A 56,890-nucleotide genomic window follows, 5' to 3' on the forward strand; every position below is an offset into this window, starting at 1 on the left:
GATGTACTGCGGCAACCCAAAATGAGGCGCCAGGTTCTGTCTAGATTTCACCGTTACACGGTCCATGATCCGCAGTCCTTGTTCTTCTGCGGACATATGCGCCTCTGGCGCCGCCCGGTGCGCTAGCGCCCAGTTATCAACGTACAGTAGGTCACCGGTGTCGTAGTGATACCGTATGCCGTAATGCTTCTCAAATGATGCATTTAATAGGTCGTTGTAGTCGTTGAAAAGCTGTTTCATCTCATCTTCGTTGAGCAGTCGAAGCTGATCGGTAGAGGCCGGTGCTTGTTGCAGTTCATCAATGGGTAGGTCTTTTTCGGGAAACCGTTCGATGACCGCACCGGTCATGCCTAGGTGGAGCCATACGCTCTTGCGTCCTGAAATGGGATGCGTGTGAACAACGGGATGACTGACGCCTGAAGCCGAGTTAACAGACACCAATCTCTCCCAGAAAGCTTGCTTTTCCTCTGGCAGCGCATCAAAGGCGGCGCCTTGATGGGCAAAGTGAGTGCCGCCGCCTTGCTCAGGGGCGCGTGCCATATAGTAGGCTGAGTGAGAGAACGTCGCTGCCTCGAAGCTGCCGTCGTTATGCCACTGGGGCCCAACGCCTAGGATTCCGTAGCGGTTGTCGTTGGAGCAGCGGAAAATATCCCGGTTCATACCCGGCGTGGCGGGGTGGACGCCATGGGTCGAGTGAATTTCTCCGGCACCCCACGATTTGCTGGCATTGACCAGCTCATCCGCCGAAAGGTCTGTTTGGTGCTTGAAGACGATAAATCCGCGGTGCGCCATTTCAACTTCCAGAGCTTCAATAACGGGCTTGGAGAGCCGGGTGCGAACATCGGCGCCGTATATTTCAATGCCAAGCGGTTCAAGGGGCTTGACCGTCAACCCTTCTCGCTCAAACAGCGATAGGTGGTCAGGGTTCAGCGGCGCTATGGTAGGTAGCGTGCTGCTGACGTTATTGGATAATGTTGTCATATGGGAGTGAGCTCCATGGGTGAATGCGGGGCAGTGTCACTCGATAGAGGGTAGTGACTCGCCCTTAGGCCATCAGGCTCTAATGGCCCAATACCTATGGGCAGGCCGTCAGCGGTTTTGTTCCTGACGCGTTCCGCCAAGCGGGGCACCTAACCCAAGACGGCACCTTATTAGGTGCCGTCTTGGGTTGCGCCATAATCAGGGCTTTTTTAAAGCTTCGCGATTTTCGCCTTTTGCTCTTCCAGCAGCTTTTTGGCGGCTTGGAATTCAGCAAGCTTGCCACGCTCTTTTTCCACCACGGAAACCGGCGCTTTGGCGATAAAACCATCGTTGCCGAGTTTCTTCTCAATGCCGCCGATCAGTTTGTCTTGCTTCTCGATCTCTTTAGCGAGACGAGCAAGCTCGGCGTCTTTATCGATTAAATCCGCCATCGGCACCAGGACTTCCATATCGCCGACCAGCTGAGTTGCCGAGAGCGGGGCGTCGTCTGGGTTGGCCAGCCAAGTGGCGCTTTCCAGCTTGGCCAGCTTGGCCAGGAAGTGACGGTTGCTTTCCAGACGCTCGGCGTCTTCGGCCTTGCCCTTGGTGAGCAGTACATCCAACGGTTTACCCGGGGCAATATTCATCTCGGCGCGGATGTTACGCACCGCGATGATCACGCCTTTCAGCCACTCGATATCTTGAGTGGCCTGATCGTCGATTTTGCTCTCGTCAGCTTCCGGCCAGGCTTGGAGCATGATCGAGGCGCCTTCGCCCACGTAAGTGCCCGCTAGCGGTGCCACGCGCTGCCAAATCTCTTCAGAGATATAGGGCATCATCGGGTGGGCCAGGCGCAGGATAGTTTCCAGTACCCGGACCAGGGTGCGGCGCGTTCCACGCTTAGCTTCGGCGCTGGCATTTTCGTCCCATAAAACAGGCTTGGAAAGCTCCAGGTACCAGTCGCAGTATTCGTTCCAGACAAACTCATACAGCGCTTGGGAAGCGTGGTCGAAGCGGTAGTCATCCATGGCCTTGGTGACCTGAGCTTCGGTTTTCTGTAGCTGTGAAATAATCCAACGGTCAGCCAGGGAAAGCTCAACCTCTTCGCCGCTGGTGCCGCAATCTTCACCTTCGGCATTCATCAGCACATAGCGCGAGGCGTTCCACAGCTTGTTGCAGAAGTTGCGGTAGCCATCCAAGCGGTTCATATCAAACTTGATATCGCGCCCGGTGGTGGCTTGGGAGAGGAACGTAAAGCGCAGCGCATCGGTGCCGTGGGCTTCAATGCCGTCTTTAAACTCGTCTTTGGTGGCTTTAGCAATCGCCTTGGCCTGTTTTGGCTGCATCATATTGCCGGTGCGCTTTTCCAGCAGTTCATCGAGCGTGATGCCGTCGATCAGATCGATAGGGTCTAGCACGTTGCCCTTGGATTTGGACATTTTCTGACCCTGACCGTCGCGTACCAAACCGTGCACATAAACGGTTTTGAAGGGTACTTCGCCGGTGAATTTCAGCGTCATCATGATCATCCGAGCGACCCAGAAGAAGATGATGTCGAAACCGGTGACCAGTACGCTGGAGGGGTGGAAGGTTTCCAGCTCCGGGGTTTTTTCCGGCCAGCCCAGGGTGCCAAACGTCCACAGGCCTGAGCTGAACCAGGTGTCGAGGACATCTTCGTCTTGGGTCAGCGCCACCTCGGCAGTCAAACCGTGCTTCTCGCGGGCTTCCTCTTCTGTGCGGGCAACGTAGACATTGCCTTCGGCATCGTACCAAGCCGGAATGCGGTGGCCCCACCACAGCTGGCGTGAGATACACCAATCCTGCAGATCGCGCATCCAAGCGAAGTACATGTTTTCGTAGTTCTTGGGCACGAACTGGATGTCGCCGTTTTCCACCGCTTCGATAGCGGGCTTGGCAAGAGACTCTACGGCCACAAACCACTGGTCGGTGAGCAGCGGTTCGATGACATCGCCGGAACGGTCACCGTAGGGCAGGGTGTTGTTAACGGCTTCTACCTGCTCCAGTAGGCCCAGGGCGTCCATATCGGCAACGATCTGCTTGCGTGCTTCAAAGCGGTCAAGCCCAGCATATTTGGCAGGCAGGGTCGCGTCTTCGTCTGGCTGGGGTTGGCCTTTCAGGTCGAAAATTTCAGCTTGTTCAAGAATCGCCGCGTCTTTGGAGAAGACATTGATCAGCAGGTGGTTCTGGCGTTTGCCGACTTCGTAATCGTTGAAATCATGGGCAGGGGTGATCTTCACGCAGCCGGAGCCTTTCTCCATATCGGCGTGTTCGTCGGCAACAATAGGAATCCGACGACCAACCAGCGGTAGCTCAATAAACTTGCCGACCAAGGACGCGTAACGTGCATCGTCGGGGTTAACCGCCACGCCGGTATCGCCCAACAGGGTTTCCGGGCGGGTGGTGGCCACGACAACATAATCTTTACCGTCGGCAGTTTTGACGCCATCGGCTAGTGGATAGCGGAAGTGCCAGAAGCTGCCTTGCTGCTCTTTGTTTTCCACTTCCAGGTCGGAAATAGCGGTGTGTAGCGTCGGGTCCCAGTTGACCAAACGTTTGCCGCGATAGATCAGCTTCTCTTCGTGTAGACGCACAAACACTTCTTGCACGGCTTTGTAGAAGCCGTCATCCATGGTGAAGCGCTCGCGGCTCCAATCAACGCTGGCGCCCATGCGGCGCAGCTGGCGGGTGATATGTCCGCCAGACTCGTGTTTCCACTCCCATACTTTATCGATAAACGCATCACGGCCGAGATCGTGGCGCGTTTTGCCCTCTTCAGAGGCCAGCTTGCGCTCTACCAGCATTTGAGTGGCGATGCCCGCGTGGTCAGTACCTACCTGCCACAGGGTGTTGTTACCCTGCATCCGCTTCCAACGCGTCAAGGTATCCATAATGGTGTCTTGGAACGCATGGCCCATGTGCAGGCTGCCGGTCACATTGGGCGGCGGAATCATGATCGAAAAAGGCGCGCCCTGGCCAGAAGGGGCAAAACGGTTATCGGCTTCCCAGCGCTCGTACCAGTGGGTTTCGATCTGTTCGGGTTGGTAGGTCTTTTCCATGGAATCACTCACAGCAGAGACGCCCCGCGTGGCGAGGTATCGAATTCATTAGTCGAGGATGCAAAATGGCGACAAGTATAGCGCGACTCGGGCGGGGCCGTCAGGGGCGGGTTATGAATCGGCCCCACCGTTAATCGCGCATGGCGCGGTCGCGTACTTTTACAACGGGCTCCATTAGGTAGTCCAGTACGCTGCGCTTGCCGCTGAGAATATCAATTTCCGCCACCATGCCGGGAATAATGGTTAGCGGTTGGTTGTCGGCGTCATATAGGTAGCCTTCGGTGCGTACTTCAACCGGGTACATCAACTCGCCTGTTTCGGGCATTTGAACAGCATCGGCGGCAATTGTGACCAGCTCGCCATCCAGGCCGCCGTAGCGGGCAAAGTCATAGGCGGTTAGTTTCACCTTCACCGGCTGGCCGGGGTAAAGAAAGGCGATATCCGCAGGGCGAATGTGCGCCTCAACTACCAGTGCGTCGTCGGCAGGGACTATTTCGACCAGTGGCTCACTAGAGCGTGCTACGCCACCGACGGTACTGATGTGCACCTGGTTGACGACCCCAGCCACCGGCGATCGGATCGTGGTGCGTGCGACTTGGTCTGCACGGCCGGGCAGCGTTTTTTCAAGCTCAGCAACGTGGGAGGTCGCCTCGGCCAGCTGGGCGAGAGCGTCGGCTTCAAAGGCGTTGCGGGCAGCTATTTTGCGGTCTTCTATTTCAGCAATAGAAGATTCAGCGCGGGCAACGGCGCTTTGTTGGCGGGCCACCTCGCCGCGTAATTCATTGAGCGATTGGCGCACCCGTAACAGCGAAGTTTCTGGCTCGATGCCGCGCTGGGCCAGCGGTTGAATAATAGCCAGTTCCTGTTCAGCCAGCTGCACACCGGAACGGGCAGTGCTTAGCGCAGCTTCTAGCTCGGCTTTTTCCTGGCGGCGTTGGTAGCCTTGCTGTTCAAGCACCTGTAGCTCGGCGTTTAGTTCCAGCTGTCGCCCATGGAATAAGCGGGTTTCACTAGCAGCGACGCTGGGCGCGCCTTGGCTGAGAGCGTAGTCCAGCTCCAAAGGTACTTGGTTAATTTCGGCTTCCAGCCGTTGTAAGCGCAGCTGCAACGAACGCAGGCGTTGAAGGCTCTCTTCGTAATCACCTTCCAGGGTGCCTCCGCTAAGCACCATCAGCGTATCGCCTTGTTCGACTACATCGCCTCGGCGCACGTTGATTTCGGTGACGACGCCACCCTCCAGGCTTTCCACGATCTGTAGGCTGCGTGACGGCACGACTTTGCCTTGACCCCGGGTGACTTCATCGACTTCCGTGAGGTAGGCCCATAAAAAGCCAATCAGCAAAAAACCAATAATAGTGAACAGGAGTAAGCTGCTGGCGATTGGGCGCTTGGCGCGACCATGGCGAACGAAGTGTTCAAAATCCAGCTGGGAATTAGGGCGGCTCACGGTGTTGTTCCTTCACGCGGGCGGAGGGGGGGAGCTTCCACAGGACGCATCACTTTGGCTTTAGGGCCATCGGCAATAACCTGACCCTGATCGAGAATAATCACTCGGTCGACCAGCTCCAGAAGGCTGGTGCGGTGGGTCACTACGACTAGGGTTTGCGATTGGCTAGCCGTTTTCAGCCGGGCGATGACCTCTTTTTCGGTTTGAATATCCATGGCGCTGGTGGGCTCATCCATGAGCAGAATAGGCGGCGCGCCAAGCAGTGCGCGGGCAAGGCAAATGAGCTGTCGTTGTCCGCCGGAAAGCCCTTCGCCACGCTCGCCAATGGGCATGTCGTAGCCTTTGGGGTGGCGGGCGATAAAGTCGTGGGCACCGGCTAATTTGGCAGCATTTAGAATTTGCTCATCGCTGGGATGGTGGGCGCCAATCGCGATGTTCTGGCGCACGGTGCCGGAAAACAGCCAAGCCTCTTGCAGCACGCTACCGATGTTGTGGCGTAAATCTGCCGGGTCGATTTGGCGAATGTCGGTATCGTCTACCAGCACCGAGCCCTGTTCTGGCGGGTAAATGCCTAACAACAGCCGCGCTAGCGTGCTCTTGCCGGACCCCACTCGGCCCAGGAGTGCAACCTTTTCCCCCGGTTCAATGGTCAGGTTGATAGCGGTCAGCGCCGCCGTGGTTTGCTCGGGGTAACGGAAGCTAACGTCGTGCAGGCGAATTTTACCCTCTAGGGCTGGGCGGCTTAGATATTGACGGCCCGCGGGGCGCTCGGAAGGCATATTCATCAACTGGTCAAGCGCCCGGTAAGAGGTGCGCGCTTGGTTGATGCGGGTCATGGTTTGAGCCAGCTGCGCCAGGGGGGCCAGCGCGCGTCCGGTGAGAATCACACAGGCGATCATTGCCCCCATGGATATCACCCCATCGCCTACTAAAAACACCCCGTATACCACAATGCTCACCTGGGCAGCCTGCTGGGCTAGCGCGGTAGCATTTAACGCAAACTGCTGTATTGCGCGGCCTTTGCGGCCGACATTCGACTGCTGATGCACGCTTTCTTCCCAGCGCTTGCGAATCATTGGCGCGGCACCGCTGGCTTTAATGGTCTCAAGCCCGGCCACGGCTTCAATTAGCACGCCTTGCTTAGAGCGGTTCTCCTCGAATGCCTGACCGGAAAGACGCTTAAGGAATGGTTGTACGGCAATGCCCACTAGCAACACTAGCGGTACTGCGATCAGTGGCACTAAAAACAGCGGCCCACCAATCAGGTATATCACGCCGATAAACAGCAGAATAAAGGGTAAATCAACCACCGCTACCAGCGACGCCGAGGCGAAGAAATCACGCAGCGACTCAAATTCCCGCAGCGTATTAGCGAAGCCGCCGGTAGACCCCCGCTTTGCGCTCATTTGTAGATTGAGGACATGGTCGAAAATGCGCCTGCCCATGCGGAGGTCGGCTTCTTGGCCTGCCCGCTCAATAAATAGCTGGCGTAGGGTCTTCACCGCAAAATCAAACACCAAGGCAATGCTGACGCCGATCGTAAGCGCGATCAGAGACTCAATCGCTTCATTTGGCAGCACACGGTCGTAGACCACCATAATAAATAGCGAGGTAGCTAGGCCTAAAAAGTTGGTGAGTGCAGCGGCAATAACGACTTGGGTATATACCCAGCGGTTAGATGAAAGCGCGCTCCAGAACCAGTGGCCGCCTTGAATGGCGGGTTCGCTGTTAAGTGTCACCGGGCGGTAGCGGGCGCGAACGGCAATGAGATAACCAATGTACTCTGCCTCCAGCGCGCTTAAGGCGGTTTCTACCGGCTGGTTACCAAGCGCTGGGTCGAACAGCGCAAAACGCTGCTCATTGATACGTTCGATAATCACCACGGCGCGGCCGTTTTTGAGCAGTGCGACCGCCGGTAGGAGTGAATTGCCCAGTGTTTCAAGGGCATGTTCGCCTAGCGCGGCGACCATGCCGTGACGTTCCGCGGCATCAATAAATCCATCGGGTGTAAGCGGTGCGTCAGCCCCCACGCGGTGGGCGCGTACAGCGGCTTCAGAAACAGGCAGTTCCAACTGGGCGGCTACAAAAGTTAAGCACTGCTCAAGAGGATCCGTGCTCGGGTTAGCGGCGTTCAAGATAAATCTCCATCACGTCGAGTAGCTGCCCGGTAACCGCAAGCTGTTGGAAGCTCGCCTGCTCCCAACGTACGCGGCGGTTGACCAGCTCCAGGGCAGTTTGGAATAGGTCGCGCTGGGCATCCAGCAGGTCATTAATACTGCTCCTGCCGACTGCAAACTGATCGCGGTAGGCCAGTAGCGCCTCTTCTTCAGCAGCAAGGGTGGCAGTTTGCGCTTCCAGCTCTGCTCGGCGGGTGCGGGTGTCGGTATAGGCGGAGCGTACTTCCCGCTCCAGCTCGCGCCGCAGCGCCTGCTGTTCGAATTGACTCTGCTGCTGACGTTCAACCGCTTGGGCAATGCGCGCCGAGGTCGCACCGCCGCTATAGGGGGTGTAGTCCAGGTTGAAGAGCAGCGCTACGTCGTTGTCCGAGTCGCTGAAGTCGTTAACGTCAAACTGTCGGCCTTCCACAGCCACACTTAGGCTTGGTAGGCGGGCATTCCGGGTAGACTTGGCTTCAGCATTGCTGGCTTCACTGGCTAGCGTTTGGCTGCGCAGTGAAGCGTTGCGGGTAAGGGCGTCGTTAAGCAGTTGATCAGCACTGGACTCGCTTAACAGTGCGGCCCCTTGGGGTAAGGCAACTACGTCTGGCGTAGTGAAAAACGCTTCTTGATAGACGTTGACGGCGCGGGCCAAGTCACCGTCCAGGGAAACCAATCGAGACTTAGCGTCGCTTAGTCGGCTTTGTGCGCGCAGCATGTCGGCTTGTGACCCAGCGCCCGCCTCGCGGCGGAGTTGAACGTCTTCAAAAATACGTTGATGCTGCTGCAGATTGTGCTCGGCTAGCTGTTGCTGAGCGGTCAGGCGGGCTACATCCAGGTAGGCGGTTACTGCGTAGAGGATTTCTTCCTCGACACTCGCATGGGACTGCCAAAAAGCAGCTTCAGCGCTTAGGTCTGCTGCGCGTAGCCGTTCGCCACTGGCGCCAAAGTCCATTAGCAGCTGACTGAGAGTGACTACCGCGTCTACGCGGGAGCCGCGGTCGGGCAATGATTCAGTGCGTTGTAAATCGTTGCGGTACTCAAGTCCAGCATTCACTTGGGGGCGGCGCACGGCGCGCACTTCGTCAATTTGCAGCACTGACTCACGCTCCCGGGAGCGCTGGGCCAGAATGCGCGGCTGCTGCTCTAACGCCAGCTGGATTTTATCGCGCAGGGCGTTTAGTGCTTGAGTTTGCCCCATTGGTTGGCCAGCCTGCCAGCGAAAGCTATCCAGTAACTGCTTAAGTGACGGCGAAAAAACCGGGCCTTCCAGAGAGGAGGTAGGCAGCGGCGCGGAGATAGGGAGAGGTTCATCCAAGTCAGTTTCAGCGACGAGTAGGGGGCTTGCGAGCAAACAGGCAGCCCCCACGCTGATAAGTAGTCGCCGTTTATGTGGCAGCGTATCAACATTGAAAAACATTCACTTTCCTGGATAACGTCGGTGCTTAGCACCCAATTAAGAGGGATCCGGCCATTGGTAGTGCTCTTCGCTGCTTAGCGCTTCCTGCCATTCAGCAAGCGGGCTTGGTGTAGGTTCGGGCGGAGGTGCGGCAGTAGCCCTGCGCCGCTGGTAAGCGCTGAGAATGCCCAGCTGTAGCTGAGACTGCAACTGAGCGTACACTAAAGGCACGGCGCCTAATTGCCAGAAAAGCCCTATTTGTTCAGTTGTTAGCGCCTGCCAGGCACGCTCATCGATTTGATACAGCGGCGTACTGCCTTGGTAAACCTTGGGCTGCCAAGGCGTGAGTAGGTGGGCGTTGGCTAATGTTTGTAGCTGCTGCGCTACTCGCTGGCAGCCTTTTTCCCGCTGTTGAAGAAAATTCAGTACCTGTTTAGGGAAGCTTGCTAATCCTCCCTGTTGGTTAAAAAAGGGCTCAGCATCCAGGCGCTCCACCACACAGGGTGAGCGCTGGTCGATGCACAGTGTATCTGGGAAATCGCGATGCAGCCCGAACGGATGGCTGCGCAGCGCAGCAGGTACATAGGTCGCCCGCCAGCGACCCTCGCTGTCAATGATCAGGTTATTGGCACCGTCTAATCCGAGCAGCGCTACCGCCTGCCAGCCATCACTCCCTTTGATAAGCCCAATAGGAAAGCAGGCGGCGGCGAAGCGCAGTTCTGGTTCAGCGAGAGAGACATAAGCGGTGTGCCGAGCAAAATGGTAGGCAGTGTAGCGCTGCCACATCAAACCGCCGTGGTGCTCTTGGCTGAGCGGCACCCATTGGGCAGCGTGGGCCATAGTGAAGACCTTTCGTGACGTTGCTAAAAAATGGCTACCTTAGCAAGTAATCGCTGGAATCATTTACCTGAAGAGAGCCCACGCATAGCGATTAATCCAAGCACTGGTCCTGGCAGCAGCCACCAGACCACCCATGGCCCTTGGCTTGCCCACAGGGCGGTGACCAAGGCGATAGAGGGGATTGTTAAGCCAAAGCCGATAGCGTTCATCATGGCAAGGGCTGCGCCCAGCCGTTCGGGTGGGGCAGCGGCTGACGCCAGCGCGGAAAACTGCGCCGAGTCGGCAATGACGCTAAGGCCCCAAACCCCCAAAAGTGCCAGCAGTAGCCAGGGTGATGTGCCACCTAAGAGGGGATAGGCCAAGCAAAGCGTGCCGGAAATGGCTAGCGTCACAAAGACTACTCGCGCGCTGCCCACGCGGCGGCTCCAGCGACCAGCCCAAACGCAGCCGGGCAGGCCAAGGGCAATGACCGCAAAGCTTACCCATGGCTGCAAGCCGGGCGCTGCAGTGAGTCGTTCAAGCTCGCGCGCGACTAAAAACGGCACGAGCGCCCAGAGGGCATACAGCTCCCAGCAGTGACCAAAGTAGCCCAGCGACGCAGCGCGGAAGTTCTTTTGTCTGAAGGCAGTAAGCCCTGCCCAGGGGCGCCCGCCACTGGCTTTGGCAGGTAGATGCGGCCCTACGCCTAGCTTGAAAATCATGAAGGCGGCGCATAGTGCAAGGGCAGAGGCCAGCAGCAGCGGCCACTGCCACGGCAGATGCAGCGTAAGCCCACGCAATAGATGCGGCGAGGCGATGCCCAGGGTAAGCATGCCCACTAACCAGCCAAGGGCGGCGCCTGCGTGGGTGGGCGTCCAACTCACCACCAACTTCATGCCGAGAGGATAAATACCCGCTAGGCATAGCCCCACCAAAAACCGTGCCACCGCTGCTAAGCTGACGCTTTCCGCCACGCCGATAAAGGCGGCGTTAATCAATGCGCCTAGCACCGCCGAGGCGGCAAACAAGTGGCTGGCACGGACACGATCGGCAAGCCCGGTAGTGGCGATTAACAGAGTGCCGGTAATAAAGCCCGCCTGCACGGCAATGGTTAGCATCCCTAAGTCGCGCTCACTCATGCCCACGGCATCTTGAAGTGCCAAGCCAACGCCATTCACGCTAAACCATAGCGAGGTACCCAATAGCTGGGCGATGACGATCGTAACAAGCGGGTAGCGCGTGAACACGTTTACTTCTCCTTGAGTACAAATGGCGCGGCAAGGCGCCGCTAATGGTAATCAACAATTTGCCGTCATAACGAATTTTTTGAAAACAGTACTGTCGGACCGGGCAGGTATCGACAGTTAGCCTGTTTGTGGCCTTGTTGACTAGCCACCGCGGGAGCCCGTAGCCAAGACGATTCGCTACCACAGAGCTTTGTTGTTCCTGCTGTGTAGGTGGTTTGTCATAGGGTCATATAGGGTTATCGCAAGACCCGTCAGTACTGTGCCGGGTAGGAATACATTTTGTACGCAATTGGAGTTTTTATGCACCTAGCTAAGCTTTTCGTTCCAGCAGTCGCAGCGCTGGCATTCAGTGTTCCCGCCATGGCCCAGCAAATGGGTGGTGCCACCCCCAGTGTCGATGACCAAGTTAATCAACTTGATGAAATGGTGGATCTGAATGAAGGACAGAAACAGGAGTTGAATAACCTCTTGACCCAGGTGCAAAACGAAATCATTAGCAAGGAGCAGGAAGCCCAGCAGTTGCAACAGCAACTTGGCGAGCAGGTTGGGCCCGATTACGATGAAGCTGCCATACGCGCGGATGCGGAGCGTCTTGGTGACCTAACGGCCGAGATGACCGCTGATAGCGTTATCATTCAGTCTCAGATCGAAGGTGTATTCACTCAGGAGCAGCGCGATCAACTGGATGAGGCGATGGCTCAACAGCAGGAGCAAATGCAACAACAAATGCAGGAGCAGATGCAGCAACAGCAACAGGGTGGCTAGGGCGAAGACTGCCTAGCCGCACCCATAGTGATTGCCTAATGTCTGTTGATGGCCCCGCCAAGTGCGGGGTCAGATGTCTCTGGTGGACGGTCTTACCGGCTATTTATCCCAGTTTATGCGGCACCACCTCATGCCCCATTTCTTTATAGCGTTGCCAGCAGGCGCGTTTAGCAACTAACACTTGCTGGTGTTGATTGATGATCTCTGCAATTCTCGCGTAGTTTTCTACGCCGTCGGGGATCTCAGGATGCAAGTTCAGCAGCGCAGTCTCTTCAGTGGGTACTGGTAGCTGTTGCCAGCCGAGCGTGATGGGCACGCTAGCGGCCATCGCGCTATCTTCCAATGCATGGGGTAGGTAGGCGTCTTCGCGGAAATTCCACAGCGCTTCATCGGCCTGTTCGGCCAGGGCTTTGTCTTCGCAGTGGAGGTGCAACCGATACCCTTTGCGGTGGATCGTTTCGGCAAGCTTGCAAGCAAACTGCAGTCGCGCTTCCAGGGTAGTGTCGGGAAGGATATAGAAGTCGATACGTGCCATCGGTGGCTCCAGCGGTTCCAGCTCTTTCAAAAAAAGCCTACCGCCGTTGCAAGCGGCGGTAGGGCGCTGGGTGATACCTGTTGGTTGATACTAACTGATTTATACCAACCGGGTGAGCCAGCCGTACTTATCTTCGCTGCGGCCATACTGCAGGTCGAGCAGCGTTTTACGGATACGCTTGGCGATCTCGTTATTGCCGTCGCCTTGCAAACGAATACGCTCGTTTTCGGTGACTAGCTCGCCTACCGGGGTAATGACCGCTGCGGTGCCGCAGGCGAACACTTCGGTAATCTCACCTGATGCTGCGCCTTCACGCCATTCGTCAATGCTGATGGGGCGCTCTTCTGGGGTTAAACCGGCGTCTTTAGCCAAGGTGAGGACTGAGTTACGGGTAACGCCTTCTAAGATAGTATCGGTAAGCCGGGGAGTGACAATACGACCATCTTTATAGACAAAGAAGAGGTTCATGCCGCCTAGCTCTTCGACCCATTTGTTTTCGGCAGCGTCGAGGAACGCTACTTGGCTGCAGTCGTTGGCGGCAGCTTCTTTTTGCGCTGCTAGCGATGCTGCGTAGTTACCACCACATTTGGCAAAGCCGGTGCCGCCTGGGGCCGCGCGCTTGTAGTGTGACGAGAGCCAAATGGAAACCGGTTCAATGCCGCCTTTGAAGTACGCCGCCGCGGGTGAGGCAATGACGTAGTAGTCCACCTCATGGGCTGGGCGCACACCTAGGAAAGCTTCAGAAGCGATCATGAACGGACGCAAATAGAGGCTGCACTCGTCGGCATCGCTTGAGGGCGTAGGCACCCAGTTGTGGTCTTTGGCCAGCAGTGCTTTAAGCGAGCCGATAAAGTCGTCGTCGGAAAGCACCGGTAGCGCTAAACGGCGAGCGCTCCGACGGAAACGCTCGGCATTTTTCTCCGGGCGGAAGGTCCAGATAGAACCATCGGCATGGCGATAGGCTTTGATACCTTCAAAAATTTCCTGACCGTAGTGCAGCACCGATGCTGCAGGGTCAAGGATTAGCGGACCATAGGGGCGCACCTGATGGCCGTGCCAGTCAGCGTCGACTGTCCAGCGGACGTGGGCCATGTGATCAGTGAAGTGCTTGCCAAAACCAGGGTTTTGCAGAATGTTGTCACGAATTTCATCAGCTATCGGCTGATTGGACGGCAGCATTTCAAAATGTGATTCAAGCTGGGTATCTGAAGCTGTGGGCACGGCGTATTCTCTCCGCTATAGCCTGGCCCCGAAGGGCAAGTGTTAGTGTTTGTTAGGTGTAGCATGCGCCCTGAAAGCAGCACGCATGCTAATGCCCATAGATGTAACGTTTACGTCAACGAATGGCAACCGTTGATCGCCTGATTGTGATGTTAGTCGTCGCTATTCTCTACTTGGGCGTCGGCTTCACGATCAAGCAGGTACTGGGTTAGTAACCCGACCGGGCGACCGGTGGCGCCTTTTTGCTTGCCAGAGTGCCAAGCAGTACCCGCGATATCCAGGTGCGCCCAGGGGAAGTGATCGGCAAAGCGCGATAGGAAGCAGGCGGCGGTAATGGTGCCTGCCGGGCGTCCACCGATGTTGGCCAGATCGGCGAAGTTGGAATCCAGCTGCTCCTGGTACTCGTCCCATAGCGGCAGGTGCCAGGCACGATCCCAAGCAGCTTCGCCTGCGTCTAATAGGTCAAGCGCCAGGTCATCGTCGTTGGAGAGCAGGCCGGTGGCATGATGACCCAGGCCAATAATCACAGCGCCGGTTAGGGTGGCAATATCAATCACACTGGCGGGGGTAAAACGCTCCGCGTAGGTGAGGGCATCGCAAAGCACCAAGCGACCTTCGGCGTCGGTGTTAAGCACTTCCACCGTTAACCCTTTCAGCGTTTTGATAATGTCACCGGGTTTAGTGGCGGCACCGTCGGGCATGTTTTCGGCCGCAGCAACAATGAAGACCACGTTCAGCTTGGGCTGAATGGCCAGCACCGCTTTTACCGTACCAAACACGCTGGCCGCGCCACCCATGTCGAATTTCATTTCGTCCATGCCTTCGCCGGGCTTCAGCGAAATACCGCCGGTATCGAAGGTGATACCTTTACCTACCAGTACATGGGGGGCTTCTTCCGGGTTTTCTGCGCCCTGGTACTTCATGACGATCAGCCGCGAAGGTTCCTGGCTGCCGCGACCGACGGAAAGTAGTGAGTGCGCGCCAAGGGCTTCCAGCGCCTCCTCATCTAATATATCCACCTCAAGCGCACCTTGGGAGACGCGGCCCAGCTGCTCGGCCTGCTCAGCCAAATAGCGTGGTGTGCAGACATTGCCCGGTAGGTTGCCCAGGGTGCGAGTGAAGTTAATGCCCTGACCGATCGCGATACCCAGCGCAGCACCTTGCTTAGCCATGGGCGCGGCATCGGCGTCGCTGATAATGAGGTTTAATTTTGCCAGGCTTGGGGCTTTCTGGGGTGACGACTTGAACTGATCAAAACGATAAATTGCTCGCTCCGCCGCTTCAAAGGTTTTGCGTGCTTTCCAGGTTGTGTCACGATCTTCCAGCGGAACATCGGTAAATGCGATGCAGGCTTCATCTATAGGTAGCTTGACTAGCGCCGCCAGTGCCGCGTCGAGGGCTTTGATAAATGCCGTTTCTTGGCATTTCTCGCGCTTACCCAGTCCTACCAACAGCAAACGTTCGGCGCCCAAGCCCGGTGCGAAGGGAATGAGTTGCACATTGCCAAGGGCTGCATCGAAGTCGCCGCGCTCTAACAGCTGGCCAATCAGACGCTCACTGGCATCGTCCAATTTGGCGACAGCGGGCAATAAATCGCTACCTTTAAAGACTGGGAGAACGAGGCAAGCCGTTTCGGCTTTGGCTGGGTTCGCGGTCTGAACGGAAAATTCCATGACGTCTCCAACAAGACAAGCATCGAGTGATTCGGGATAATGCCCCGTTACTAGGGTTTTATAACAGTTGGATTAGTGTACCCAAGCCATGGGCGCATTGCATGGCAACCTGCACCTTTAGCCGGAGAGTGCGTTGATTTTATTTCGGTACTTAACTCGTGAAGTATTACTGACCATGTCTGCTGTGGCCGGTATTCTTCTATTAGTCATTATGGGCAGTCGCTTCATCCGTTATTTTGCGGATGCTGCCGAGGGCGATATTCCCGTCACCATTCTGGGCAGTTTGATGTTTTTTCACCTGCCGGGGTTCATGGAACTGATTCTGCCGCTGTCATTTTTTCTGGGCATCCTGTTGGCCTATGGACAGCTCTACATGAACAGCGAAATTACTGTGATGGTGGCCTGCGGCATGAGCCCCGCACGGCTTTTACGGGTAACGCTGCTGCCAGCCTCCGTGGTGGCTGTGTTGGTCGGGGTGTGCAGCCTGTGGTTGACGCCCGCCGGCGCATTACTGACCGAGGCTACCCTGGAAGAGCAGCGTAGCCGATTGGATGTTTCGATATTAGCACCGGGCCGCTTTCAGGACTTTGGTGGGGGGCGTACAGCCTATATTAGAGATTTCAGTAGTGATGGTAGGCAAATGCAGGATGTGCTGGTTCATGAACAAGCGCAGCCCAATGCAGAAAGTACCCATAGCTACGTGACACGGGCTGGGGCAGGCTATCAGGAAACTAACCTCGCCACCGGCAGCCGCTTTTTAGTACTGGAAGAAGGGGAGCGCTATGGGGTGACGCCAGGGCGGCAAGAGGCCGAGCGTTTAACCTTTGAGCGCTATACGCTGCGCTTGGGGTTAAGCCGCAGTCGCCAGGAGCTGGATTCACTCGAGTATGCGACTACCTTTGAGCTATGGAGTGACCCCGACCCGCGCGCTCAGGCACAGTTTCAGTGGCGATTAGGCCTGCCGTTCATGGTGTTTATCTTGGCGCTGCTGGCGCAGCCGCTCTCTCGCGTTAATCCTCGGCAAGGGCGCTTTGCAAAGCTACTGCCTGCGGTGTTTCTTTATGTCGCCTATTTGAGCCTACTACTGGCCGCCGTGGATGCTATTGGCAGCGGCTCATTGTCAGCGACCATCGGCGTGTGGCCAGTGCACGCGCTATTCTTGGGCCTTGGTTGTCTACTGCTATGGCGTTCACAACGTAAGGGGATGCGTTAAATGGTGTTCGATCGCTTGGATCGTTATATCGCTCGCAATGTCCTGGCCGCCATTATTGTGGTGCAGACTGTGCTGCTGGGGCTAGATATCACCATTGCTTACATCGGGGACTTAAGCGATACCCAGGGTGACTACACCGCTTTCGACGTGCTGCTTTATTTAGGTATGCGTTTGCCCTGGCGGTTTTACCAATACGCCCCTGTGGCGGTGCTGATTGGCGCACTGATAGGCCTGGGTAGCATGGCGTCAAGCAATGAGCTGACGGTGATGCGGGCAGCAGGGCGCTCTCTCGCGCGTATTGTGTGGGGAGTAATGAAACCGGTTTTGCTGGTGGTCGTGGTGGTTCTGTTGGTTGCCGAATTTGTCACGCCCCGCACCGAGCAGTTTGCCGAGGCGTGGCGTTTAGAGCAGCGTCAGGGTGAAGGGGCAATGCTCACCAGCCGTAGCGGGTGGCAATTTGAAGGCGATAGTGTGTATCGCTTTGGTGCAATCCGCGCGGATAATGTGGTGCTGGACTTAACCCGCTACCGCTTTGACGAGCGCCGCCTTATCGAAGCCACGCATGCCCAGCGTGCCCATTGGGAAGGTGGGGAGTGGCAGTTAGAAAACATCACCACCACACGTATTTTTGACGACCGTACAGAATCGGCGTTCCAGGCGCAGGCTATTTGGGAGACGGCATTCACACCGACCCAGCTAGAGCGACTTTTACGTAACATTCAAAGCCAGGCACCCAGTGAACTGTGGGCTTATGCAAATTTCTTGGAAAGCCAGGGCCTACAGGCTGACCAGCCGCTACTCTACTTCTGGCAAAAAATACTGATGCCGCTCACCATGGGCTCTTTGGTGTTGATTGCTGCTTCCTTTGTTTTTGGCCCGCTGCGAACGGTGGCTGCAGGTACCCGAGTATTCTATGGGGTAGTGACTGGGTTGATCTTTAAATATGTGCAAGACCTGTTAGCGCCCGCATCGACGATTTTTGGTTTCTCACCGGTTTGGGCGGTATTGGTGCCCACGCTTGCCTGCGCAATCGTGGGCGTCTATTTTCTGCGCCGAAACGGCTAATCCTTAGTTAAGAAGAGATTGACATGGTTCAACGACGTTTAACGCAGCTTGATAGTACATGGCCTGCCGCTCTACCGCGGCGCTTGGGAGCGATGATTTACGATGGTTTTTTAGTCGCGGCTATCTGGATCAGTATTACAGTGGCTCATGTGGCATTTTTCCGCTTTGTACTTGGCCAAAATGCCGACCAAATCGGCGTGGGTGCTTTAGAAGTGTGGAGCTTAAGAGCGCTACTCGTGCTGTCTGCGATGGCATTTTTTACCTTTTCATGGACGCGTGGCGGTATGACGCTAGGCATGCAAACGTGGCGCTTACGCGTACAAACGGTAGATGGCTATACGATTACGCCGATGCAAAGCGTGATTCGCTGCTTAACCGGCTGGCTATCGTTGGCTGCTTTTGGGCTAGGTTATTGGTGGGTCTTGTTTGATCGGCAGCGTAGAAGTTGGCCAGATATCGCCTCTAATACGCAAACGGTTGTGTTGCCGAAAAAATAATGGCAGCTCCTGTTTGGCTAAAAATGTTGCTGTGCCAAGGCGTTACCTTATCGTTCATTTTTATTAAGACGAATAGATACCAAAAAGCATCCATTTCTACTTGAAAAGATGTATGCGAATCATTTACATTCATCTCATGACTTTTATGAGGTGTTGCCATGTACGTATGTGTGTGCAAGGGAGTTACCGACCATCAAATTCGCCAGCAAGTTAGCGACGGAGCGCGCAGCTGGAGAGAAGTGCGCGAAGCCACAGGTTGCGCTACCCAGTGCGGCAAATGCGCTTGCTACGCAAAATCCCTGACCCGTGAAGCGGTACAAACAGCTCGTTATGAAGCTGATATGGGCCTTGCCTATGCTGTGTGACGCGAATCACTATTGTTGGGGTTATCGTTAGCAAGTGTATGATTTATTTTAGTTTTTAACCATCTTCGCTATACTCCCATTCATATTGGGAGTAAATCATTGCATGACCTATACTCCTAGATTAACGTTTAAGACAGTACTTAAAGCGCTGTTTTTTTAAGTATTGGATTTTAAGAACTATACGCTAAGAAAGGTGACGTCATGAAAGGTGATCCTAAGGTCATTCAGCATCTCAATATCGCTCTCGGCAACGAGCTGGTAGCCATTAATCAGTATTTTTTGCATGCCAAAATGTACAAAGACTGGGGCTTTAAAGAGCTTGCCAAGTGGGAGTATGACGAGTCTATTGAAGAGATGCAGCACGCAGATAAACTTATCGAGCGTATTTTGTTCCTTGAAGGTATTCCTAATCTTCAGGATCTAGGCAAGCTGCATATTGGTGAAAACGTTAAAGAAATGCTCGAAAGCGATCTGAAAATTGAGCACGACGGTCGCAAGGACTATATTGAAGCGATTACCTATTGTGAAAGCGTCAAAGATTACGTGACACGTGACCTGTTGCGCGACCTGCTTGCTGATGAAGAAGGTCATATCGACCATATTGAAACGCAGCTTGGTTTAATCGATAAAGTGGGTCTTCAAAACTACCTGCAAAAGCACATGCAGTTGGCTACAGACGAAGAGTAAGTTACGCGCTTTTCAGTAAAACGGGCAGCCTAATGGCTGCCCGTTTTGCATTTCTACGGCGTTTAATGGGGTTCTGCCTTTTAAGACTCAATAACGCCGCAGGCCATGCGTGCACCGCCACCGCCAAGATGTGGCTCATCATCGTAGGTATCGCCGCCTTCATGAATGATCAGGCTACGGCCCGACACGTCGTCCATGCTTAAGCGTGGTGCCAAGACGGGTAGGTTAGCTTCGCCATCGTCGTTAACGGTGAGTACTGGTAGATCGCCAAGATGCCCGTCACCATAGGGGCCCTGGTGAGTGTCCGACTCTTCGGGGTCATAGTGTCCACCCGCCGATAGGGCAGCCGTGGTTTCGCCCGCGTCATTTTCAGCCGGTTCGCAGCTGGCGTTTTGGTGTAAGTGGAAACCATACACCCCAGGTTCAAGGTCGTTTAGTGACGGGGTCAGCAGTAAACCGTGCTCGGTATGCTCAATGGTAACGGTGCCAATGGAGTCTTCAATACCGTCGGTGCTGACTTTGTTCATCTCCACCTCAAGCTTCTCACCAGCATTTGCCGCTGACGCGGCGAGCAGTAATGAGGCAGCAAAGGCGGTAAGCGATGTTGAAGAGCGTATAGTCGAATAGCGCATAAAAACTTCTCCTTCCTAATCCATGGAAACGCGACGTTAGCGTTGCTTATTTAAGGTAGCTGCCAGCGAACAACTCTGCCAGCCAACCGATTGATGACATCTCACGGCCTAGCCGCGACAATAGCGTCCTGTTTAGATGGTTAGCGACTGCTTATTAGCTGCTTTTTCATTAGCCATTATTTATTAGCAATTGCCGGGGAGCGTTATGACGCCACTCAACATCCTCTATCAGGATGAGTATCTCGTTGCAGTGCATAAGCCGTCAGGGCTGTTAGTGCATCGCTCGGCACTGGCGCGTGGCGAAACAGAATTTCTACTCCAGCGTTTGCGAGATCAGCTTGGCAAACGGGTCTATCCCGTTCATCGGTTAGATCGGCCAACATCGGGCGTTATTGTATTTGCGCTCTCTTCAACGGTGGCTAGCCTGCTCAGTGAGGCGTTTAGTGAGCGCCAAGTGGAAAAGCGCTATTTGGCAGTAGTGCGCGGCAAAGCGCCGGAGAGCGAGCGTTTGGATTACCCCCTGCGGGAAGAGGACGGCACGCGACCTAAAGCCGAAATGCCTGCCATGCCGGCGATGACCGATATACGCCGCCTGGATAGTGTCGAACTACCTGTGCAGGTTGACCGCTACCAAGTTGCGCGCTACTCGCTGGTAGAGGCACGGCCACTGACTGGCCGCCGCCATCAAATTCGTCGCCACCTTTCGCGGCGAGGCTACCCGATTATTGGCGATGCCAAGCACGGTAAAAGTGTTCACAACCGCTTTTTCGCCGAACAGCTGGGGGCGCCACGTTTACTGCTGGCGGCTACCTACTTGGCCTTTGACCATCCGCTGCTCGATAAGCGCGTACAATTAAGCTGCGCCCTGGATGACACCATGACCGCGCTGTTTAATCACCTTGGCTGGGCGGGGCATTTGCCGCTGGATAGTATTCGCACGCCGCCACAGAAAACGCCTTCAGCCCTCCAAGCACTATGAGTGAGTCTATTCCTATGCCCGCAGTTGAACCTTCCAACGAGCCAATGCCAGTCTCGGGGGATTACGACTTTCGCTTTGGCGGGATTCGCCGCCTTTACGGCCAGCGTGCTGCCAGCGCATTTCGTCATGCCCATGTGGCGGTGGTTGGGGTGGGTGGGGTGGGTAGCTGGACGGTGGAGGCCCTGGCGCGTTCGGGCATTGGCAAGCTGACGCTGATCGACCTGGACGATGTGTGTGTTTCCAACGTTAACCGGCAGCTCCATGCGCTGGATGGCACCATTGGTCAGCCTAAGGTTGATGTGCTAGCTGAGCGCTGTCGTTTGATTGCGCCGGAAATCGAGATCGTGGCGGATACTGCCTTCGTGACCCCCACCAACCTGGCTGAACGGATTCCCGACGATGTCGATCATGTGGTGGATGCCATCGACAGCGTGATTGCCAAGGCTGCGCTGATCGCTTGGTGCAAACGGCGCAAAATTCCGATTACCGTGACCGGCGCGGCGGGCGGGCAAACCGACCCCACGCGTATTCAGGTGGCGGACTTGACCCGCACCGAGCACGACCCGCTGCTATCCAAAGTGCGCTCGCGGCTGCGCCGGGACTACGGCTTCTCCCGCAATCCCAAGCGGCGCTTCTCGGTGGAGTGTGTCTACTCCGACGAGCAGTTGATCTATCCCGGCGCAGACGGTGAAGTGTGTCTGCAGAAGCCTGGCAGCGGCGATGCCACACGCTTGGACTGCGCCTCAGGTTTTGGCGCCGCCACCTTTTTAACCGGCACCTTTGGCTTTGTCGCCGCGTCAAAGGTGCTAGAGCGCCTCGCCAAAAAAGCCAATCAGCCAGCCGCTGCAAATACCACTGACAAGGAAAGCGAATGACCACGCCCGTTCCCGGTATATACCGCCACTACAAAGGCAATTTGTACGAAGTGATGGGCACCGCCCAGCACAGCGAAAGCGAAGAGCCGCTGGTGGTCTATCGTGCGCTCTACGGCAACTACGGCCTCTGGGTGCGCCCGCTGACAATGTTTACCGAAAGCGTCACCAAAGAGGGCCGCACACAGCCGCGCTTTGCGTTGGAGAAGGCGTTTTAAGCCTCTGCTTTCTTCATAAGGATCTGTTATGTGCTCTACATCACCCCAGCAAACGCTGAAAGGCGTATTCGGTTTCGACGGCTTTCGCGGCGGCCAGCAGGCGGTGGTGTCCAGGGTGCTGGAAGGGCACTCTACGGCGGCGATTTTCGCCACCGGCGCGGGTAAATCATTGTGCTACCAGCTTCCAGCGCTGCACCTGCCGCATTTAACCCTGGTAGTGTCGCCGCTATTGGCGCTAATGCAGGATCAGCTCGTGTTTCTAACCCGCCACGGTGTGGCGGCGGCCAGCATCGACTCCACCCAAGACCGAGACACCACCCGCGATGTGATGGAGCGCGCTAAAAGCGGCGAGCTGAAAATCCTGATGATCTCGGTGGAGCGGCTTAAAAACGAGCGCTTTCGCCATTTTTTGCGCCAAGTACAGATATCGCTACTGGTAGTCGATGAAGCCCACTGCCTCTCCGAGTGGGGGCATAACTTTCGTCCCGACTATTTGAAGCTGCCGGACTACCAGCGTGATTTTGCCATTCCCCAGGTGCTACTGCTCACCGCCACCGCAACGCCCACGGTGATTGCCGATATGGGCGAGAAGTTTGCTATCGCGCCGGATAACGTCATCACCACCGGTTTTTACCGTCCCAATCTTGAACTGCTGGTGGCACCGGCCATGGAGGATCGTCAGCAGAAGCTGATCAACTGGCTGAAACCGCAGATGCAGCCAGGCTTTGAGGCGCCGACGATTATCTATGTCACCCTGCAGCAAACCGCCGAGCAGGTGGCGAAGGCATTGGCGGCTCAGGGAATTGCCGCCCAGGCCTACCACGCAGGGCTAGATTCAGGCCGCCGCGATGAGATCCAGCGCCAATTTATGGGCGGCGAGTCGCCCTGCATCGTGGCGACTATCGCCTTCGGGATGGGCATCGATAAGGGCGATATTCGCAACGTGGTGCACTATGACCTGCCCAAATCCATCGAGAACTACAGCCAGGAGATTGGCCGAGCGGGGCGCGACGGCCAGCCTTCCACCTGTCTGACCATGGCTGGTCGTGATGGCCTGCGGGTGCTGGAGAACTTCGTTTATGGCGACACCCCTGAATACGCGGGTATCTACCGTCTGCTGGAAGAGATTGCTGCTGCAGGCAGCGCTTCAGATCAGCAGTGGGAAGTGCTGCTGACTACGCTTTCCCGGGATACCAATATTCGCCTGCTGCCGCTAAAAACACTGCTGGTGAGGCTGGAGATGCACGGCATTATTGCCCCGCGCTTTGCGTTTCTCGCCGAATATCGGCTGCGCTATCATCTTGAGCCTAATGAGTTGGTGGGCCGTTTTGAAGGCGAGCGTGCTGCTTTTGTACGCCTTGTTGTCGATAACATTCCGATTGCCCGCACTTGGGGCACGGTGGATTTTGAGCGCCTACACCAGGCGGGGCAGGCGCAGCAGATTGATGCTTCGCGGGCTCGTGTGATCACCGCGTTAGAGTATTTTCAGGATAAAGGCTGGCTAACACTGGAAGGCAAGCGGATGACTGATGTTTATGAGGTGTGTCAGCCCGGTTTTGCCATTGAGACGCTGGCGAACCAGCTGTATGACGACTGCCTCAGTCGTGAACGTATTGAAATTGACCGGCTGCAGTCGATGCTGGCGCTGTTTGAGTCTGAGAGCTGTCTGACGCGTCGACTGGCCGAGCACTTTGGTGATGCCACCTTTAATGCGCCAGCCCACACCGAACAGGGGCGCTGCGGGCACTGTTCAGTGTGTTATGGTCGCCCCGTGCGGCTGCCCGATGCACCGCCGCAGCCCGTATTAAGCGACTTGGATTTTCAGCGCTACGCCATGCCGCTGATTGAGCGTCATATCGAACAGTTCGGCCAGCCGCCCAATGCCCAGCGGCTGGCGCATTTTCTGTGCGGCTTAACCATGCCGATTTTCACCCCGCTCAAAGCCCGTACTCTTAACGGCTTCGCGGTCTTTGAACGGCGCGCCTACCCCGAGGTGCGCGAGTGGGCGCAGGGTTATATGGCGAATGTAGGTCACGGCAACGATTAGGATGCAGGCTTGGGTAGGCGCGGTACGTCATTCCCAAGCAGGGAACGGGTCGGGTAGCGTCTCCCATGCTTCCTTGCCCTCTAATAACTCGCTTTCGCTTAGCAGGCAGTTATCCAGCGCTTCGCGCATTTTGGCTTGATCCAGATTCTGGCCGATAAACACCAGTTCCTGGCGCATATCGCCAAACGGTTCCTGCCACTTTTCCATAATAAACTGGCGGTATTCGGGGTCGTCGGGCCAGCTGTCTTCAGGGATAGCTTTCCAGAACACACCGGCAGGGCCGTGATGAGCAATGCCGCCCGCTTGGCTCCATTGGCCTGCATAGCGTGGCCGTGTGGCAAGCCAGAAGAAGCCTTTCGAGCGTAGCAAGCCTTTACCAAACCACTCTTGATTTAACAGGTCGTGGAATTTTTGCGGATGAAAGGGGCGGCGGGCGTGATAGGCAAAGCTGCCAATGCCATACTCTTCGGTTTCGGGCACATGCTCGCCGCGCATCTCTTTTAGCCAGCCGGGTGCCTGCTGAGCGCGCTCAAAGTTGAACTTGCCAGTATCCAGCACTTTGTTTAGCGGCACGCCACCTCGGGTGATTGGCACCAGCTCCGCATCGGGGTTAAGCGAGCGCAAAATCGCTTTCAGTGCCTCCAGCTCTTTTTCACTGATTAGGTCGGTTTTACTGATCAGCAGAACATCACAAAACTCAATTTGGTCGACCAGCAGGTCGGCAACGTTGCGCTCGTCGTCTTCGCCTAAGCTTTCGCCTGCTTCTTCCAGAGTTTGCGCTTCACGGTACTGCTCAAGGAAGTTGGCACCGTCCACCACGGTGACCAGTGTATCTAGCCGCGCAACCTGGGAAAGGCTCTGGCCGCTTTCGTCCTCAAAAGTGAAGGTTTCCGCCACGGGCAGCGGCTCGGAAATACCGGTGGACTCAATCACCAAGTAATCGAACTTACCTTCTCGTGCCAGTTGGCTGACTTCTTCCAGCAAGTCCTCACGCAGGGTGCAGCAGATGCAGCCGTTGCTCATCTCTACCAAGCGCTCCTCCGAGCGGTTTAGTGCCACGTCCCCATCCAATGTCGACTCGCCAGGGCCGCCGCGCACCAGTGCGCCGTCGATATTCACCTCACTCATATCGTTAACGATTACCGCCACCCGGCGACCTTCGCGGTTGGCCAGAATATGATTGAGCACGGTGGTTTTACCGGCACCTAAAAAGCCCGAAAGTACGGTGACGGGCAGGGGAGAGAAAGCAGTCATTGCGAGTACACCTCAAAACGGTCTTATGTTATGAGATAATATAACAATAAAGAGGCGTCTTAAGAAAGTTCTGTTTTGATGACCGCTGTATAAGGCTGTGCTGGCTGGCGTCATTAGCGCTTATATTGTGTGGGGCAGTAGCCCCGCAATACATCGGGTGAGCGCAACGCGGTATGTTTGGTGGCACGGCCGGTGACGCGTTTACGCCATAGCCGAAATGAAGCAGGTTTCAGCTGGTGGCGCATCACTTCAATTACATCCGGTTCGCCCAGCCCAAACAGCCCTTCGATGGCTTCAAACGGTGTGCGGTCTTCCCAGGCCATCTCAATGACGCGGGATTGCTCTTCTTCAGGTAAGCGACGAAAGCGTTTCACAGCAGCTTTAGGCATAGAGCACCTTGAGTATTGGCTGATAGGCGACGCGTATAAATAGCGAAACAGCTGGTTGTACCAATGTTTTACGCGCTCAGGGTGATTGTACTAAAAGTGCGGATTAAAATGCAGGTTTTCTGAACACGCTAGCTAACAAATAGCTTAGTAAGGCTTATTTTGTCGCCAGCAGGGCGCGGAATAAACCCTTCATAAGCACCGGTTCGTCGCGCTGAATGGTAAAGCCAGCCTGTTGTATAAGAGGCGCGGCCTGGCGTGTGATATCGGTAGCGATAAACGAGGTGAAGGCGTTTAGCGCCCGCCTGCTTGGCCCAGCAGGTTGAGCATCTGGCTGAAATTTGTCCATCACGCATAGTTGACCGTCCGGCTTCAGCACTCGGTTAGCTTCTGCCAGCCCCTGTTCTGGGTGGGGCATTACCGCGAGGATAAGATGCATCACTACCACGTCGAAATGTTCGTCCGGGTACTCTAGCGCAGCGGCGTCCATGACTCGGCACTCTACATCCCGCCTCGCTTTTTCTGCCCGTTCTCGTGCACGCTTTACCATGGCGGGCGTTAAGTCGGTCAAATGTGTTTCTAGCTCATGGGGCAAATACGGCAAGTCTAAGCCTGTGCCTGCGCCTACTAATAAAACGCGCATGCCTGGCTCCCAGTCGACTTGGCCAAGGGCCATGCGTCGCGGCTTACAAAACGCTTTGGTGGCCACAAGGTCATACAGTGGGGCGTAGACGGTATAGCGAAGTCGATTCCAAGCTGTTGTATTTATCATCTTACTTCTTAGCTCCCACTTATTTTAACGGCTGACGTGCAGCACATCAGCGGCTAACTTGAAAGTCACCCATGCCTATCAGCATAGCTAATATGAGGGTGATGCGATGTCACAGTGTTATCACACCACGTTGGGAGAGCGTAGCTACCGTTTTTCCAATTTAGCGGAATTAATGGCTAAGGCCACGCCGCCCCGTTCCGGTGACCGTTTGGCGGGGGTGATGGCTGAATCCTCGGAGGAGCGGGTGGTGGCGCAAATGGTGCTTGCCGAGCTGCCGCTCACGACGTTCTTAAATGATGTTCTGATACCTTATGAGCAGGATGAAATTACCCGGTTGATTATCGATGACCACGATATCGACGCTTTTGCGCCGCTAAAGCATCTAACCGTGGGAGATTTCCGCAACTGGTTGCTGTCTGACCACGCCACGTGCGAGGTGCTCACTGCTGTTCGTCCCGGCATTACACCCGAAATGGCTGCCGCGGTGAGCAAGCTGATGCGCAATCAGGATCTGATTTTGGTGGCCAAAAAGTGCCAAGTAACGACTGCGTTCCGCAATACGATTGGGCTGCCGGGGCGGCTCTCTACACGGCTTCAGCCCAATCATCCTACCGATGATGTCACCGGGATTGCCGCCAGTATTCTGGATGGCTTGCTGTATGGCAGTGGCGACGCGGTCATTGGTATCAATCCTGCTACTGATAACGTTGCCCAGAGCATCAAGCTAATGCGTCTGATGGGTGACGTCATTCAGAAGTATCAAATCCCCACCCAATCCTGTGTGCTTACCCATGTGACGAACACGTTAGAAGCGATTGAGCAGGGCGCACCAGTCGATCTGGTCTTCCAATCCATTGGCGGTACCGAAGCCACCAACCGCAGTTTCGGGTTCGATTTAAACACCCTAGCTGAAGCTGAGGCAGCGGCGCAGTCGCTCAATCGCGGCACGGTTGGGCGCAATGTGATGTATTTCGAAACCGGCCAGGGCAGCTCGCTGTCTGCCGATGCCCACCACGGCCTTGATCAGCAAACCTGTGAAGCCCGTGCCTACGCCGTGGCGCGCAAGTTCAATCCGCTGCTGGTGAATACCGTGGTGGGCTTTATTGGCCCTGAGTATTTATTCGACGGTAAAGAGATCACTCGGGCGGGGCTTGAGGATCACTTCTGCGGCAAGCTGTTAGGGGTGCCTATGGGTTGCGACGTTTGCTACACCAACCACGCTGAGGCCGATCAAAACGATATGGATAACCTTCTGACGCTACTCGGCGTAGCGGGCTGTAACTTCATTATGGGCATCCCCGGCTCTGACGACATTATGCTCAACTACCAAACCACTTCTTTTCATGACGCGCTTTATGCGCGGCGCGTACTGGGGCTGAAAGCAGCGCCCGAATTTGAGCGCTGGTTGGTGGACATGCAGATTTTCCAGGATGTCAGTACGTATCGGCTGAATGACCAACTCCCCACCGCCTTTGCGAACAGCCTGCGTCACCTGCCTAAGGAGCCGAGCCATGGTGCATAAACCCTTATCCCCCATCGTGGTGGAAAATCCTTGGGAGCGATTGAGCGCCTTTACCGATGCGCGGATTGGCCTTGGACGCGCTGGGGTTAGTCTACCCACCAGCAAGCTATTAGCGTTTCAGCTGGCCCACGCTCAAGCCCAGGATGCCGTTCACTGTGCACTTGATGGTGAAGCCTTAGAGGCAGCGCTAACCGACACGCTTAACCTCACTGCGTCGCCTATTCGCTTACACACGCTTGCAAAGGATCGCGCTACTTATCTACAGCGGCCCGACTATGGCCGACGCTTAAGCGAGCCGTCGCGGGAGCAGCTGCAGCAAGCCGCCGAGTCAGGTCAGCGCTTCGATTTGGCGGTGGTGATTGTCGATGGGCTTTCCGCACTGGCGGTGCAGCAGAACAGCGCGCCGTTGCTTACTGCGCTGTATCGCGCCTTTGAAAGTGATCAGCAAGCGTGGCAGCTCGCACCCTTAACCTTTGTCGAGCAGGGCCGTGTCGCCATTGGCGATGAAGTGGGTGCGCTGCTTAACGCCGATGCGGTGCTGGTGATGATTGGCGAACGCCCAGGATTAAGCTCCCCCGATAGCCTCGGGTTGTATATGACCTGGGCGCCTGAAGTGGGTCTGAAAGATGACCGGCGAAACTGTATTTCAAATGTCCGTCCGGCAGGGTTGAACCCTGAGGAGGCTGCACGGCGGATGCTATTGCTATTAAAGGAGGCCCGGCAGCTAAGGCTTTCCGGCGTAAAGTTGAAAGATCGCAGCGAAGATAACGTGCTGGAAGGCGACGCCGTTACCACAGGTTTTAAGGATAACTTCCTCGTCGCTGATTGAAGTCAATGTTGCATTCATTAAGCCGTAGTGAAACGCTAGATATCCCACTTTTGAGGAGCCACCATGACGTTAACTTTTACCGACCCAAGCGAGCAGCAGCGCTGGTATGCCGTGGACGATGGCGTAATGGGCGGTGAGTCCCACAGTGGGTTTCGTATTGAAGCAGGCTCAGGCTGCTTTTATGGCGAGGTCTCATTGGAAAACGGCGGTGGCTTTGCTTCGGTACGCCGCGAGCCTGATCACATTGAACCATTGCTTACCCAGGGCGAGGGCATAAGGCTTAGGGTGCGCGGCGATGGTCGCACCTATCAGCTGCGTTTAAAAAGTACTGCATTAGAAGACGCCAGTGCCTATCGGGTAACGTTCACGCCTACCAAAGATGAGTGGGAAACGTGGGATTTTCCTTGGCATAGCTTTGAAGCCGTGCGCCGCGGCACGCTACTGACCAGTGCGCCGCCACTCGACCCTCACACGATCCATCAGCTGGGCTTTTTGATTGCTGACCGCACCGCTGGTTCGTTTGCGCTCTACGTATTTAGGCTAACGGAACTAAGCTGAAATAAGCAGGAACGCCAGTATTTTTAATAAAATAGTACGAGTTGATTGCGCTAGGTCGCTGGCACTGCTAGATTCAAGTGGTAATTACAATTAATGTATATCTTTTGTATAGATATTGATTTATTAAATATGTTTGCAAGGTATTCAAACAGGAGATGTGGTAATGGCGATGGAAACGGTACGTTTTGGCGGCGATGATATTGAAAATGCCCTAGCCAACATGGACGACAAAAAGCTTGATACGCTAGCTTTTGGCGCCATCCAACTAGATGCCAATGGCAAAATCATTCAATACAACGCAGCGGAAGGCGGTATTACCGGTCGTGACCCTAAAAGCGTCATTGGCAAAAATTTCTTTACTGATGTTGCTCCCTGCACACAAAGCAAAGAATTTCAGGGCCGTTTCAAGGAAGGCGTTAAAAATGGTGATTTAAACACCATGTTTGAGTACGTGTTCGATTATCAGATGACGCCCACAAAAGTAAAAGTGCATATGAAAAAGGCGCTTTCTGGAGATACTTTCTGGATTTTCGTTAAACGCTTATAACCCAGATTACCCAAGGGCCGCCCGCTCAATAGATACTGTGAGTGGGCGGTTTTGTGTTTAAACCGTACGTTATTTCTGGCGTTATTAAGGATCATCAGATGCCTCAGTGGCTAAGCGAAGCCGATTGCAAGGCGGTTCTGCAATCTCTGCTAAGCGCTGAACTCGCTGCCTACCGCGGAACTCCCGCGCCAGACTGGCAAAGTTCGCCCTCCATCGACTCCCTCGAAAGACTGCATCTCGCCGCCTGTGTAAATGAATACTTTCGTTTATATGAAACAGGGGTAGAAGACCGTCTTCTCATGACTCAGCACATTGATGACTGGGCAGCCATTGTGGCGCAGGCGCTCGATGATACGTCAGGCCTTACGTTTCGCACGTCAGGGAGTACAGGCGCTCCCAGCGCACATTTACACCGTTGGGAAGATATAGCAGCGGAAGTGAAGGCGTTAGTACGCCGCTTAGCGCCTGTGATGCCAATTAACCGTGTCATAGGATGGTTACCGGTACACCACCTTTACGGCTTTATGTGGGGCGTTGCCCTGCCAGCACAGTTGAATATACCGCGCGTTAGTGTAGCAGGAGCCGCTATGCCCGCTTTGGCGCCTGGCGACATGCTGGTGACTGTGCCGCCTTGCTGGGACTACCTGGCAAGCACTCGCAAGGAGTGGCCTGAAAACGTGACGGGCGTCTCTTCATCGGCTCCCCTTTCGGCGGCTACGTCTAACACGCTGGTTGAGCAAGGCTTAGCCGGTTTGCTCGATATTTATGGCAGTACAGAAACCGGCGGTGTGGCAACCCGTTGGCGTGCCTCTGAGCCCTACCAGCTGCTAACCCACTGGCAACGCCACAATACACAGCACCTTCAGCGCGTTAATAGTGACCACCCGGTTCCGCTTCTGGACGCTACGCAGTGGGTCGACGACACCCATTTTACGGTGAAAGGGCGCCTTGACGATGTGGTCATCATTGGTGGTGTTAACGTCAGCCCCCAGCATGTTGCGCGGAATTTATGCGCGTTAACCGGGGTTGCCGACTGTAGTGTGCGCGTCACCGGGTCTGCCGCATCGCCACGCTTAAAGGCGTTCGTGGTTCCTGCGCAAGACGAACATTCAACCGCCAGTACGATTGCCCAAGCCACGGCCCACTGGCCAGCCGCAGAGCGCCCGGTAAGTATCACTTACGGAGCATCGCTACCAACCAATGCGATGGGCAAACTCACTGATTGGTAATTTTTGTACAGGAAGTACTGATATGAACGATGGCTCTCGGACGTTGGAAGAGATTGAAAACATCGCCCTTGGGCGTCAGATGCTTGTGCTGTCGCAAGAAGAAAAACGAGCGACCGTACAAGCACATGCTTTTCTGTGCGACGCTATTAACCAGCGACGCCGTATCTACGGAGTGACAACAGGGTACGGGCCGCTGGCCACCACGGACGTAGACCCTAAGCAGTCAGCGCTCCTGCAGCAGAATTTGGTCTATCACCTATGCAGCGGTGTAGGGGAGCCGCTGGCACACATCCATGTTCGCGCCATGATGGTGGCCCGCGTCGCGAGTCTAGTTAGAGGACACTCCGGCGCGAACCCTTTATTAATCGAGCGGCTGCTTGCATGGCTTGAGGCGGACGTGGTGCCTGAAGTGCCCTCGCGAGGCACGGTAGGGGCGAGTGGTGATTTAACGCCGCTGGCGCACCTGGCCCGCGCATTGAGCGGTGAAGGCAGAGTGAGCCTGCGTGGCGGCCGTTGGATCGACAGCGCCGAGGCTCACCGGCAGCTGGGGTGGGAGCCGCTTGTCCTGCAAGGCAAAGATGCGATTGCGCTCGTCAATGGCACTTCGACCACGGCCGGTATCGCGGCGTTGAATGCCACTGCTGCGCAACGGGCGGTAAAACTCAGTGCCTTACTGGTACTGCTTTACTCGGAACTACTGGGTGGGCACCGCGAGGCGTTTCATCCGCTGATAGGCAAGCTTCGTCCACACCTAGGCCAGCGGCAGCTTCACCAGTGGCTTTGGTCGCTATCCGCAACTAGCGATGCACTAATACCTTGGAGGCCCGTATCGGAGCAGCTTCCAGAGATGCCCAGCGATATTACCCAGCACCGGCCGCTACCCCAAGATGCGTATACGCTGCGCTGTGCTCCCCAGGCGCTAGGTGCCGTGTGGGACGTTGTTGAGCAACATGCGCAAACGGTGCGTGTTGAACTGGAAGCGGTCACTGATAACCCGCTACTGTTTGCCGATGACGGCTTGGTTTTGCACGGTGGGAATTTTTTTGGGCAGCACTTAGCCTTTGCCAGCGATCACCTCAACAATGCGCTCATTCAGATGGCGCTCTACAGCGAGCGCCGCATTGCCCGTATTACCGACCCGCTCAAAAATAAAGGCTTGCCAGCGTTTATGCAGCCGCTTGAGACAGGCTTGCACAGTGGTTTTATGGGGGCTCAGGTGAGCGCAACGGCGCTAGTGGCTGAATTACGTAGCCACGCCATGCCCGCCTCTATTCAGTCTATTCCGACGAATGCGGACAATCAGGATATCGTGCCGCTGGGAACTATTGCCGCACGCCGCGCAAGCACGAGTTTAGAGCAGCTTTACCAAATCTTAGCGATTGAAGCGTTGGTGCTGGTACAGGGCGCTGAGTTGAAGAACCCCCACGCGCTTAGCCATGCCTCCCAAACGCTCTGCCACTGGGTGCGAGAAACGGTTCGCCCGCTTGAACAAGACCGCCCATTGTCAGAAGACATTACCCAACTCTCACAGCTGCTTGCCGACCCCGACCACGTTGCACCGCTGATGGCGCTGCTGGATACCGCCCCGCAGGAGAGCGCTTAACGCGCGCTCCTCCACTAAGGTCGTCTCGTATGTAGTCAGGCATTAAGAGAGTCTTTGTGCACTCTCTTTTTAAACGAGCAACCCTGACATGAAGCTCTCTCCGGCCTACCGCTTAGCCGCCACGATTCTGCATGGGTTTGATGCCTATCGTGGGCGCTTTAAACAGATCACGGCGGATGCCAGTCGTCGTTTCCGCGATGCCGCGTGGCGCGAAGCGCAGCAAGCGTCCGCTGCCCGTATCAACCTCTATGAAGAGCGCGTAGGCGATACCCTAGAGCGTTTGCAGCGCACTTTTGAACATGATGTGCTGGCGCACTGTGAAACTTGGGGGGAAGCCCGCGGTCACTATGCCGAAATGATCGCTCAGCGGCTGGATTACGAGCTGGCGGAGACGTTTTTCAACTCACTGTTTTGCTCAGTGTTTCACTATCGCCACATCCGTAACGAGTGGATGTTTGTTTACAGCTCTCGTGAAGACGCTGCCCACCACTCCGGCATTGAGCTGTGCCGAAGGCAAACGGTAAATGGGGATTGGCAGGCGGCACTGGCCTGGGCGCTGGATGAGGCGCCGTTTGACAACCCATTTGCTGACTTGGAGGGCGATATTGCCCTCGGGGCCGATCTGCTGAAAAGCCAGCTCCCAGCGGCTATTTTGCAGGCAGAAGATGCCCAGATTGAGCTGCTTAAAAACGTCTTTTATCGCAACAAAGGGGCGTACTTGGTGGGCCGTATTTTAGGCGGCGGCGAGCAGGTGCCGCTGGTACTGCCAGTGCTTCACGGCGAAGGCTTTGGTGAGCAGCAGGGCGGCGATCCGTGCCTGCATTTGGACACGGTGCTCACAGAAACGGATGAAGTCTCGATTATCTTCTCGTTTACCCGCGCCTATTTTCAGGTGGAAGTACCGGTGCCGAGCGAATTTGTCAGCTATCTAAAGCAGCTGATGCCCCATAAGCCTGAAAGTGAGCTGTATGCGGCGATTGGCTTTTTTAAGTACGGCAAAACGGCGTTTYWCCGGGCGCTTAATCTGCAGGTTGCTAAGCGCGAAGATCAGTTTATTATCGCGCCCGGWRTGCGTGGCATGGTGATGGCGGTGTTTGTACTGCCCAGCTTTCGCACCGTTTTTAAGATCATTAAAGATAAATTCGATCCCGCGAAGGAGGTCACCCACGCGGTGGTGCGGGAGAAGTACCGGCTGGTAAAGCGCCACGACCGGGTGGGGCGAATGGCGGATACCCAGGAATTCTCAAACTTTATTGTCCGCAAAGACCACTTCGCGCCGGATTGCCTCGAGCATCTATTAGAGGTCGCGCCCTCTACGGTATCGCTTAAAGATGACAAGGTGATCATCAAGCACTGCTACACCGAGCGGATGATGACGCCGCTCAATATCTACCTGGAGCAGTGCAGCGCCGATGAGCAGGTGATGGTGCTTAAGGATTACGGCAACGCCATCAAACAGATGGCGGCGGCGAATATTTTTCCTGGCGATATGTTGCTGAAAAACTTTGGGGTGACGCGCCACGGACGGGTGATTTTTTACGATTACGATGAGGTCAGTTACCTCACCGAGTGTCGTTTTCGGCACATTCCTAAATCCTACGGCAATGACTTTCAAGGGGGCGGGGCCGAGAGCTTCTCCATTGGGCCCAACGACATCTTCCCTGAGGAGTTTGGCCCCTTCATGTTTGCCAATGCCGAGCTACGCGCTGTCTTTATGCAGCAGCATCCTGAGCTGTTCGACCCGGATTATTGGTTGGAACTGCAGCAGGCGATTATCGATGGGCGAGTGATCGACGTTTACCCCTATCGCAATAAACAGCGTTTCGCGGGAACGATAGGGCAGCTGGTATATTAAGAAGCCGTAAGGCGCAATGTAACCGAGAGACACTATGACAGCACCTCCCCACTTAGTAGTTTTCACCGGCTCAGGTATTAGTGTCGAGAGTGGCATTAGGTCGTTTCGCGCAAGCGATGGGCTATGGGAAGAGTATCCCTTAGAGGAAGTGGCCACACCGCAAGGGTGGCGCCGCGACCCTGAACGCGTCTTGGAGTTTTACAACCAGCGCCGAGAGCAGATTCGAAAGGCAAAGCCGAATGCGGCCCACAAAGCACTGGCGGCGCTTGAAAAAGAGGGCTTTAAAGTAAGCGTTGTTACCCAAAATATTGACGACCTGCACGAGCGAGCGGGGTCGCGGGATGTGCTGCATCTGCACGGTGAGATTCTGCAAGCGCGCTCTTCTGTCGATATGCGGCTTCGCTATCGGCTACCCAAGGGCGGTATTGCGCTGGGTGATGTATGCGATATGGGCAGCCAGCTGCGCCCCGATGTGGTGTGGTTTGGCGAGCCGGTGCCGCTGTTTGAAGACGCCTGCGAGCTGGTCAGCGAAGCCGACTTTTTTCTGGTGGTCGGTACCTCCTTGGCGGTGATGCCTGCCGCTTCGCTGCTGAGCTATATCGACTACGATACCCCCTGCGCCCTAGTGGACCCCAACGCGGATTCACTCACGCCTCCGGGTGTACTGGCGATCAATACCACCGCAGGCGAAGGCGTGCCCGCCCTGGTGAATCAATGGCGTAAGCAGGGGAGTTTGATACTGCCTTAGGGTGACTGATGCTCTAAAAACCATGCCTTCATCACCCCGGTAATCTGGGTGATCTCGGCGTTGGAAGCGATATAGGCGGGCATGGTGTAAAGCCAGCGGCCAATGGGGCGCAGCCATACGCCGCGCGCTCGGGCGAAGTTGGCTACCCCTTTCAGTGCGTCCGCGCTGTGCGCTTCAATCACCGCCGTGGCCCCTAATACGCGCACATCGGCTACCGCTGGGTGGGCATTAAGCGCTGTGTCTTGCCGCAGCTCACGATGTAGCGTTTGGCTAAGGGCGGCAATTTTCGCTAGGTAGTTCTCTTCTTCAAACACCCGCAGGCTTTCCAGCGCGACTCGGCAAGCCAGCGGGTTGCCCATAAAGGTAGGGCCGTGCATAAAGGCGTGATGGGGGCTGTCGCCGATAAACGCGTCGTGGACGCGATCCGTGGCAAGCGTAGCCGCATGGCCCAAGTAGCCGCCGGTCAGCCCTTTGGAAAGCACCATAATATCCGGCGTTACATCGGCGTGATTGGCCGCAAACAGTTTGCCGGTGCGGCCAAAACCGGTAGCAACTTCATCAAAAATCAGCAGCACGCCAAACTCATCGCATAGCGCCCGTGCGCCGCGTAGGTAGTGGGGCGAGGTCATGTTTAGCCCGCCCGCCGCCTGCAGCAAAGGCTCCATTAACAGCGCGGCAATCTCATGGTGATGCCGTTCAAGCACGCAGCGCAAGGCGCTAAGGTCGTGTTCGACCTGTTCCATGCTGGCATGGAAGGGGGCGGTAGGTGCCGGGGCAAAGTGGTGTTGGGGCAGCAGGCTTGCGAACAGGCTGTGCATGCCTTCTTCTGGGTCGCACACCGCCATGCAGCCGGTGGTGTCGCCATGGTAGGCCTTCATTAATGAAAGCATCTTGCGTTTTTCGGGATGGCCGATAAGCACTTGGTACTGCAAAGCCATCTTCATCGCCACTTCCATGCCCACCGAGCCGCTGTCGGAGTAGAACACGTGATTCAGCCCCGGCGGGGTAATACGCACCAGTGCTTGCGCGAGCAGGTCGGCGGGGTCGTGGGTGAGACCACCCAGCATGACATGGCAAAGCTCGCCCGCCTGCTCGCGAATCGCGGCCACTAAACGCGGGTGGGCGTAGCCATGAATCATGCACCACCAGGAGCAGGTGGCATCCAGCAGGTGCTCGCCGCTTTCCAGCGTAAAATGGCTGCCGCTACCACCGATAACCTTGGGGGCAGGCGTTTGGGTTTTTAGATGAGCGTAAGGGTGCCAAACAGGGGAGTTCATTGGGTGGCTTCCTGGTGCAGCGTGGGGGTGTTCAACAGCGGTGTTAACGACAAATAAGGATAGGCCTGCGTCGCTTCAGGGCTAGCTAAATGGGGAATAATGCCCAGGCACGGCGCTGGCAGTTTGGCATTGAGGAGCGCTAGGTTAGCGTCAAAACGCGACTGGTTAGCGGTAAATTCAGGGTCCACCACGCTGCCGACCCAGCCCGCAAGCGTTAGGCCATCGGCAGCGATTACCTCCGCGGTGAGCTGTGCATGGTTAAGGCAGCCTAGTTTAAGACCCACCACGAGTATCACCGGCAGTTGCAGCGCGTTGGGAATATCAGAGAAGTCTTCATGCGCGTTAAGCGGTACCCGCCAACCGCCCGCACCCTCTATCAACGTTAGATCGCGCTGTGTGTGGTGAAGTGTTTGATGCAGTACCTCCGTTACCGTTGCAACGCTCAGCACAGCGCCTGCTTCCTGGGCGGCCAAGTGTGGAGCAATGGCGGGGGCGAACGCCCAGGGGTTAACGGTTTCGTAGCGAACGGGTGGCGTGCTTTGCGCCTGAAGCGCTAGGGCATCGCTATTGCGCAGCCCCTCTGGCGTAGTACGGCTGCCCGAGGCTATCGGCTTAAGCCCTAGCGTACTAAGCCGCTGCTCTTTAGCGGCGCATAGCAGGGCGCTGGTCGCCAGGGTTTTACCTGCATCGGTATCCGTACCGGTGACGAAATAGGTGGTCATGGTGTTTTTTCCAGGTGCAGGGTGAAACAGTGGTAGCTAACCGGCAGCCCTTGAGGTTCACGTAAGGTTTCAAAACGTGCTTGGGCAGCGGCCAGTTCACGACGGGTAAGCTGCGCATTGGGCCGTGTTACCTGGGCGCCTACCCCTTTAATCGACGCCATGACGGCGCTTAGGTCGGGGTAATAAAACTGCCGCTGCTCGGTGGTGCTGCGAGCCAACGTTAAGCCGCTAAGGGCAACAGCGTCTTCAATCGCAGGGGCATCGGGCATCTGCAGCAGTGCTTCTGGCCGCTGCCAGGCGGTGGCGACTTCTTTCAACGTGCCGGGTAGCAGCGTGGTGATGTGTGCCTCACCACCGGGGGTGAGTACTCGAGCCAGCTCCTGCATCACGGCGCTGACATCGCTGCACCACTGAATTGCCAGGTTGGAAACGATTAGATCAAAACGGTTGTTCTCAAACGGCAGCGCGGCGGCGTCGCCCTGTTGCCAGGTAATCACATCACCGTAAAGTGCCTGGGCATGGGCGAGCATACCCGGGGCAATATCCAGCCCCGTAAGGTGGGCGTGGGGGTAGCGCGCGGCCAGACGCTGGGTCCAATAGCCGGTGCCGCAGCCGAGGTCGAGCACGCGTTTGGCGTGGGTGGGCAGCGCCAGCCACAGTGCTTTGCCTATTTCACGCTGGGCGCTGGCGAGCGCGTCGTATTGCGGGGCTGCCCGAGAGAAAGCCCGAGCGACACTTGCCTGCCAGTTCGGCAGGTGGGGCGGCGGCGTAGCTAGCGTGCTGCTCATGGCGACTCCTTAACGGCCTGCTGGGTAAGCGTAGCGGCGTGTTCAGTGATGACGCCGGCCAACTCGGCGGGCTGTGAAAGCATTGGGCAGTGCCCCGCGTGGGCGAGGCGGGCAGCCTGCGCACGCTGGCCAGAAGCCACTAACGGGTCGTGCTCACCGACTAACCGACCGACCGGACAGGGCGCATCTTGCAAACGCTGGGTGTTGTCCAGGGTGGCCAGCCAGTGAAGCCCTTGGGACAGCGTGCTTGGCGTGGCACTTGGGGTGTCCCCCAGCAGGGTGCGTAGCTGCTGATAGGCGTGGCGAGCGTTAGGCTCACCCTGGCTTTGCCAGCGTAAAAAGTGTTGCCAGGTGGCGTTAGGGTCGCGGGCAAACGCGCGCTGAAAAGTGGCAAGCTCAGCGGTACTTACGCCGTCATCGCTACAAAACCGCTCCCCTGCGCCAATCAGGATAAGGCCCCGCGGGGCGGGCAGGTGGTCAAGCAAGGCGGTCGCCAGTAGCCCACCTAGCGACCAGCCCACCCACACGGCATCACTGGGCAGCTGGTCGGCCATGGCATGGGCAAGTGAGGTAAGGGTGGCAGGTTCTGGCAGCGCGGCCACGTCACCGTACCCCGGCCAGTCGACGCAGCTAACCTCGCTCCCATCGGGCCAATAGTCGGTAAGGGGCTGCCAAATACGCTTATCGACTCCCCAGCCAGAAAGCAGCACCAGACGTTGAGGTGCTAAGCGGGGCATGCCGCTTCCTCCCGCAGGCAGGCGCAAAGCCCTTCCAGTAGGCGATCAATATCGTGGCATGTGTGGCGGGCGCTTAACGTAATGCGTAGCCGCGCTGCGCCCTTGGGCACCGTGGGAGGCCGAATCGCGCCCACTTGAATACCGTGCTCGGCGAGTTGGCTGGCCCACGCTAGGGTGCGCGGTTCGTTGCTCAACAACAGCGGTTGAATCGGGGTAAGTGATTCGGTGAGCGGTAAGCCAAGCGCTTGGGCCTGTTGGCGGAAGTAGTGGATATTATGGTGGAGGCGCTGGCGGTGTTCTGGTTCGCGCTGCACAATCGTTAGCGCTTCCAGGGTTGATGCTGCAATGCTGGGGGGCTGCGCGGTGGTATAAATATAGCTGCGCGCAAACTGGGTAATATGCTCGATGAGTGCGGCGTCGCCGGCCACAAAAGCGCCGGCAGTGCCGAGTGCTTTGCCCAGCGTGCCCACCAAAATGGGCACACGCTGGCTGTCGAAACCTGCCACGCAGCCGCTACCGTTATCGCCCAATACGCCCAGGCCGTGAGCGTCATCAATCATTAGCCATGCGTTGTGTTGCTGGCTGATATGGGCAAGGGCGGCAATATCGGCAACGTCGCCATCCATGCTAAATACGCCGTCGCTGACCACCAGTTTATGAGTGGCCGCGCTGCGCGAAAGAAGACGCTCAAGATCAGCGCTATCGCGGTGGTGAAAGCGACGCGAGCGAGCACCGCTAAGCGCTGCACCGTCTAACAAGGAGGCATGGTTAAGGCGGTCTTGGAAAATAGCGGTGTGTGGTTCAGCCAGCGCCTGCAGCACGCCAAGATTCGCCATATAGCCGGTCGAGAACAGCAGCGCTCGCTCGCGGCCTGTCCAGCGCGCCAGGGCGTCTTCCAGGGCATCGTGTATCGCCAGGTGGCCGCTAACCAGGTGGGATGCGCCTGCGCCTGCGCCAAAGCAGCGAGCACCTTCCGCTTGGGCGGCCTGTACCCGAGGGTCCTGGGCCAGCCCCAGGTAGTCGTTTCCCGCAAAATCGAGCCCGCTGTGGGTGTTCACTAACCGGTGCCGCCAGCGCTGCTCATTGAAACGCTGTTCGCGAGCGCTCGCTAACCGTTCTTGCCATGCTTCAGACACTGGCATCTACCGCTAACTCGGCAACGCGTTCGGCGTGTTCCTGCTGCTGAGCCTGTTGGGCGAGCCGAGCGGCTTGGGCGTCTTCGCTTTCGCAGGTCTCACGCTTTTCAGGATGCAGGCCGAGCTTGGTAAACAGCGCACGGTCGCGATCCGCCTGAGGGTTGCCGGTGGTAAGTAGCTTGTCGCCGTAGAAAATGGAGTTAGCCCCGGCCAAAAAGGCCAATGCCTGGGTCGATTCACTCATCTGCTCTCGGCCAGCAGAGAGCCGCACGTGGCTTTGCGGCATCATAATACGGGCAACGGCGATGGCGCGGATAAACTCAATCGGGTCGAGGTCTTCGACGTTTTCAAGCGGCGTGCCGGGGACTTTTACCAGCATGTTAATGGGCACGGATTCAGGGTGCGGGGTGAGCTTGGCGAGCTGCTGAAGCAGCGCACTACGGTCTTGGGCATCTTCTCCCATACCGAGAATGCCGCCGGAGCACACCTTCATACCCGCTTCACGCACGGTCGCGAGCGTGTCCAGGCGGTCGCTGTAAGTACGGGTGGTGATAATTTCGCCGTAGAAATCCGGCGAGGTATCCAGGTTGTGGTTGTAGTAATCAAGCCCAGCGGCGGCAAGACGGTTGGCTTGATCACCATCGACCATGCCCAGCGTCATGCAGGTTTCAAGCCCCAGAGCTTTTACCTGGCGAACCATCTCTTCCACTAATACAAGGTCCTTGTCGCGCGGGCTGCGCCACGCTGCCCCCATGCAGAAGCGGCTGGCCCCAGCCTCTTTAGCGGCTTGGGCTTGGGCCACGACCTTTTCGATCTCCAGCAACTTCTCTTTTTCTAGCTGAGTGTTGTAGTGGCCGGACTGAGGGCAGTATTTGCAATCCTCTGGACAGGCACCAGTTTTGATGGATAAAAGGGTAGAGACCTGAACCGCGTTGGCATCAAAATGTGCCCGATGCACCTGCTGGGCCTTAAACAGTAGGTCATTGAAAGGTAACGCAAACAGCGCATTAATCTCTTCCAGTGTCCAGTCGTGACGGGGAGCGGCGGTGTCGGCATTGAAAGCGGTAGCGGTCACGGGTAAACCTTTTTTCTTTTGAAAGTTGACAAGACTTTATCGGTGAGTTGCTTTTAGTGTCAACTTTAAAAACTATGTAGGTTTACTGAAGTGGCCGAAAGAGCGCGGTGTTCGTCATGGTGGGCGGGCTGCTATATACTCTGCGCCCTTTTATTGCCTTCTTTAAATCGTTGGAGCGCAGATGTCTGACGCTACCTCTATTACTATTCCGCCTGAGCACATTGAATGTGATCCGGTAACGGGACACCCGCGGCCGCCTCGGCGTGAATTTAAAGCGCGGGGTAGTTTTGTGACGCGCTGTAAAGGCTGTAATCTGCCTGAGCTTAACTGCCTGTGCCCTTATCAAGTAAAGGCAGAGAGCGATGCCCAGGTGTGGTTGCTAACTCACTCTATTGAGCACTTTAAACCGACCAATACCGGCCGGTTAATTGGCGATGTGCTGACCAATACCCGCGTGTTTACCTGGTATCGCACTGCGCCAGATGAAACGCTGGCGGCCCTGCTTGAAGACCCGCGCTACGCGCCCTTTGTGATTTTTCCTGATGATCAGCCGGATTACGCCGAGCGCGTGGTGGGTATTAACGCTGTGCACGCGGCGAAGCAGCAGGCACGCATTCCGGTGTTTGTGATTTTAGATGGCACCTGGCGCCAAGCGCGGCGCATGTTCCGCAAGAGCCCCTACTTGGATACGCTGCCCGTTTTGCCGCTGCGCACCGAGCGTGAAACACGCTATCGGCTGCGTAAGCCAGCCTCGAAAGCGCACCTCTGCACGGCGGAAGTGGCCATTGAGCTATTGCGCCAGAGCGGCGATGAAGACGCGGCTAGTGTCTTGGATGATTACTTTGATGTGTTCAACGACAGCTACGCCGAGAGCCGCTACTACCGCAAAATTGCAGAACCAACCGCTGCCATGCAGCGGCTGTTAGCCCGCAAAGTAGATGGCAGCGTTTAGGGCATTAAGCGTGCAATGTTTAGGCTGCACCGCTACCAAACAGGGCGCCGGCAATTCTAAACCCGGCTACCCAGGTGCCTATCGCCGAGCCAATAGTCGCCAGTAGAAAGACCAGTAAGGTGCGCGAGACGCGGTTTTTCCACCAGCCCTTAAGCTCGGTCACATCGTGGCGCAGGGTAGAGAAGTCGCGCACCTTGGGTTTGCGCATAAATAGCTCTACCCCTGCGGCCACAAACCCCGCGCCAATAGTGGGGTTAAGCGAGGTGAGTGGCGCGGCAAAGAACGTCGTAATCACCGTCACCGGGTGTGCTAAGGCGATAATCGTCGCGCCACCCGACAGAATGCCGTTGATTAAAAACCACTCAATCACCAGCTGCCAGCCAAGCTCGGTATTGCGCGAAAAACCAATCACAAACCCGGTAAGCACCAGCGCAGTAATCAGCCAGGGGGCGGCTTTCCAGAGTTTGGAGGGCGGCGGTGTCGCTTCAAGCGCTTCCCGCTCGGGGGTGGGGCTTTCCGGCAGCGGCGCTTCAAGATGTTCCACCGTGCCTTTCAAGTGCCCGGCACCCAGCACCACCAGCACGTTTTTATAGCGCCCGGGCGGTGCCTCTTCGGCCAAGCGTAGCGCCATGTAGCGGTCGCGTTCGCGAATCAGCGGCGTGTACAGCGCTTCCGATTCGGCGGCGAATTCGTTGAAGGTCGCCTCCAGCATATCGCCCTCTTTGAGCTTCTCGATATCCTCTTTGGAAACGTCCTGGCGGGACATGACGCTGCCAATCAGCCCAGAGAAAAGCGAGAAACGCTGCCACCAGGGCACATTGCGGTAAATACGTTTCAGGGTAATACCCACATCCCGGTCAACTAACAGCAGCGGTAGCTCACGGCGCTGGCAGGCTTCCACCGCCGCTCGCATTTCGGCGCCGGGCTGGATGCCCGACTGCTCGGCAATACGCTGCTGAAAGGCGCCAAGGGCCAGGCTTGCTGCCACCATGCCCGCTTTACCTTGCTTGAATACCTGGAACAGGTCCTGCTCGCCCATGGCGTCAGGGTTGTTCATGCTGTGGTGGCGTGCGTCACATAGCTCAATCGCAACGGCGTCAAAGGTGCCGCCGTTGATAAGATTGCGAACATCATCAGCGCTTTCGGCAGAGACGTGTGCGGTACCCAGCAGGGTGTAGTGGGTGTTACCCACGGTCACGGTTTTTAAAGGCCCGCTGGTGGCGGGTAGGGTGATAGGCGCCGTGGCCAGTGGTGAACTGTCGTCTTGGGTCATGACTATTACTCAATGTATAAAATATGAAAGCGCACAGATAAAAGCGGTGGTGGGTTAACGGCGCCAAAATGCGGGCGTAAACAGCACTAGTATGGTGAAAATCTCCAAGCGCCCCAACAGCATGGCGATGACTAGAATCCATTTGGCGAGACTCGGCATATCGCCGTAGTGGCTGCTGGCCTCGCCGAGGGCAGGGCCAAGGTTATTAAGCGCTGAGCCAACGGTTGACCAAGCGGTCACCTGGTCAACGCCCGTCGCCATGACACCAACAATCATTAAGAAAAACAGCATGAGGTAAGCGGAGAAGAACCCCCATACCGCTTGGGCGATGCCGTCAGGCACGCTAACTTTACCCACTTTAACGGCAATCACCGCATTGGGGTGAATTAAGCGCATTACCTCACGCATGCCCTGTTTCAAAATCAGAATAATACGGATGACTTTCATACCGCCTGCGGTGGAGCCTGAGCAGCCGCCCACAAAAGCGGCCATGAACAGCAAAAAGGGCAGTGCGCCGGGCCAGGCGGAAAAGTCAGCGACGCCAAAGCCAGCCGTAGTGGCAACCGAGACCACTTGGAAAACGCCGTGGCGCAATCCTCGCATGACATCGTAGGTATTGCTCAGCCAGAGTGTAATGACGGTGATAATGGTTAAACCCGCCAAAAACAGCATTAAAAAGCGGGCTTCCGGGTCTTGAAAATAGTGCAGCAGGCTTTTTTCACGCCACGCGATAAAGTGCAGGCTGTAGCTCACCGCTGAAATGATCATGAAGGCAATACAAATGAGCTCAATCGTGGCGCTATCAAAGTAACCAATGCTGGCGTCGTGGGTAGAAAAACCGCCAATGGCGACGGTAGAAAAGCTATGGCCCAGGGCATCAAACCAGTCCATACCCGCCAGCATGTAGGCCACCATGCAGGCAATCGTAAGAGTGGCGTAAATATACCAGAGGGCTTTGGCGGTTTCGGTAATGCGCGGTGTTAGCTTGGAGTCCTTTAGCGGCCCCGGTATTTCGGTGCGGTAAAGTGCCATGCCCCCAACGCCCAGCGTCGGGAGGATAGCGACAGCCAGTACCACAATCCCCATACCGCCCAGCCATTGTAGCTGTTGGCGATAGTAGCGCACGGATTCCGGCAGAAAGTCGATGCCGGTAATCACCGTCGCGCCGGTGGTGGTTAGCCCTGAAAATGATTCGAACACTGCATCGGTGATGCTTAGCGACCCTTCACCAAACAGCATGAGGGGAAGCGAGCCGAACAGCGCCAGCACCGTCCAGAACATGGCGGCAATAATAAAACCATCGCGAATCCGCAGCTCTTTTCGGGCATTTCGGTTGGGTAAATAAAGGACTAAACCGGTCACTACTGAGATGGCAATCCCGCTCATAAAGGCGTGCCAGACGCCGTCACGAAACCATAGCGATATCAGCATCGGGGGCAGCATGGTGAGGCTGAATAGCATCAGCAGCAAACCTAAAATGCGTAAAATAATCCGCAAACTCATAGCCGTGGTTGCCTCATAGCAGTGGCCCCGTGTTTAGTAAGAACATTGCCTAGAAGAACGTTAATCCCACTTGAAATAGCCGCTCCACATCACGGATTCGCCGCTTATCGACCACAAACAGAATGATGTGATCGCCGCTCTCTACCATCACATCGTCGTGGGCTATGAGGACCTCTTTGCCACGCACAATGGCACCAATGGTGGTGCCTTCGGGTAGATCAATGTCATGAATCGTGCGGCCGACGACCTTGGAAGACTGTTTGTCGCCGTGGGCAATAGCTTCAATGGCTTCTGCGGCACCCCGGCGCAGCGAGTGTACGTTAACAATATCGCCCCGGCGCACGTGAGTGAGCAGGCTGCCAATGGTGGCCTGCTGAGGGGAGATGGCAATATCAATGTCACCGCCCTGAACTAGATCAACGTAGGCTGCATTGTTGATCAGCGTGAGCACTTTCTTCGCTCCAAGGCGTTTGGCCAGCAGCGACGACATGATGTTGACCTCGTCGTCGTTGGTCAGGGCACAGAAAATATCGCAATCCTCGATATTTTCCTCTTCCAGCAGCCGTTTGCTGGTGGCACTGCCGTGGAGTACCACGGTGCGGTCAAGCCGCTCAGAGAGCGTGGTGCAGCGCTCCAGGTTGTGTTCAATGATCTTCACCTGGTGGGTGTGCTCCAGGTGCTCGGCGAGGCGTTCACCGATATTACCGCCGCCGGCGATCACCACCCGGCGGAAATCACGCTCGACGCGGCGCAGTTCGCTCATCACCGCGCGGATATCCCGCCGTGCGGCGAGAAAGAACACTTCATCGTCGGCTTCAATGACCGTATCGCCACGGGGAATAATCGGCCGGTTGCGGCGATAGATGGCCGCTACCCGGGTATCCACGTTGGGCATGTGCTTGCCCAAGAAGGCGAGGTCTTGCCCTACTAGTGGGCCGCCGTAAAACGCTTTAACCGCCACTAGCTGCACCAACCCACCCGCAAACTCCAGCACCTGCAGAGCACCTGGGTGCTCAATCAGGCGGCGCACGTGGTCGGTCACCACTTGCTCTGGGCTGATCAATACATCAATGGGGATCGCTTCGTGGGCAAACAGGCCTTTGCGGGTTAGGTAGGCCGTGGCGCGCACGCGGGCTATTTTGGTGGGGGTGCGAAACAGCGTATGGGCCACTTGGCAGGCGATCATGTTGATTTCGTCGGTGTTGGTCACCGCAATCAGCATGTCGGCGTCTTCACAGCCCGCTTGGCGAAGCACAATTGGATAAGAACCTGCACCGGTAACGGTACGAATATCCAGCTTGGTGTGCAGTTCGCGTAGTTTCGCTCCGTCGGTATCGACGACGGTAATGTCATTTTCCTCGCGGGCAAGATGCTCCGCCAGGGTGCCGCCGACCTGGCCGGCGCCAAGAATGATGATTTTCATTGCTGAGCATCGGTTCCGTTGTAAGCGCCAGCGCGTCTTGCCACTGGATAATGTGTGTAAGTGTGCGCTGCAATAAAGACGGCGGCCAGTGTAAACCAGCCGCCGTCAAAAAGCAGGTAGCGCTTACTCCAGTGTAAAACGGTGACTTGCCAGTGGGCAACGCGACCATCTTCGATATGGCCACGGGTGTCGGTGACTTCTAGCCAGCGCATGTGCTTCACTGTCTCAGAGGCTTTAGCCACTGCGTTCTGTACGGCATCCTCGATGCTTTTCTCAGAGGAGCCGGTTAGCTCAATGTGCTTGTAGGTGTGATGACTCATGGTGTCTCCATCCTTGTCATGAATTCACTGCCTTGGGTGAAGTAACCGCTTAGGCAGGTTGCTTCTCTAGTCTGGCATAAAAAAAGCCATCGTGACTGCCCTGCTCTGGAAAGAGCTGACGACCTTCGCCGCTTGGGATGCCCCAGGCCACGTCGCTGGGCGTGGTGACCTTGGCATCCGGTGTGCGGGCAATGAAGGCGTCAATTTGGTCGGCGTTCTCTGCGGGTAGTACAGAGCAAGTCGCGTAGAGCAGCGTGCCACCGGGGCGCAGCAAGGGCCAGAGATTATCCAACAACTGCTGCTGCAGCTTCGCGAGTTGACGAATATCCTCTTTGCGGCGCAGCGTTTTAATATCTGGGTGGCGGCGAATAACCCCGGTGCCGGAGCAGGGCGCGTCGAGCAAGATGGCATCAAACGAGGTGCCGCTCCACCAATCTTGCTGGGTGGCATCGGCATGCTGTAGCTCTGCCGTTAGCCCTAGACGGTTGAGGGTATCATCCACCCGGCCTAAACGCTGGTTATCGCTATCAATGGCGGTTAGGGCAATATCGAACTGCTCTAGCAAGTGGGCTGTTTTACCCCCCGGGGCGCAGCAGGCATCCAACACGTGGGCGCCAGGGCGCGGCGCAAGAGCGGGGCCAAGCAGCGCAGCAGAGAGTTGGGCCGCTTCATCTTGAACGCTCACATGGCCTTGCTCAAACCCTGGCAGCACGGAAACATCGCAGGGGGTATTAAGCGTGATGCCGTCAGGCGCATGGGGGCATAAATAACCGCTTAGCCCTTGTTCAACCAGTTGCGCTAGGTACGCTTCGCGGTCGTTGTGGTGCTGGTTAACCCTTAGCGTCATGGGCCCCGGCTCATTATTCGCCTCGGCAATGGCGCGCCACTGGTCGGGCCAAGCATCCCGCAGGGCGGTTAGCAGCCAAGGGGGGTGCTCTAGCGCAACGTGCTCTTCGCGGTCGACATCCGCCTGGAGTTCCTCGGCTTCCCGCTGTAGACGGCGCAGGCAACCGTTAAGCACGCGGGTAGCCCACTCTTTGCCCAGCAAGCGCGCAGCGCCCGCGGTTTCACCCACCGCGGCGTGAGCAGGGATGCGCATATACAGCAGCTGATAAATACCGATGAGCAACAGCGCGTGAACGTCGCTGTCGCGCTTTTTAAACGGCTGCTTAAGCAGTTTGTTAGCGAGGGCTTCCAAGCGGGGCAGGCGGCGGCAGGTGCCGTAGCACAACTCTTTCAGCAGGCCACGGTCGCGGGCGACAACGCTATGTTCATCAAGCCCGGCGAGTGAGCCTTTGTCAGTAATAACGGGGACTAACGCACGGGCGGCAGCAGCGCGCACCTCTTGGCCACTGCCGCCTTTTGCGGGACGCTGTTGGCTCATTGATTAGCTCCTTGTTGAGGTGCGGGCAGCCCAAGCTGGGCGCCAGTCGTTAGGGGTGTTTGGCGGGCATTGAGCAGGTCACGTACGGCCATGGCTTTGCCCCCCGGTAGTTGCGCGCGGCTAACACAAAGCACTTCTTGGCCCTGTTCGCCGCAGGCAATACGCAGGTGATCCTCGCCATGTTCAAGCAGCGTGCCGGGCAGTGAGGACGGCTGTTCGCTGGATTCAACACTGGCCATTAATAAACGTAGGCGGTCATTACCCAGCGTGCACCAGGCCACCGGCCAGGGATTAAAAGCGCGAATCTTACGCGCTAGCTGTTCGGCGGGCTGGTGAAAGTCTAGCTCGGCTTCCGCTTTACTTAGCTTGGCTGCATAGGTCACGCCCTCTTCGGGCTGTGGAGTGGCGGTTAGGTTGCCGCTATCCAGTTCGTCTAACACGTTAACCAACGCGTTTGCCCCTTGGATGGCGAGCCGGTCATGCAGCTCACCGCCGGTGGTACGCGCGGTGATCGGCGTTCGTACTTCATAAAGCATTGCGCCGGTATCGAGCCCTGCATCCATTTGCATAATGACTACACCAGAGGCGCTGTCGCCGGCTTCAATAGCCCGCTGAATAGGCGCCGCGCCGCGCCAACGGGGTAATAACGAGGCATGTACGTTGATACAGCCTAATCGCGGCGTATCCAAAACGGCCTGGGGCAGCAGCAAGCCGTAGGCAACAACGACCATCACGTCAGCTTCCAGCGCCGCTAATTCGGCTTGGGCGTCCGCGTTTTTTAAGCTGGCAGGTTGATACACCGGTATTTCATGCTCAAGGGCAAGTTGCTTGACCGGGCTAGGGGTAAGTTTGCGTCCTCGGCCTGCAGGGCGGTCAGGCTGGGTATAAACTGCTACCACCTGATGCTGGCTCTCTAACACGGCGGCGAGGCTTGAAGCGGCGAAATCAGGCGTGCCAGCAAAAACAACGCGCAACTGAGACATGGGCGTGACTACCTAACAGTAAAGGGGGGGGGGCGTTTAACAGTTAAAGGCCGAGCAGCGAACGCAAAAGCCACATAATAACAAGTGGGCTTGTTTATAGCGTGGCCGCTCGGCCGGGGGTAACGCATTGGTATCAGCTTAAGCGTCCTGCATTAGCTTGTGGCGTTTTTGCATTTTTCGCAGCACCCGGTCACGCTTGAGTGGCGATAAGTAGTCAACAAACAGTACGCCTTCTAGGTGGTCATACTCATGCTGAATACAGTGTGCCAATAGGCCGTCAGCCTCTAACTCATAGGGCTCGCCGTTTCGGTCAAGCGCATTGAGCTTTACCTTGAGAAAACGCGGTACTTCGGCGTAATACTCAGGGATGGACAGGCACCCCTCGGAGAGCGGCTCTTTCTCTTCACCCATCGGCTCGTAGCGTGGGTTGATAAGCACCAGCGGCTGGGAGTTATCGTCGCTAACATCCATCACTACCACGCGGCGATGTATATCGATTTGCGTGGCCGCAAGACCGATACCCCGTGCGTCATACATGGTCTCCAGCATATCGTCGACGAGCTGGCGAACCTCATCGTCAACGGTTTCCACCGCTACCGCCTTGGTACGCAGGCGCTCGTCGGGGAATTCGAGAATAGGAAGTTTGGCCATGGCGTTACAATCACCGTTAAACTGAGTCTTTAATGTAAAGGCCTCGCCACCTGTGTCGGCGGGCCTATGTGCATTACTATAAGTGGTTTACTAACAGCCATCATATCATGCTGTCGGTCTTACTGGGCTCGTGCGTTCCTCGCTGCGGCCTTGCGTATCACTTCACCAGCGACTGCCTAGGGAGAACAGGATGGCGGCAAGAAAGCCTCTTTATTATAGCGTCTTTGGCGCCCTACTAATGTGTATAGCCCTGCTGGTGAGTCATCCAGTTTTAGGCTGGGAGCGGCTGCGTAGCGACGCGCCGGAGCGGTATGAAGTGGTTCGCGGCGATACGCTGTGGGGTATTTCTGCGCGCTATTTACGTTCCCCCTGGCAGTGGCCTGAACTTTGGCAGGCCAACCCGCAAATTCGCAACCCCCATCTTATTTACCCAGGCGATGTGCTGGTGCTAGGCCGTTGCCAGGGCGCCCCCTGTTTAACGTTAGAGCGGGGGCAGAGTGTGGTAAAGCTGACCCCCCAAATGCGCACCGTACCGGAACGGGAAGCGATTGCTCCCCTGCCCATGGACGTTGTGCGGGCTTTTTTGCGCGAACACCGAGTGCTGGAGGAGGGTGAGTCGCTGCGGGAGCTGGCCTACGTGGTGGGTGGGGAGAACCGACGCTTGATTAGCGGCGCAGGGGACACGCTCTATGTTCGGGGGGAACTTCCCGCGAGAGCACGGCTGGGCATTTATCGCCAAAGCGACCCCTATCTTGCCAATGACGGAACACCGCTGGGTATTGAAATGATCAACATTGGCGAGGCGCGCCAGCTAAGCAGTGAAGGCGATATTGCTCGGGTAGAAGTGTTGAGTGCCTATCAAGAAGTACGTAATAACGACATTCTGATGGCGCTTGAAGATCGTGAGCAAGAGGAGATCTTCCAGCCTCGCGCACCGTTAAATAGTCTGTCTGGTCATATTATTGCAGTTCCTGGGGGCGTGCGTTTTATTGGGCGCTTGCAGGTGGTGGCGGTAGACCTCGGTACTCAAGACGGCCTTCAGCCAGGACACGTGCTGCGGGTAGACCAGCAGGGGGAGTTGGTTAATGACCCGCGTACTGACGAGCTTATCCAACTGCCTGCAACAGAAGCAGGCCAAGTGATGGTCTTTAAGCCTTACAACCGCGTGAGCTATGCCTTGGTCATGCAGGCATCGAATGTACTTACCGTGGGTGATGTGGCACGTACACCGGTTAGATGAAACGTTACTAAAGAGCAGCGAAGAGGAGGTTGAGTATGGATGCCAAGGAGTGGCTGGTAGTGAATGCCCTGCCCGGTATGGGCGCCCACCGTATTACTCAGCTGGTGGCTCGCGGGCCACAGTGGCCCCAGGGCTGGCTGGCGGCGCTGCCCAGCGCGGCAGCCACGGCGCTGCGCTTATGGCTTGAACATCCAGAGCGCAGCCCGCTGCAATCTGTGGTAAACGACACCGAAGCCTGGCTCCAGGCTGGCCCTAATCGTCATCTGCTCCACCGTGACCACCCCGCGTGGCCCACGCTACTTAACCAGCTACCCGACCCGCCCGTCGTGCTTTGGGCCCAAGGCGATCTAAGTGCGCTAGAGGGCCCCAAACTTGCGATGGTGGGAACGCGAAGGCCTACCTCAGAGGGCAGCGGTAATGCCCAAGCGTTTGCCCGCGAACTTGCCCAGCGTGGCTGGTGCATTGTTAGCGGCATGGCGCTGGGAGTCGATGGAGTCGCCCAGCGCGCTGCGCTGGCGACCGGTGGGCACTCAATTGCGGTATTAGGCTGCGGCGTTGATGTCATTTATCCCGCCCGTCATCGAGATTTATACGAGCAGTTAAGCACCGCGCCAGGTGGGTTGCTGCTTTCCGAGCATCCGCCGGGAACGGTTGCCCGCCCGGCATTCTTCCCCCGTCGTAATCGAATTGTCACCGGCCTCAGTTTAGGCACGTTAGTGGTAGAGGCGACCGAGAAAAGCGGTTCACTGGTGAGCGCTCGTTTAGCCCTTGAGCAGGGGCGCGAGCTGTTTGCCTTGCCAGGGTCGCTGCATAATGTGCAGGCGCGCGGCTGTTTGCACCTGCTACGTACCGGCGCCACACTTGTACGCCATGTGGACGATATACTTGAAGAACTGCAGCACTGGGCTAGCAGTTTTTTACCGCCTGAGCTGAAACCGGTTGCCGACGCTACGGGCGTTGTTGAGACAAGCGGCACTGTACCGCCCGCTGACCATCTATTGAGCGTCTTAGGTACCTCGCCAACGCCAATTGATGTGCTGGTTCAGAGTACTGGCGTCACGGTAAGCGAGTGTCAGCAGCGGCTATTGATGCTAGAGCTAGAGGGCCATGTTACGCAGCAGGCAGGCGGTTGGGTGCGTTTGGCACGGCCATGGTAGGATGCCACTAGCTGATTATTTTCACTGGCTGAGCAGTGGCAGGTCATGATTTTTCACGAGGAGCATCTATGGAATCAGCTGAATTAAAGGCGGCAGTGAGCGCGCTGCGCTCGGGAGGCGTTATTGCATGCCCCACCGAAGCCGTATGGGGGCTTAGCTGTGACCCGGATAACGATGAAGCGCTGGCGCACTTAATGCGTATGAAAGCGCGTGACCCTGCCAAAGGAGTCATTCTGGTGGCGGCCAGTATTTATCAATTTCAGCCCTGGTTAAATCAGCTGCCGCTTGCCCTTCATGCCCCCTTAGCCGCTAGTTGGCCAGGGCCCAATACATGGCTGGTGCCGGATAATGGCCGCAGCCATGGGCTTGTGCGTGGCGCTCATCAGTGCGTGGCGCTGCGGGTAACCGACCATCCTCTGATGAAAGCATTATGCGAAGCGTTTGGCGGGCCGCTGGTCTCCACCTCCGCTAACCGCGCGGGAGACCCGCCTGCCATGAGCGCTGAAGAAGTCGCCTCGATATTTGGTGATGACGTCGCTGCTATCGCACCCGGTGCATTAGGTGGCAACGCTCGCCCAAGCACCATTCGTGATTTAGTCACTGGCAAGGTGCTTCGCCAGTAAACGCAGCGGCTCACTCAACCTATTTACCCTGGGAGTTAATGTGGCACACGAGCACCTAGACGACGTTAAACACTACCTGTTAGACCTGCAGGAACGGCTATGTGCCGGCCTTGCCGCCGCCGATGGTCGTGCCAGTTTCAAGGAGGATAGCTGGGAGCGTGAGGAGGGCGGCGGCGGGCGCTCTCGGGTGATTGAGCATGGCGCTGTGTTTGAAAAAGGCGGTGTGAACTTCTCCCATGTGTTTGGTGCAAAGCTCCCGCCCTCTGCCACGGCGGTGCGGCCTGAACTTGCTGGGCGCAGCTTTCACGCGGTAGGTGTTTCCTGGGTGCTGCATCCTGAAAATCCCCATGTGCCTACGAGTCACGGCAACGTGCGCTTTTTTATTGCTGAAAAGGCAGGCGAACCCCCCGTTTGGTGGTTTGGCGGCGGGTTTGACCTGACCCCTTACTACCCTGTGTTTGAAGACGCCGTGCACTGGCATCACGTGGCAAAAACCGCCTGCGCGCCCTTTGGTGAAGAGATTTATCCTCGCTACAAAGCGTGGTGCGATGAGTACTTTTACCTCAAGCATCGTGATGAAACCCGGGGCGTAGGCGGGCTGTTTTTTGATGATTTAAATGAAGGCAGCTTTGAGGACTGTTTTGCCTTTCAGCGAGCCGTTGGCGATAGTTTCTTAGAGGCTTACCTACCCATCGTTGAGCGGCGCAGAGAAGATGCCTGGGGAGAACGAGAGCGGGACTTCCAGCTTTACCGTCGCGGTCGTTACGTGGAGTTCAATCTGGTCTGGGACAGAGGCACGCTGTTTGGCCTGCAAAGCGGCGGTCGCACTGAGTCGATATTAATGTCGATGCCGCCATTAGCGCGTTGGGAGTACGCCTTTACGCCCGAAGCGGGTAGCCCAGAGGCGAAGCTTAATGAATACCTAGTGCCCAGGGATTGGCTTGCTGAAGCCGCCCAGCAGGGCGAGACATAAGGAGGCTCTATGGCTGACCGTTATTGCGTCTTTGGTAACCCTATCAAACACTCTAAATCATCGCTGATTCACGGGGAGTTTGGTCGCCAAACCCAGCAGCCCATGACCTATACCACTGAGCTTGCACCGTTGGACGGGTTTGCTGCGGCATGGCAGGCGTTTGTGGAGCAAGGCGGGCGCGGGGCGAATGTGACCGTGCCCTTCAAGGGTGAGGCTTTTGCACTATGTGACACCCTTAGCCACCGTGCCAAACGTGCTCAGGCGGTCAATACCCTGATCGCGGGGGGCAATGGCCGTACCTATGGCGACACCACCGACGGCATAGGGCTTGTTCGTGACCTGGCTTACCACGGCGTGCCCATTCAAGATAAGCGCGTGCTGGTCATTGGCGCGGGTGGTGCCCTACGTAGCGTGCTGGAACCGCTGCTGGCTGAAAAGCCCCGCGAGCTGGTGGTGGTGAATCGCACCGCAGAGAAAGCCAGCCAGTTGGCGCAGGACTTTGCTGACCTGGGCCCGGTGAAAGGCGGTGGGTTTGACACCATAGAGGGGCAGTTTGATCTGGTTATTAATGGCACCAGCGCCAGTCTTACCGGAGACTTACCGCCGCTGCCTGACCTGCTTTTTACCCAGCAGGCCTGGGCTTACGACATGATGTACGGCAGCGAGCCAACGGTCTTTTTACAGTGGGCGGGACCCCGTGGCGCCAAGCTGCTGGATGGGCTAGGTATGCTGGTAGAGCAAGCTGCTGAATCGTTTTTTCTGTGGCGTAATGTACGCCCGGACACCGCGCCAGTGCGCTCGCAGCTTAGGCAATCGCTAAATTTTAGCGATTAGTGCTTCTATCGATTAGTGCTGCTGTTGATGAAGGCGTTGATCGACAAATGGCAGTGCATGATAAGTAACGGGGGCAGCTTGGTTAGCTGCCCCCGTTACTGTTGCTGGCGTTATTATCCGCGATTAACGGCGTTTGGTGTAAAACCCTACCATGCACATAACCAGCCCCAACACAGACACTAGCATGCCGCCGTTGACCAGTAGCGGCGAGCGCTCAAGCCAGGAAACAAAAGGCTGCGGCGTCTCACGGCAGGTGCTTTCCAGGTAATCCCAGTAGCCGCCGTCAAGCTGGCAGGCGCGTACATCGCCCAGTTCCCAAAAATAGACGGCCATCAGGACCAAAATGGGCAGGACAAGCAGTAGTAAACCAATTCGAATCATTCAAACCTCTAGCGTAGGCCGCTCAGGGACGCGGGCAGTTGGGCGTGCGGCCGCTGTTGCGTGCCTGTTCATAATTTGCCAGCGCTTGATCCATATTCGCTTGAAGCCCTTGGATTCGCTGGCCTTGGCTTGGGTGGGTAGACATCCAGGCGGGCGGTGCGCCACCGCTGGAGGCCGCCTGCATATTCTCCCATAGCGTGACGCTTTCCCGAGGGTCGAAACCGGCCTGGGCCATCAGCTGTAGGCCGATAATGTCGGCTTCACTTTCATGGCGGCGTGAGAAGGGGAGCGCAATGCCATACTCTGCCCCCATGCCTAGCACGCCCATTAATTGCTGGCCCCCGGGGGTCTGCATGCCTGATGTGCTGGAAATGACCGATAAGCCCAGTGACGTCGCGCTTTGGGTAGAGGCGCGCTCGTTGGCGTGGTTAGCGATAACGTGGCCTATCTCGTGGCCTACCACAGAGGCAAGCTGATGCTGATTGGTGGCTATATTTAACATGCCCGTGTTGACCCCCATATAGCCGCCGGGTAGCGCAAACGCGTTCGGCTGCTCAGACTCGAAGACACGGATTTGCCAATCGAGGTCACGCTGTTCAGCGGGGAGTACGTCAACAATCGCATTGGTTATACACTGAACATAGCGGTGACTTGCCTGATCAGCGGTAGGCACATCTTGTTGATACTGAGCAAAGGCTTGTTGACCCATTTGGTTCAACTGATCATTTGAAAGCAGTAACAGCTGTGATCGGCCGGTTGGGGAGGTGGCGCACGCCGCTATAGAGGCACACAGCGCAGTAATAGCCAATGGACGAAGCCAACGCATAGACGGTTTCCTTATACGAGTAGAGATCCTTGCCGACAAGATAACTACTGTCGGTGGTAAATCAAACCTTTCTATCATAACGCACTCCGAGGACAACGATGGATGCTGAATTGAGCCAGCGCATTACGCGCCTGTTAGATCATGTCGACCACTGGCTGCCGCCTGCACCCACGCCGGTGGATTGGAACATTCATGTGGCGGCGATTTGGCAGCGCCACCCCTTGGGTGGGTGGCTGGTGCCGGTACCACCACGCGATGCGCTGACATTGGACGACCTGCTGGGTATTGAGCGGCAAAAATTGGCCCTCATTGATAACACGCGGGCGTTTCTACAAGGACACCCCGCTAATCACGCGCTGCTATGGGGTTCTAGGGGAAGCGGGAAGTCATCCATTATACGCGCGCTGCTTAATTCGCTGGCTGAGGAGGGGCTGCGGTTGATCCAAGTGGATCGTCACGACCTTTGCAGCCTTCCTCTGCTGGTAGAGCAGTTGCGCCATATGCCACAGCGCTTTGTGGTGTATTGCGATGACCTCTCTTTTGAGGGCAACGATGACGCTTATAAAGCGCTCAAAAGCGTGGTGGACGGTGCCTTAACTGGGCCGCCCGAGAACGTCTTACTCTATGCAACTTCCAACCGTCGCCATTTGCTGCCGGAATCGATGGATGACAATAGCGGCAGCCGCTTGGTTGGCGAGGAGCTGCATCATGGCGATGCGGTGGAAGAGAAAATTTCGCTCTCAGACCGGTTTGGGCTATGGCTTGGGTTTCACCCCTTCAGCCAAGCGACGTACCTTGAGGTGTGTGAGCACTGGGTTAGCCACCTTGGCAAACCCCAGGATTGGAACGATACGACAAAAGCAGAGGCCGTTCGTTTCGCGACATTGAGAGGAGGGCGTAGCGGTCGAACCGCCTGGCAATTTGCGGCCCACTGGGTAGGCCGCAAGCGGCTGCAAGAAAAGAGATAGCCTGATAATACCAGCGCCTCTTAGCTTGCCCTTTTTAAATCGTTCTCTTAAACCGCCCTAAGCCATTAGCGTTGGGGAACGAGCTGACCATCGGCCCCAACGTTTAGGCGAATGGTAGGTGTGAAGAGGCCTGATGGCAGCGTCATGCCTAAGCCGCGCAGATCCCCTGGTGTAATGGCTAGCTCGCTGCCGGCCGGTAACTCCCCCTGAGATGCTAGTTGGCTAACCAGCTCTAGCATTGGCGTCATACGCTGCGGGTCGGTTGCGAGAATGTCGAAGGCAACAGGCAGGCGTAATTTAGCATCGTCGCCGGGGGTCAGCGTGACATCCTGCTGGTATTGTCCCTTGACGGGGTCGACTCCCGGCATATCCAGCGTCCAGCGAAAGCCCGACATCTCAACCGCAGGCATGCCCGCGGGTAGGCCTAAACCCATCGCCAGCGTGGCCTGAACGGGCAAACTGCCCGTGCCTAGGCTAGAGGCTATCA

54 protein-coding genes and 1 pseudogene (1 of these 55 cut by a window edge) are annotated in these 56,890 nt (G+C 56.5%); 25 read left to right on the forward strand and 30 right to left on the reverse strand.

The window, feature by feature from the left end; translation table 11 throughout:
• From MOY_RS13565 to MOY_RS13595, 7 genes are all read right to left on the reverse strand, one after another.
• Nucleotides 1-981: TauD/TfdA dioxygenase family protein (locus tag MOY_RS13565; RefSeq protein WP_009100765.1), on the reverse strand; the 981-nt coding region annotated here is incomplete at its 3' end.
• Nucleotides 982-1,190: 209 nt separating this feature from the next.
• The gene (locus tag MOY_RS13570) at nt 1,191-4,037 is read right to left on the reverse strand and encodes a valine--tRNA ligase (protein WP_009100767.1); all 2,847 of its coding nucleotides are present in this window, start codon (nt 4,035-4,037) and stop codon (nt 1,191-1,193) included.
• A gap of 130 nt (nt 4,038-4,167) precedes the next feature.
• Nucleotides 4,168-5,484: an HlyD family type I secretion periplasmic adaptor subunit gene (locus MOY_RS13575; protein ID WP_009100769.1), complete on the reverse strand. Its 1,317-nt coding sequence runs from the start codon at nt 5,482-5,484 to the stop codon at nt 4,168-4,170.
• Nucleotides 5,481-7,619, reverse strand: coding sequence for a type I secretion system permease/ATPase (locus MOY_RS13580; RefSeq protein ID WP_009100771.1), 2,139 nt, complete (start codon nt 7,617-7,619; stop codon nt 5,481-5,483). Before MOY_RS13580 ends, MOY_RS13575 begins: the two co-directional genes overlap by 4 nt.
• Nucleotides 7,606-9,060: a TolC family protein gene (locus MOY_RS13585; RefSeq protein ID WP_009100774.1), complete on the reverse strand. Its 1,455-nt coding sequence runs from the start codon at nt 9,058-9,060 to the stop codon at nt 7,606-7,608. Before MOY_RS13585 ends, MOY_RS13580 begins: the two co-directional genes overlap by 14 nt.
• 36 nt (nt 9,061-9,096) lie before the next feature.
• The gene (locus MOY_RS13590) at nt 9,097-9,879 is read right to left on the reverse strand and encodes a SapC family protein (protein WP_009100775.1); all 783 of its coding nucleotides are present in this window, start codon (nt 9,877-9,879) and stop codon (nt 9,097-9,099) included.
• Between the two features lie 59 nt (nt 9,880-9,938).
• Nucleotides 9,939-11,105: an MFS transporter gene (locus MOY_RS13595; RefSeq protein ID WP_009100777.1), complete on the reverse strand. Its 1,167-nt coding sequence runs from the start codon at nt 11,103-11,105 to the stop codon at nt 9,939-9,941.
• A 300-nt stretch (nt 11,106-11,405) separates the two neighbouring features.
• Between MOY_RS13595 and MOY_RS13600 the strand changes: the two genes are divergently transcribed.
• On the forward strand, nt 11,406-11,870 hold the full coding sequence (locus MOY_RS13600; RefSeq protein ID WP_009100779.1) for a Spy/CpxP family protein refolding chaperone: 465 nt from the start codon (nt 11,406-11,408) through the stop codon (nt 11,868-11,870).
• Nucleotides 11,871-11,973: 103 nt separating this feature from the next.
• Here the strand turns inward: MOY_RS13600 and MOY_RS13605 are convergent, their stop codons facing one another.
• From MOY_RS13605 to MOY_RS13615, 3 genes are all read right to left on the reverse strand, one after another.
• Complete coding sequence (locus MOY_RS13605; protein ID WP_009100781.1) at nt 11,974-12,405, reverse strand: DNA polymerase III subunit chi; 432 nt, start codon at nt 12,403-12,405, stop codon at nt 11,974-11,976.
• A 99-nt stretch (nt 12,406-12,504) separates the two neighbouring features.
• Nucleotides 12,505-13,626, reverse strand: coding sequence for a branched-chain amino acid aminotransferase (locus tag MOY_RS13610; RefSeq protein WP_009100783.1), 1,122 nt, complete (start codon nt 13,624-13,626; stop codon nt 12,505-12,507).
• 152 nt (nt 13,627-13,778) lie between these two features.
• Entirely contained in the window at nt 13,779-15,299 is a 1,521-nt protein-coding gene (locus MOY_RS13615; RefSeq protein WP_009100786.1) for a leucyl aminopeptidase, read from the reverse strand.
• Nucleotides 15,300-15,432: 133 nt separating this feature from the next.
• On the opposite strand from MOY_RS13615, the gene lptF reads away from it, so the two are divergent.
• From lptF to bfr, 5 genes are all read left to right on the forward strand, one after another.
• Nucleotides 15,433-16,512, forward strand: coding sequence for an LPS export ABC transporter permease LptF (lptF, locus tag MOY_RS13620; RefSeq protein ID WP_009100788.1), 1,080 nt, complete (start codon nt 15,433-15,435; stop codon nt 16,510-16,512).
• Nucleotides 16,513-17,577 carry an LPS export ABC transporter permease LptG gene (gene lptG, locus MOY_RS13625; protein ID WP_009100790.1) on the forward strand — a complete coding sequence of 355 codons (1,065 nt, stop codon included), beginning with the start codon at nt 16,513-16,515 and terminating at the stop codon, nt 17,575-17,577.
• Between the two features lie 23 nt (nt 17,578-17,600).
• Nucleotides 17,601-18,074 (forward strand): RDD family protein, encoded by a 474-nt coding sequence (locus MOY_RS13630; RefSeq protein ID WP_009100792.1) that lies wholly within the window; start codon nt 17,601-17,603, stop codon nt 18,072-18,074.
• 158 nt (nt 18,075-18,232) lie between these two features.
• A complete protein-coding gene (locus MOY_RS13635) occupies nt 18,233-18,439 on the forward strand; it encodes a (2Fe-2S)-binding protein (protein WP_009100794.1) in 207 nt (68 codons plus the stop codon).
• Between the two features lie 201 nt (nt 18,440-18,640).
• Entirely contained in the window at nt 18,641-19,126 is a 486-nt protein-coding gene (gene bfr / locus MOY_RS13640; protein WP_009100796.1) for a bacterioferritin, read from the forward strand.
• A gap of 80 nt (nt 19,127-19,206) precedes the next feature.
• Here bfr and sodC read toward each other — a convergent pair whose 3' ends face one another.
• Complete coding sequence (sodC, locus tag MOY_RS13645; protein WP_009100798.1) at nt 19,207-19,758, reverse strand: superoxide dismutase family protein; 552 nt, start codon at nt 19,756-19,758, stop codon at nt 19,207-19,209.
• A 205-nt stretch (nt 19,759-19,963) separates the two neighbouring features.
• Between sodC and MOY_RS13650 the strand changes: the two genes are divergently transcribed.
• The 4 genes from MOY_RS13650 to MOY_RS13665 are packed head-to-tail and all read left to right on the forward strand — an operon-like array spanning nt 19,964 to nt 23,874.
• Complete coding sequence (locus tag MOY_RS13650; RefSeq protein WP_009100801.1) at nt 19,964-20,737, forward strand: pseudouridine synthase; 774 nt, start codon at nt 19,964-19,966, stop codon at nt 20,735-20,737.
• 14 nt (nt 20,738-20,751) lie between these two features.
• A complete protein-coding gene (gene tcdA / locus MOY_RS13655) occupies nt 20,752-21,612 on the forward strand; it encodes a tRNA cyclic N6-threonylcarbamoyladenosine(37) synthase TcdA (RefSeq protein ID WP_009100803.1) in 861 nt (286 codons plus the stop codon).
• Entirely contained in the window at nt 21,609-21,827 is a 219-nt protein-coding gene (locus tag MOY_RS13660; protein ID WP_009100805.1) for a DUF1653 domain-containing protein, read from the forward strand. The genes tcdA and MOY_RS13660 overlap by 4 nt, the downstream gene beginning before the upstream one ends.
• A gap of 28 nt (nt 21,828-21,855) precedes the next feature.
• Complete coding sequence (locus tag MOY_RS13665) at nt 21,856-23,874, forward strand: RecQ family ATP-dependent DNA helicase (protein WP_009100807.1); 2,019 nt, start codon at nt 21,856-21,858, stop codon at nt 23,872-23,874.
• Nucleotides 23,875-23,901: 27 nt separating this feature from the next.
• Here MOY_RS13665 and zigA read toward each other — a convergent pair whose 3' ends face one another.
• From zigA to MOY_RS13680, 3 genes are all read right to left on the reverse strand, one after another.
• On the reverse strand, nt 23,902-25,128 hold the full coding sequence (gene zigA / locus MOY_RS13670) for a zinc metallochaperone GTPase ZigA (protein ID WP_009100809.1): 1,227 nt from the start codon (nt 25,126-25,128) through the stop codon (nt 23,902-23,904).
• A gap of 113 nt (nt 25,129-25,241) precedes the next feature.
• Nucleotides 25,242-25,517 (reverse strand): TIGR03643 family protein, encoded by a 276-nt coding sequence (locus MOY_RS13675; RefSeq protein WP_009100811.1) that lies wholly within the window; start codon nt 25,515-25,517, stop codon nt 25,242-25,244.
• Between the two features lie 154 nt (nt 25,518-25,671).
• Nucleotides 25,672-26,286 carry a class I SAM-dependent methyltransferase gene (locus MOY_RS13680; RefSeq protein WP_009100813.1) on the reverse strand — a complete coding sequence of 205 codons (615 nt, stop codon included), beginning with the start codon at nt 26,284-26,286 and terminating at the stop codon, nt 25,672-25,674.
• Nucleotides 26,287-26,392: 106 nt separating this feature from the next.
• On the opposite strand from MOY_RS13680, the gene MOY_RS13685 reads away from it, so the two are divergent.
• The 8 genes from MOY_RS13685 to MOY_RS13720 all read left to right on the forward strand — a co-directional run bounded on the left by MOY_RS13685 (nt 26,393) and on the right by MOY_RS13720 (nt 35,177).
• Nucleotides 26,393-27,808, forward strand: a complete 1,416-nt coding sequence (locus tag MOY_RS13685) for an ethanolamine ammonia-lyase subunit EutB (protein ID WP_009100815.1) — start codon at nt 26,393-26,395, stop codon at nt 27,806-27,808.
• Nucleotides 27,798-28,637, forward strand: a complete 840-nt coding sequence (gene eutC, locus MOY_RS13690) for an ethanolamine ammonia-lyase subunit EutC (protein ID WP_009100817.1) — start codon at nt 27,798-27,800, stop codon at nt 28,635-28,637. Before MOY_RS13685 ends, eutC begins: the two co-directional genes overlap by 11 nt.
• A 63-nt stretch (nt 28,638-28,700) precedes the next feature.
• Complete coding sequence (locus MOY_RS13695; RefSeq protein WP_009100819.1) at nt 28,701-29,195, forward strand: CIA30 family protein; 495 nt, start codon at nt 28,701-28,703, stop codon at nt 29,193-29,195.
• A gap of 163 nt (nt 29,196-29,358) precedes the next feature.
• Entirely contained in the window at nt 29,359-29,742 is a 384-nt protein-coding gene (gene pyp, locus MOY_RS13700; protein WP_009100820.1) for a photoactive yellow protein, read from the forward strand.
• A 98-nt stretch (nt 29,743-29,840) separates the two neighbouring features.
• Complete coding sequence (locus MOY_RS13705; protein WP_035540782.1) at nt 29,841-30,971, forward strand: AMP-binding protein; 1,131 nt, start codon at nt 29,841-29,843, stop codon at nt 30,969-30,971.
• Between the two features lie 22 nt (nt 30,972-30,993).
• On the forward strand, nt 30,994-32,574 hold the full coding sequence (locus MOY_RS13710) for an HAL/PAL/TAL family ammonia-lyase (protein WP_009100822.1): 1,581 nt from the start codon (nt 30,994-30,996) through the stop codon (nt 32,572-32,574).
• Between the two features lie 88 nt (nt 32,575-32,662).
• On the forward strand, nt 32,663-34,429 hold the full coding sequence (gene aceK, locus MOY_RS13715) for a bifunctional isocitrate dehydrogenase kinase/phosphatase (RefSeq protein WP_009100823.1): 1,767 nt from the start codon (nt 32,663-32,665) through the stop codon (nt 34,427-34,429).
• Between the two features lie 34 nt (nt 34,430-34,463).
• Nucleotides 34,464-35,177: an SIR2 family NAD-dependent protein deacylase gene (locus MOY_RS13720; RefSeq protein WP_009100824.1), complete on the forward strand. Its 714-nt coding sequence runs from the start codon at nt 34,464-34,466 to the stop codon at nt 35,175-35,177.
• Here the strand turns inward: MOY_RS13720 and bioA are convergent.
• The 6 genes from bioA to bioB are packed head-to-tail and all read right to left on the reverse strand — an operon-like array spanning nt 35,174 to nt 40,912.
• Nucleotides 35,174-36,454, reverse strand: a complete 1,281-nt coding sequence (bioA, locus tag MOY_RS13725; protein ID WP_009100825.1) for an adenosylmethionine--8-amino-7-oxononanoate transaminase — start codon at nt 36,452-36,454, stop codon at nt 35,174-35,176. The two genes, MOY_RS13720 and bioA, sit on opposite strands and share 4 nt — an antisense overlap.
• A complete protein-coding gene (gene bioD, locus MOY_RS13730) occupies nt 36,451-37,176 on the reverse strand; it encodes a dethiobiotin synthase (RefSeq protein WP_009100826.1) in 726 nt (241 codons plus the stop codon). The genes bioA and bioD overlap by 4 nt, the downstream gene beginning before the upstream one ends.
• Nucleotides 37,173-37,964 (reverse strand): malonyl-ACP O-methyltransferase BioC, encoded by a 792-nt coding sequence (gene bioC / locus MOY_RS13735; RefSeq protein WP_009100827.1) that lies wholly within the window; start codon nt 37,962-37,964, stop codon nt 37,173-37,175. Before bioC ends, bioD begins: the two co-directional genes overlap by 4 nt.
• Nucleotides 37,961-38,701 (reverse strand): alpha/beta fold hydrolase, encoded by a 741-nt coding sequence (locus tag MOY_RS13740; protein WP_009100828.1) that lies wholly within the window; start codon nt 38,699-38,701, stop codon nt 37,961-37,963. The genes bioC and MOY_RS13740 overlap by 4 nt, the downstream gene beginning before the upstream one ends.
• Nucleotides 38,689-39,843: an 8-amino-7-oxononanoate synthase gene (gene bioF, locus MOY_RS13745; protein ID WP_009100829.1), complete on the reverse strand. Its 1,155-nt coding sequence runs from the start codon at nt 39,841-39,843 to the stop codon at nt 38,689-38,691. The genes MOY_RS13740 and bioF overlap by 13 nt, the downstream gene beginning before the upstream one ends.
• On the reverse strand, nt 39,830-40,912 hold the full coding sequence (gene bioB, locus MOY_RS13750) for a biotin synthase BioB (RefSeq protein WP_009100831.1): 1,083 nt from the start codon (nt 40,910-40,912) through the stop codon (nt 39,830-39,832). The genes bioF and bioB overlap by 14 nt, the downstream gene beginning before the upstream one ends.
• 181 nt (nt 40,913-41,093) lie before the next feature.
• On the opposite strand from bioB, the gene MOY_RS13755 reads away from it, so the two are divergent.
• A complete protein-coding gene (locus MOY_RS13755; RefSeq protein WP_009100833.1) occupies nt 41,094-41,864 on the forward strand; it encodes a tRNA-uridine aminocarboxypropyltransferase in 771 nt (256 codons plus the stop codon).
• A 19-nt stretch (nt 41,865-41,883) separates the two neighbouring features.
• On the opposite strand, the gene MOY_RS13760 is transcribed toward MOY_RS13755, so the two are convergent.
• From MOY_RS13760 to def, 7 genes and pseudogenes are all read right to left on the reverse strand, one after another.
• Nucleotides 41,884-43,137 (reverse strand): TraB/GumN family protein, encoded by a 1,254-nt coding sequence (locus tag MOY_RS13760; protein WP_009100835.1) that lies wholly within the window; start codon nt 43,135-43,137, stop codon nt 41,884-41,886.
• Between the two features lie 54 nt (nt 43,138-43,191).
• On the reverse strand, nt 43,192-44,640 hold the full coding sequence (locus tag MOY_RS13765) for a TrkH family potassium uptake protein (protein WP_009100837.1): 1,449 nt from the start codon (nt 44,638-44,640) through the stop codon (nt 43,192-43,194).
• A 49-nt stretch (nt 44,641-44,689) separates the two neighbouring features.
• Nucleotides 44,690-46,063, reverse strand: a complete 1,374-nt coding sequence (gene trkA, locus MOY_RS13770) for a Trk system potassium transporter TrkA (protein ID WP_009100839.1) — start codon at nt 46,061-46,063, stop codon at nt 44,690-44,692.
• 137 nt (nt 46,064-46,200) lie between these two features.
• Nucleotides 46,201-46,383, reverse strand: a pseudogene (locus MOY_RS17595) (dodecin); the annotation flags it as partial.
• Between the two features lie 49 nt (nt 46,384-46,432).
• Nucleotides 46,433-47,767, reverse strand: coding sequence for a 16S rRNA (cytosine(967)-C(5))-methyltransferase RsmB (gene rsmB, locus MOY_RS13780; protein ID WP_009100843.1), 1,335 nt, complete (start codon nt 47,765-47,767; stop codon nt 46,433-46,435).
• Entirely contained in the window at nt 47,764-48,750 is a 987-nt protein-coding gene (gene fmt, locus MOY_RS13785) for a methionyl-tRNA formyltransferase (protein ID WP_009100844.1), read from the reverse strand. The genes rsmB and fmt overlap by 4 nt, the downstream gene beginning before the upstream one ends.
• Before the next feature lie 138 nt (nt 48,751-48,888).
• Nucleotides 48,889-49,401 (reverse strand): peptide deformylase, encoded by a 513-nt coding sequence (gene def / locus MOY_RS13790; RefSeq protein ID WP_009100845.1) that lies wholly within the window; start codon nt 49,399-49,401, stop codon nt 48,889-48,891.
• A 190-nt stretch (nt 49,402-49,591) separates the two neighbouring features.
• Between def and MOY_RS13795 the strand changes: the two genes are divergently transcribed.
• From MOY_RS13795 to aroE, 5 genes are all read left to right on the forward strand, one after another.
• On the forward strand, nt 49,592-50,641 hold the full coding sequence (locus MOY_RS13795; protein WP_009100846.1) for a LysM peptidoglycan-binding domain-containing protein: 1,050 nt from the start codon (nt 49,592-49,594) through the stop codon (nt 50,639-50,641).
• Between the two features lie 35 nt (nt 50,642-50,676).
• Nucleotides 50,677-51,798, forward strand: coding sequence for a DNA-processing protein DprA (dprA, locus tag MOY_RS13800; RefSeq protein ID WP_009100848.1), 1,122 nt, complete (start codon nt 50,677-50,679; stop codon nt 51,796-51,798).
• Nucleotides 51,799-51,866: 68 nt separating this feature from the next.
• A complete protein-coding gene (locus MOY_RS13805) occupies nt 51,867-52,421 on the forward strand; it encodes an L-threonylcarbamoyladenylate synthase (protein WP_009100849.1) in 555 nt (184 codons plus the stop codon).
• A 40-nt stretch (nt 52,422-52,461) separates the two neighbouring features.
• A complete protein-coding gene (hemF, locus tag MOY_RS13810) occupies nt 52,462-53,394 on the forward strand; it encodes an oxygen-dependent coproporphyrinogen oxidase (protein ID WP_009100850.1) in 933 nt (310 codons plus the stop codon).
• Between the two features lie 9 nt (nt 53,395-53,403).
• Nucleotides 53,404-54,228 (forward strand): shikimate dehydrogenase, encoded by an 825-nt coding sequence (gene aroE / locus MOY_RS13815; protein ID WP_009100851.1) that lies wholly within the window; start codon nt 53,404-53,406, stop codon nt 54,226-54,228.
• 123 nt (nt 54,229-54,351) lie between these two features.
• On the opposite strand, the gene MOY_RS13820 is transcribed toward aroE, so the two are convergent.
• Nucleotides 54,352-54,609, reverse strand: coding sequence for a hypothetical protein (locus MOY_RS13820; RefSeq protein ID WP_009100852.1), 258 nt, complete (start codon nt 54,607-54,609; stop codon nt 54,352-54,354).
• Nucleotides 54,610-54,631: 22 nt separating this feature from the next.
• Nucleotides 54,632-55,435, reverse strand: coding sequence for a M48 family metallopeptidase (locus tag MOY_RS13825; RefSeq protein WP_009100853.1), 804 nt, complete (start codon nt 55,433-55,435; stop codon nt 54,632-54,634).
• 98 nt (nt 55,436-55,533) lie between these two features.
• On the opposite strand from MOY_RS13825, the gene MOY_RS13830 reads away from it, so the two are divergent.
• A complete protein-coding gene (locus MOY_RS13830) occupies nt 55,534-56,403 on the forward strand; it encodes an ATP-binding protein (protein ID WP_009100854.1) in 870 nt (289 codons plus the stop codon).
• Nucleotides 56,404-56,468: 65 nt separating this feature from the next.
• On the opposite strand, the gene MOY_RS13835 is transcribed toward MOY_RS13830, so the two are convergent.
• Nucleotides 56,469-56,890 carry the 3' portion of a hypothetical protein gene (locus MOY_RS13835; protein ID WP_009100855.1) on the reverse strand. Its footprint extends 193 nt past the window's final position, so 422 of the gene's 615 nt are visible here — the last part of the coding sequence; its start codon lies off the right edge, out of view — the gene reads right to left on this strand; the stop codon is at nt 56,469-56,471.

Source organism: Halomonas sp. GFAJ-1, assembly GCF_000236625.2.
GTDB lineage: Bacteria > Pseudomonadota > Gammaproteobacteria > Pseudomonadales > Halomonadaceae > Vreelandella.

Excerpts from the sequence above, each read along its gene's own strand:
- MOY_RS13720 (WP_009100824.1), top strand. The coding sequence starts at position 34,464 with ATGACAGCACCTCCCCACTTAGTAGTTTTCACCGGCTCAGGTATTAGT.
- zigA (WP_009100809.1), bottom strand. The coding sequence starts at position 25,128 with ATGACTGCTTTCTCTCCCCTGCCCGTCACCGTACTTTCGGGCTTTTTA.
- lptG (WP_009100790.1), top strand. The coding sequence starts at position 16,513 with ATGGTGTTCGATCGCTTGGATCGTTATATCGCTCGCAATGTCCTGGCC.
- MOY_RS13795 (WP_009100846.1), top strand. The coding sequence starts at position 49,592 with ATGGCGGCAAGAAAGCCTCTTTATTATAGCGTCTTTGGCGCCCTACTA.
- aroE (WP_009100851.1), top strand. The coding sequence starts at position 53,404 with ATGGCTGACCGTTATTGCGTCTTTGGTAACCCTATCAAACACTCTAAA.
- MOY_RS13710 (WP_009100822.1), top strand. The coding sequence starts at position 30,994 with ATGAACGATGGCTCTCGGACGTTGGAAGAGATTGAAAACATCGCCCTT.
- bioC (WP_009100827.1), bottom strand. The coding sequence starts at position 37,964 with ATGAGCAGCACGCTAGCTACGCCGCCGCCCCACCTGCCGAACTGGCAG.
- MOY_RS13760 (WP_009100835.1), bottom strand. The coding sequence starts at position 43,137 with ATGACCCAAGACGACAGTTCACCACTGGCCACGGCGCCTATCACCCTA.
- MOY_RS13630 (WP_009100792.1), top strand. The coding sequence starts at position 17,601 with ATGGTTCAACGACGTTTAACGCAGCTTGATAGTACATGGCCTGCCGCT.
- MOY_RS13605 (WP_009100781.1), bottom strand. The coding sequence starts at position 12,405 with ATGGCACGTATCGACTTCTATATCCTTCCCGACACTACCCTGGAAGCG.
- MOY_RS13805 (WP_009100849.1), top strand. The coding sequence starts at position 51,867 with ATGGAATCAGCTGAATTAAAGGCGGCAGTGAGCGCGCTGCGCTCGGGA.
- MOY_RS13615 (WP_009100786.1), bottom strand. The coding sequence starts at position 15,299 with ATGGAATTTTCCGTTCAGACCGCGAACCCAGCCAAAGCCGAAACGGCT.
- MOY_RS13820 (WP_009100852.1), bottom strand. The coding sequence starts at position 54,609 with ATGATTCGAATTGGTTTACTACTGCTTGTCCTGCCCATTTTGGTCCTG.
- pyp (WP_009100820.1), top strand. The coding sequence starts at position 29,359 with ATGGCGATGGAAACGGTACGTTTTGGCGGCGATGATATTGAAAATGCC.
- MOY_RS13665 (WP_009100807.1), top strand. The coding sequence starts at position 21,856 with ATGTGCTCTACATCACCCCAGCAAACGCTGAAAGGCGTATTCGGTTTC.
- MOY_RS13765 (WP_009100837.1), bottom strand. The coding sequence starts at position 44,640 with ATGAGTTTGCGGATTATTTTACGCATTTTAGGTTTGCTGCTGATGCTA.
- MOY_RS13650 (WP_009100801.1), top strand. The coding sequence starts at position 19,964 with ATGACGCCACTCAACATCCTCTATCAGGATGAGTATCTCGTTGCAGTG.
- trkA (WP_009100839.1), bottom strand. The coding sequence starts at position 46,063 with ATGAAAATCATCATTCTTGGCGCCGGCCAGGTCGGCGGCACCCTGGCG.
- bioA (WP_009100825.1), bottom strand. The coding sequence starts at position 36,454 with ATGAACTCCCCTGTTTGGCACCCTTACGCTCATCTAAAAACCCAAACG.
- MOY_RS13590 (WP_009100775.1), bottom strand. The coding sequence starts at position 9,879 with ATGGCCCACGCTGCCCAATGGGTGCCGCTCAGCCAAGAGCACCACGGC.
- MOY_RS13660 (WP_009100805.1), top strand. The coding sequence starts at position 21,609 with ATGACCACGCCCGTTCCCGGTATATACCGCCACTACAAAGGCAATTTG.
- MOY_RS13570 (WP_009100767.1), bottom strand. The coding sequence starts at position 4,037 with ATGGAAAAGACCTACCAACCCGAACAGATCGAAACCCACTGGTACGAG.
- sodC (WP_009100798.1), bottom strand. The coding sequence starts at position 19,758 with ATGCGCTATTCGACTATACGCTCTTCAACATCGCTTACCGCCTTTGCT.
- MOY_RS13685 (WP_009100815.1), top strand. The coding sequence starts at position 26,393 with ATGTCACAGTGTTATCACACCACGTTGGGAGAGCGTAGCTACCGTTTT.
- MOY_RS13825 (WP_009100853.1), bottom strand. The coding sequence starts at position 55,435 with ATGCGTTGGCTTCGTCCATTGGCTATTACTGCGCTGTGTGCCTCTATA.
- MOY_RS13695 (WP_009100819.1), top strand. The coding sequence starts at position 28,701 with ATGACGTTAACTTTTACCGACCCAAGCGAGCAGCAGCGCTGGTATGCC.
- MOY_RS13600 (WP_009100779.1), top strand. The coding sequence starts at position 11,406 with ATGCACCTAGCTAAGCTTTTCGTTCCAGCAGTCGCAGCGCTGGCATTC.
- tcdA (WP_009100803.1), top strand. The coding sequence starts at position 20,752 with ATGCCCGCAGTTGAACCTTCCAACGAGCCAATGCCAGTCTCGGGGGAT.
- MOY_RS13755 (WP_009100833.1), top strand. The coding sequence starts at position 41,094 with ATGTCTGACGCTACCTCTATTACTATTCCGCCTGAGCACATTGAATGT.
- fmt (WP_009100844.1), bottom strand. The coding sequence starts at position 48,750 with ATGTCTCAGTTGCGCGTTGTTTTTGCTGGCACGCCTGATTTCGCCGCT.
- MOY_RS13740 (WP_009100828.1), bottom strand. The coding sequence starts at position 38,701 with ATGCCCCGCTTAGCACCTCAACGTCTGGTGCTGCTTTCTGGCTGGGGA.
- eutC (WP_009100817.1), top strand. The coding sequence starts at position 27,798 with ATGGTGCATAAACCCTTATCCCCCATCGTGGTGGAAAATCCTTGGGAG.
- bioF (WP_009100829.1), bottom strand. The coding sequence starts at position 39,843 with ATGCCAGTGTCTGAAGCATGGCAAGAACGGTTAGCGAGCGCTCGCGAA.
- dprA (WP_009100848.1), top strand. The coding sequence starts at position 50,677 with ATGGATGCCAAGGAGTGGCTGGTAGTGAATGCCCTGCCCGGTATGGGC.
- MOY_RS13635 (WP_009100794.1), top strand. The coding sequence starts at position 18,233 with ATGTACGTATGTGTGTGCAAGGGAGTTACCGACCATCAAATTCGCCAG.
- MOY_RS13675 (WP_009100811.1), bottom strand. The coding sequence starts at position 25,517 with ATGCCTAAAGCTGCTGTGAAACGCTTTCGTCGCTTACCTGAAGAAGAG.
- MOY_RS13830 (WP_009100854.1), top strand. The coding sequence starts at position 55,534 with ATGGATGCTGAATTGAGCCAGCGCATTACGCGCCTGTTAGATCATGTC.
- rsmB (WP_009100843.1), bottom strand. The coding sequence starts at position 47,767 with ATGAGCCAACAGCGTCCCGCAAAAGGCGGCAGTGGCCAAGAGGTGCGC.
- def (WP_009100845.1), bottom strand. The coding sequence starts at position 49,401 with ATGGCCAAACTTCCTATTCTCGAATTCCCCGACGAGCGCCTGCGTACC.
- MOY_RS13585 (WP_009100774.1), bottom strand. The coding sequence starts at position 9,060 with ATGTTTTTCAATGTTGATACGCTGCCACATAAACGGCGACTACTTATC.
- bioD (WP_009100826.1), bottom strand. The coding sequence starts at position 37,176 with ATGACCACCTATTTCGTCACCGGTACGGATACCGATGCAGGTAAAACC.
- bfr (WP_009100796.1), top strand. The coding sequence starts at position 18,641 with ATGAAAGGTGATCCTAAGGTCATTCAGCATCTCAATATCGCTCTCGGC.
- MOY_RS13680 (WP_009100813.1), bottom strand. The coding sequence starts at position 26,286 with ATGATAAATACAACAGCTTGGAATCGACTTCGCTATACCGTCTACGCC.
- MOY_RS13705 (WP_035540782.1), top strand. The coding sequence starts at position 29,841 with ATGCCTCAGTGGCTAAGCGAAGCCGATTGCAAGGCGGTTCTGCAATCT.